Consider the following 57,671-nt stretch of genomic DNA (forward strand, 5'->3'; position numbering starts at 1 on the left):
TGCTCTCGACGAAACAGGGTAAGTCGGGCATTCTGATGGATGTCCATTCGGTCGTCTCCTGAAAGTGGATTGCTCAGCAAAATCAGCTTCTCCGGTTTCTTCCGAATGGACAACCTCCTGAAATCCCACAGATAACACGCAACGAGAATCACCTTTTTCGCACGCAAAATCCTGAAAACAAAAGCCCTCTTGCTATTTTCAGATTTAAGTTCTCTGTTTTCAGTCAGCTACAGCAGAAATTTCCGTAACTGTTGAAAACAAAGGGGGCGAAAAATAGGGGGTGGGGGATCAAAAGAACCCGCTCAGCGTCTCCCCAGCAGCACCACGACATGTGCCATCGCGGTGTTGTCGAGGTTCAGGCCTTCCGGAGTCTTCGCCTTCACGCCGACAGCTTCCGGTTCGACGTTCAACAGTTCGGCGAGGCGCTGGCGGATCGCGGTCGCGTGTGGACCGATCTTGGGAGCCGTGAGGATGAGCGTGGAATCCATGTTCAGCACGCGGTAGCCAGCGTCGGCGACGTGGCGCATCGCCTCCTGGACGAAGACGATGGAGTTCGCGCCCTTCCATCGCGGATCGCTCGGCGGGAAGAACGCCCCGATGTCTCCGGCGGCGACGGCGCCGAGCAGGGCATCGGTCAGCGCGTGCAGCAGCACATCGCCATCCGAGTGTCCGGCGAGACCATGGGTGTGCGGGATGGCGACTCCGCCTATGCGCAGCGGAATTCCCGCTTGAAATTCGTGCGAGTCGAAACCGTGTCCGATTCTCATGCTAGGTGCCAGGTACCAAGTACCGGGTTCCAGGTGCGAGTCGTGGAGCTTCCGAGGAGCATTGCTTCCTCATACCTCACAGTTGATACCTCGAAAATCCGCGGTCAAGCTTTTGCCTTCAGGTACAACTCCGCCAATTCCAGGTCGCTTGGCGTTGTGATCTTGATGTTGCGCGGAGAGCCCATGACGACGTAAACGTCCTGGCCCGCGCGTTCGAGCAGCGAGGCTTCGTCGGTTCCGAGGAAGCCTTCCATCTCGGCTTCGTCCATGGCTTCCTTGAGGATTCCGTAGCGGAAGCCTTGCGGCGTTTGTGCCTGGACGAGGACTTCGCGCGGGATGGTGGCGCGGATGATCGCGCCATCGGCGGTTCGCTCGACCTGCTTGATGGTATCGACCGCGGGCATTCCGGCGATCGCAGCGCCGTGCTTCTTCACGGCCTCGATCACGTCGAGGATCGTCTGCTGCTCGACGAAGGGGCGAACCGCGTCGTGGACCAGCACAATGTCGTCAGCATCGGCGATCACCGCTCGCAAGGCGTTCGAGACCGACTGCTGGCGATGTTCGCCGCCTTCGGCGACCTGGAAGCGCTTGGGCTCGAGCCCGTATTGCACCAGATCGGCGGTGAAGACTTCGGCTTCCTGCGGCCGCAGAGCGATGCAGATATCCGTGATTTCGGGACAGGCGACGAACTTGCGCAGCGTGTGGATGAGGATCGGCGCGCCCGCGATGGTGAGGAACTGCTTGGTCGGTGTCTTGCCCTGCGCGGTCGCGGTAGACGAAGCCATACGCGTGCCGAGTCCCGCAGCGGGAATAATCACAATCACCTTCATAAGGGCTGGTCAGTATACAGGGAGCGCTTGGGGGAGTTCAAATGCGGGAACACCTGCGGAATTGACGATTGATGATTTTCTCATTGATGAGTGAGAACCGAATGACAATGTCGGAACAACGAATGACGAAAACCCAGGAACCAGGATCTACTTACACGAGGTCGGGGATTTGCTGCTCACGCAAGAGGATGCGCTGCTGGCCTTCTTGTCAGTGAGCCAATGGGAGACGACGACGGAAGCTCCCGCGGCAGAACCCGCTGCAACCGGAATCCCGTGAGTGTTGCCGGCAGCTTTCGCGGTTGGGATCTGTTGGTCATCCTGAACGGTGTAGTCGGCGGGAGCAGCGATTGTGGAACTCTCTTTGCCACGGGAGAGTTTAAGGGTTCCGCTGAGCAGGTGCAGAGAAGTTCGGGCGCTAACGCGCTGCACGGTGAACGTCGACTCGAGCAATGGTGCGATGGTGAACGCGCCGGAGACGACGGTCTCTCGTCCGTGAACTTCAGCGCTGCCGGACAATATATCGAGGGCCGTTCCGCGATAACGCAGCTCGGAGGCTGGGCCGATCCGGATGCTCGCCCCGGGAACATGAAGGACGAGCGCGGCGGTAGTACCTGTGGTAATGCGGTCGCCGTCAAATATCGCGCTGGAACCGGTTAACGCATTTCCATTGATGGAAACGTCGCCGATGGCCATGACCGTTGCCGCATTGGTTGTCGGATCAGCGAACGAGCATACGAGAGAGAGACTAAGTATTGCGACGGTTTGAAGCGTGCGTTTCACGATTCGGCCAGAGACTCTACTTCGAATCTAGGTGGCCGTTGCCTGTGGGGCAAGGAAACGCGGAGCCAGAATAGTCTCTATTCCCGAAATGGAATTTAGGGGTTTATCGCTTTCTTTCAGCGGTGGAGCGTTCGCCCTTGAGGTGGGCCGTGAGGATACGCACGATCATGCCGTCGAACTGCGTGCCGCTTTGCATTTCGAGTTCGCGGACGGCTTCCATGGGCTGCATCGCAGGCGAGTAAGGCCGGTCGGTGATCATGTTCACGTAGGCGTCAGCGACGGCGATGATGCGCGCGCCGAGCGGGATGTGCTCACCTTTGAGGCTCTCGGGATACCCCGTACCATCGAAGCGCTCGTGATGATGCTTTATGTACTGGCGAACGCGTTCGCTGCCGCTGAGGCTTTCGATGATCTGCGCACCGACGATGGGATGCACTTTGAGGAGATGGACTTCGTGCTCGCCGAGGTGAGCAGTCTTGTTGAGCAGCTTGGCGGGAAGGACGACCTTTCCGACATCATGAACGGTGGCGGCGAAGACGACGGTCTCCAGTTCTTCGTTGTCGAGTCGGAGTTCCTGGCCGATTACGCGCGTGTAGAAGCCGACGCGGCTGCTGTGTGAACTTGAACTCATCTCGCGAGTCTCGACCGCGTGCGCAAGAGCGCGAATGGACTCGTTCATGGCGTCCGTGATGGACTGCTCGTCCATGCCTGAGCACATGCGCTTGAGGTTCGCCATGAGTTCGGAAAGGCTCTCGGAGTTAGTTTCCTCGCGTTGCAAAAAGCCTTCGAGATATGCGTGGATCTGCTGGCGCTGCAGGGTCGAGCTCTCGTTTTCGCTGACGGCTTCAGCGGTGGAAACGCGGTTTCCGCCGGCGTGCTTGGAGACGTACATGCCGGCGTCGGCGACGCGAACGATGTCCTCGGTGGACGAGCCATGCAAGGGGAAGCTGGCGATGCCGAAGCTGCCGGTGACATGGCGCTCGCTCAGCATCGGGTCGGTCGCCATCCACAAGCGCAGACGCTCGGAGAGTGTCATGGCCTGTTCGACGCCGGTTTCAGGCATGAGGATGACGAACTCGTCTCCGCCATAGCGCGCGACAACGTTCGACTGCCGGCACTTCTGTTCGAGCAGGCGTCCCACGCGCGCGAGCACGAGGTCGCCTTCGAGGTGACCCTCGGTGTCGTTCACTTCCTTAAACTTGTCGAGGTCGATCAGCACTACGGAGAACGGCCGCCCGGAACGCGCGGCGCGCTTCCACTCCTGCGAGAGCGCTTCGAGGAAATACCGCCGTGTTTTCAGGCCGGTCAGCGCGTCTGTGATCGACTGGTGTTGCATCTTCTGGAAGATGAACGCATTGTGCAGTGCCGTCGAGAGCAAATCGCCGAGCGTGCGCAGCAGCAGCACGTCCTGCATGGAGAAGGCGTTCTCGCGTGTGCTCTCGATATCGACCACGCCGAGCAGGGTCTCGCCGTAAACCAGCGGGATGCAGAGCACGGAGCGGGACTCCTGCAGCAACCCGTGTTCGAAGTGATCGCCTTGGGCGAGCGTGAATTCACTCGATCGTGCAACGCGTCCCATGAGTTCTTCACCGAGCGGGACGCGTTTACCGAGCATGTGGGCGTTGGCACCTGCTTCCGCCTTGATTTCGAGGTCCTTGGTGGTGTAATCGAGAATGCCGATTCCGATGTAGTCGAACTGGAAGTTGCGTTGAATTTCGCTGACGATCTCCGGCAGCATCTCCTCTGCGTTCTGGCTGCTGATGGCCCGGGTCGAAATGTGGTTCAGTACTGCCAGGTGCTGGGCACGAAGCTGAGCTTCGGCGAAGAGCAACGCGTTTTCGAGCGCCACGGCAACTTGTCCAGCGGCGGTCTGCAGCACCACGAGGTCACGCTCGTCGAAGGCGAATTCCTTCTCGCTGGAAACGCCGATTGCGCCGGCGGTGCCGCCGCCACGACGCAGCGGCACGCAAAGGAAACAGCGCTGGCCGCGTCGCAACTTTCCGACACCGAGTTCGTGCGCTTTCTTGTCGGTCCCCGACTGGATGAGCAATGACTCGCCCGTGCGGATGACATGGTCGACGAGTCCTTCCCCGAACTTGCGCTTGTGCTTGGGCTGAATAATGCCTTTCACGGTCTCGAAATCGATGCGCAGCACGTCACCTTCTTCAAAGGCGACAAAGAAATTGCTGGTATCGAACAACCGGCCCAATTCCTTATGGATGGCGCGAAGCACCTCGTCTGGATCGAGTCGCGAACTGATTGCCTGCCCGATGTGGGTGAGCAACTCGTATTCTTCGGTGCGCCGCCGCGACTCCCACATCAGGATGTAGTTGTCGAGCGTCAGGCCGATTTGCATATTGAGAGCCAGCAGGGTGCGCAATTGCGACGGCGAAAAGGCGCGTTTGGGATCGTGCGGCAGCAAGAGGGCCCCAAGATGATGGTTGCGCGCTTGCAGGCTCACCGCGGTCAGAGCTTGAATTCCGTCCTTCAGCAGCAGGCCCCTTACGATGTCAGGCCATTCGGGAGCTTCTGCCGCAACGTCGCGAACGATGGCGAGGCCGCCCCGACGGTATGCCGCCTTGCAGATCGGTTCCGTGATGCCTTCATTTTCGAGATGTGCCAACAATTCCGGCGAAAACCCTCGTTGCACCGAAGGCAGAATGTGACGATATTGCGAACGAATGCAGATGAACGCCCGCTTGGTACGCGCGATTCGCATGACGCGCTCGAGCAGCTTTCCGATTGCCGGTTCCAATTCTTGCGTGGTGTAAATCTTGTCCGGCTCAATCTCCAGGGTCGACAAGGCAAGTGAATTCTCCTGAACCTGCCGCCGGTCGAATTCGAACATCACAACCAGCATCGAGATGCCGAGGAGCAGGTGCGGCACCGGACCGAGGAAGTGTCCCAGGGAAGAGAAGTATTCAACCAGGGTTTCATGGAAGGGACGAATGAAAGCGAGCAGGGACCATGCCGCTGCCGAGATCGCCAGCAAGCGATAGCCGATCGAATCGCGCCGGTGCCCCTCGCGGTAGAAGCGCCAGGCGGTAAACGCGAGCACGGCTCCGAGGCCGATCTCGTAGTCGAAGGGAACGACGACGGGCTGCGCTCCGGCGCGCCGTTGCACGAAAATTCCCGCCCAGAGGATCAGGATTCCCGCGCAGGTCATCTCGCCCGGGCTGAGAATGGAGTCCTCCTGCAACTGCTGCACGGGCTTGCTGCTGGCGAGCAGACCGATGACCATCCCGATCAGGAAAACGCGAGCGACGTACAACAGCACAGCGCTGGGAAGGACTGTTACTTCGAAGCCAAGTAGAAAAAGATAAATGAGATACGAGCCCCAGGCGAGTTCCCAGACCCGATACGCGGGTTCCCTGAGCTGGTGCTGAAGATAGCTGATCACCAGCAACAGCAAAGCTGTAGCGATCCCGGGAATGACGATAATTCCTGTGAGGATATGGTCCATTTCCGTCTTCAAAAACCCGACAACCTTTTTTCGTTCAGGGGGAGAGTACTAGTGGGGCTAACTATAAGAAGTTGCAGGAGCTTGCGTCAACGAACTTAAGTTTTTGTGATTACCGAAGTTACCTTGCTTTCCCGGTTCGGGAAGATTTCGTGAGTCGGGGTTCAGAATAGCGTGTCGCATTCAAGCTTTCTCTTGGCGGGAGTGGGTTTATGACTCCCGAGGCGCAGCCCGAAGGTTACTTGCGTCACGCCGTGGAAACGCTAGGATTCCAACCTATGTCACGCGTTTTCAGCTTCATCGCAGTGCTTATCGTTGTTGCGGCCGGAATGTACATCTACATGCAGCAGACCAAAGCGGTTTCGCCGGGCGGAGTGGAAGGGAACACCGCTAATCCGCGGGCGACCATCGATCTCGCGGGCGTGAAGAACGACATGCTGCAGTTTGCGCGCGCCGAGCAACAGCACATGGCCTCCGACGGCAAGTACCTTTCGCTCGACGAGATGCGCGCCGACGGAGACACCGGCCTCCCGGGAGACAGTCGCGACTCCTTCGTATACTCCATCGACGCCGACGCAACCACCTTCACTGTCACCGCCACCTACAACGGCGCGCCAACCGACGGCGTCCCCAAGGTGCTGCACGTGGGCCCGGAGATGAGGTTCTCGAGCGAGTAGTTGGAACCATCCTGAAGAGCGAGTTGGAACGATTTTCGAAAGCCAGCACCACTGTGTGCCCGTCCAGCTTTGCCGCAGCCCACATCGAACCCAGAGAGAGTCTCCGTTTCGAGAAAGCGAATCTTCAGGCGGCATCGTGCCGGTTTGTGCCGAGTGACTGTTCCGCATCTCTTATTTCTTTGCGGATGCGGTCCAGCATTGCGTAGATCCGGGGCCAGTATTCGGGCGCGAGCATGGCGCGAAGTCTCTCAAGCTCCTGTTCCTGTTGTTCAAGAGCCTGTACTTCTTTCTTGAGCGCTTCGCGCTCCCGGAATTCCTGCGGGTCCGTCATTTTACGGGGAGCCAGAAGATTCAGATTTGTGTCACCAGAGGGGCTGAAGGGACTATTTGTTTGTCGTGTTCGGCGATCTCTTCGATGGTGGCAATATCTGTAACTGGCCAGCAGAGATGCTGCTGGAACTCACGCTGCAAACATTGCAGCTCCACATGAGTTGTTTCCAGTCCTAGCGGGACAAAGACGCGCCGACAAATACTACATCTCCAACCGAAAGGCTTTCCGGAGAGGATGAAGGCGAGTTGTAGCTGGCGCGAGATCATGACCGATCCTGACGTTTTGACCGTCAATTTCACGTCGAGGTTGCCCGGAAAAACAGCATGCGTCACGAATGGTGACAAGCTAGAGTCACCATTGGTGACAACTGTGACACACTGCAAAAGCTGCAGCGACGCGGGAAGAGGGTCGAGTTTCAGCGGAACAGGGGCAGGGAAAGCCGGATCTTACGGTTCGAAGCCCGAATAGTGCGCTCGGCCGGCAAGGCGCTCCACTCCATTAGCCTCTGCGAGTTCTCTTCGCGCGTTCGATTTTTACGTCGAACTGCACGGGAATCGTCTTCGGCGGGAAGCACTGGCGATTGTTGCAGGCCTGGAAGCGGAGGTCGCCGTGGACGCGGAAGGTTCCGTGGGGCATTGCCGCAGCCGGACGGACTGCCGCTGTAACGCGGAACTCGCCGGAGTAAACACTGAGCTTGGATTCGGGCGAGAACGGGAAATTGAGCATCTCGCCTTCCGGGTACTCGATCTTCGCGATCATGATGTCGGTAGGCGGATCGAGTTGAACGACAGTCGGCAGCAGGAGTTCATCCAGAGGCTTGTGCGAGTTGATGTGGAAGCCTTCGCCGACGCGGAAGGTCAGAGTGACGTGAGCGATGTGTCCAGGAGTGACGACCACGGGAGAGGCAGACACGAATGCAACCGTCGGCGGACCCGTTTGCGCGGACGCGGCCACAGCGAATGCAAGTGCAAGTGTGAACAGCGCTGCGAGAACGAAGCGTCGCATTATTGCGCACCCTCTTGCTTCGGCGCGGGAGTGGGGCGGCTGCTCGCTGCTTCGGTCTTCGTGTTCAGGGCTTTGACGACGTTATCCTCGATCTCCTTGCGATCGACGAGGCCGGGAACGCTGGTGATGATCTTGCCGTTGCGATCGATATAGAAGGTCGTCGGCAAGGCTTCGACGCCACCGTAGAGATCGGAGGTCTCCTCTTTGCCGAGGAGAACCGGATAGTTCATCTTCATGTCCTGCGCGAACTTGGCGATCTCGGCGTCACTGGAATCGTCGAGCGCGACGCCAACGACCTGCAGGCCCTGACTGCCGTAGCGCTGCTGCAGATCTTCGAACCACGGAATCTCGACCTTGCACGGTGGGCACCAGGTCGCCCAGAAGTTGAGAACCACAGCCTTGCCGCGAAAGTCGGAGAGCTTGACCATCTTGCCGTTGATATCTTTGAGCTGAAAGTCAGGCGCGGTTTTGCCGACCGCTTCCTGCGAGGTAAGCCCACCGGTGTGGCGCGGCTTGAGGAACCGCGGCACGGTCAGCATAATGGCGACCACGATGGCAAGAAGCCCTAGAATCCAAGCATTACGTCTCACAATTACCTCACTAATAGCCTATCAAAGCGCGAACCGGTTCAGGAACCCGAGATAGCTTGAAAGCCGGGTGAAATTCCCAGTGGCAATCAGCAATCCAAAGATAATGAGAAAGACACCGCTGACGACTTCGAGCGTGTGCAAGTGCCGCCGGAACTTACCATAGAACGCCAGGAAGCGGTTGACGCCGAGCGACGTGAGCAGGAATGGAACCGCCAAGCCGAGCGAATACACGGCGAGCAATCCGATACCCTTCGCTAAAGTGTCCTGCGAACCCGCCATAACCAGGATGACGGAAAGGATTGGCCCGATGCACGGGGTCCAACCGAAGGCGAAAGCGAAGCCGACGACGAAGGCTCCGAGCGGTCCGGCTCCGCCCTTGAGGGCGTGCAGGCGCTTGTCGGCGTACAGAGCCTTGATCTTGAAAATGCCCGTGAGATGCAAGCCGAAGACAAAAACCACGATTCCGGCAATGGCTTCCAATTCACTGTGATAGCGGTGGGTGATCTGGCCGATGCCGGTCGCAACTGCGCCGAGGGTGATGAAGACCACGCTGAAGCCGAGTATGAAGGTGAAGGAGTTAATCAGGACGGAGCGCAACAGCTTGCTGTCGGCATCTTGAAGGGTTTCGACGCTGGCGCCGGAGATAAGCGACACGTAACCGGGAACCAGCGGCAGGACGCAGGGTGAAAGGAAAGAAATAACTCCTGCGAAGAAAGCAGCCAGGGGTAAGGGCAAATTGTGCATTCAACAACCATTCTATCCGAGCATTGAAATTGAGCTAATGAATTCTCCCGCTCGGATCTGGAGCCCCGCTTCCTACATTAAAGGATGCAAGTTGAGCGAATTCGTTACAAGTTTCGCGTCGACCTCAGGGGCTAAGGCCCTCATTCCGCCGCCCTTGTTGCAGGCCCAAAGGCCTGCTCCACCGAAAGCAATTGCCGTGCAGACCGGAATTACTTGCGCAGGCCACTCCAGTTTTCGGCTACGACGATGGAGTTGCCGGGGTTTTGGGGGTCGTACTTGACGCTGGTTGGTACGCCGAGGCGGCAGGAGTGCAGGTCGACGAGGTGACGGAGCCAGGTGACATCCTGCGAGCACTCGTAAGAGACGCCCGCGACGTCGTACTGGTAGACGATCAACTGCGCTTCGGGATGGTCTTCGGCGGCCTCGACCTCGTGGACGTTGATCACAGTTCCATCGGTGATTCTTCCGCCAAGGCTGATGCGCTCGCGGCGCTCGCGCTCCTTGTGATCGGGCGATTTGCGCGACTTGCGGGTAACGAGGGCGAAACCAACAACCACCACGGCGAGACTTCCGGCGGCAACAGGTAAGAGACGAAGTGCGTTCATTGAGTTTGCGAACCGGGAGAGCCGGTCGACTATACAAAAGGTACTATGGCGGGGTCCCCGACTGCATCGGTTTTAAGCCCTAACCTGAGTCGGGGACCTTTGGTGCCATCTCTAGGACTTTACCTTTTCCCAGTCCTTCAGGAATGCGGCCAGACCCTTGTCAGTCAATGGATGGTTGAAGAGCATGTCGAGGACCTTCCATGGAATGGTGGCGACGTGCGATCCGGCCTTGGCGGCTTCGACGACGTGCATGGGGTGACGCACGGATGCGGTGAGCACCTGTGTGCTGTAGTTGTAATTTTTGTAGATCAGCACGATATCGCGGATGAGTTGCATGCCGTCCTGGCTGATGTCGTCAATGCGACCGACGAAGGGGCTGACGTAAGTGGCGCCTGCCTTTGCGCAGAGCAGGGCCTGGTTGGGGGAGAAGCACAAGGTCATGTTGACCTTGATGCCTTCGCCGCTCAGGATCTTGCAGGCTTTGATGCCCTCACGCGTCGTGGGCAATTTCACGACGACGTACTTGCTCCAAGAGGCGAAGTCGCGCCCCTGTTTCAACATGCCATCTTTGTCGGTGGCGGTGACCTCGACGCTGACGGGGCCCTTCACGATGTCGCAAATCTGAAGGATGGTTTCCTTGAAGGGCTTGCCGGCCTTCGCGATGAGGGACGGGTTGGTGGTGACGCCATCCAGAATGGCGAGGGATTCGGCTTCGCGGATTTCGTCGATGTCGGCTGTGTCGATAAAAAATTTCATAGCAACTCACGCTCGCAGATTGGAATTAATTCGATTCGTCTACTACCGGATTGCGCAGGGTCCCCACGCCCTCCACGGTGACTTCCACGGTGTCTCCTGCTACCAGGGGTCCAACTCCAGCTGGAGTGCCGGTAGCGATGACGTCTCCGGGCAACAGGGTCATGACGTCGGCAATGTAACGAATTATCACGTCTATTGGAAAGATGAGATCGACGGTCGTTCCGTCTTGTTTTATTTCACCGTTGACGCGGGTCTGCACTTTCAGGCCATTCCAGGGATCGAGGCCGGTAACGATGGCCGGGCCAATGGGGCAGAAAGTGTCGAAGCCCTTGGCGCGAGACCACTGGCCGTCCTTCTTTTGCAGATCGCGGGCGGTGACGTCGTTCACGCAGGTGTAGCCGAGGATGTAATCGCGAACGTCGGCATCTTTCGGGAGCTGATGGCATATTTTGCCAATGATTACGCCGAGTTCACCTTCGAAGTGAACGTTCTGCGAGAGCTTTGGACGGACGATGTTTCCGCCGGGAGGAAGTACCGCGGACGGAGGCTTGAGGAAGATGAGCGGTTCGGCGGGCACTTCGTTGCCCAGTTCCTTTGCGTGCTCGCGATAGTTGCGGCCTATGCAGACGATCTTGCTCAGCAACGGAAGAGGCGTGAGCAGAGAGACCTCGTCGAGCGACAACGGACGCGGGAGTTTCTCGGCGTCATCTTCGTCGGGTAAAAGAATGCGATCGGCAATGCCGGCTTCATTTGTGTGCAGTTGCGGGCCGGGAAGCGTGTGGGTGATGTGATCGGCGCCAGCGACGGACTCAAGGAGGCCATAGCGGGGGCCGTTATTATGGCGAAAACGACAGAGGCGCATTAGAACTCCGAAAAGCAAAAGATTAACGCAGAGGACGCTAAGGACGTTAAGGTTTAAAAGCTCAAAGGCGATTTACTATGTGGGCCCGGCGATAGCCAAGGTCAATTTGAATTTCTTCGTAGATTACGGGCAATGCAACTTGAGTTCCTACCTTAAGGCCGCTCTTACGGAGTTCGCGGGCGAGGCAGCCTTCGCAGGCGCTCTCGAGAAGGCCCGGACCGAGTTCCGTATGAACCTTCATTGCACAGCGGATCACAAGATTACTTAATTCGTTCAGGCCCTTACCTTCGCGTCTCTCTGCGACCTCTGCGTTGATCATTCCTGTTGCTCTTTCGGCACGGATTCGCTGGCTTCCTCGGAGGGTTCACTGCGGTTGCCACGTTCATCGACGGCCTGCACGGAGTAGTAGTAGGTGTGGCCAGGTTCGACGGATTCGTCACGGTACGCAGGAGCCTTAATCAACTCCTTATTCAATGCGACCGGCGGCTGGCCGGGTCCGTGGCGGTAGACGATGTAGCCGGCAAGATCGCTCTCCATGTTCGGTGCCCAACTGAGGTCTATGAAGGGTTTGCGGCCCACTCCACTGTTCACTGCCTGCAAGCCGCTGGGACGCGCGGGCGGGAAGATGTCGTGGACGTTGACGGTGACGGCAGCTGAGCTGTCGCCTTCGATCTCCGTGGGCGCGTGGCCGGCGGCGCCGGGAATTTGGGTTACGGGTGCGACCTTGTATTCGTAAGTCTTCTCCCATTCAAAGCTGTTGTCGGGCGCGATGTAATCGGGGCCGTCAAGGTGGGCTTCGTCGATCAAGGTGTAATTCGGCTGGCCGGGAGCGCGGCGATAGATTCGATAACGGAATTCGTACGGCTGCCATGAGGGCCTGAGCTGCGATCGCGAGAGCCCGGTCCAGTGCAGTACAGGCCCGCTCGGAGTTAGGTCGACGCGTAGGTCGGTGGGCGCGGGTAGGGTGGGAGCGAGCGGGATTCGTAGCTGGTTGGAAAGCCCGGCGCTTTTCCCGGCGGGATTGAGAACTTCGACTGCGTAACTGGCGTATTGCTGCGCTCCGATTGTCTGCTGGGGCAAGACGTCTTCGTAAGTAACCTTCGGTTGGGCTCCGGGCGGGGCAGGCTGAGAGGTCATTTCCGCCGGTGTCAGTTGCTTGATGACTTCGCGACAACCGGCCATGGGGAACTCGCCGATAGCGCGGCAGATACGGGTGACGCCGGGATGGCGAATGTTCTGCTTGTCGGTGGTGCGGGTCGGTTGCGTCCAGGACAAAACGACGCGGTCGCCTTTGCGTGCGCCGGAGAGATTGCTGACCGGCTGCGGAATGCGAAGCGACGGCGGTTGGGGCGCGCCGGGAGTGGCGCAGCCCGTCGCGGCCAGAAGAAGGGCACCGCTGACCCAAAGCAATAGACGTCGCAGAGAGGGCATCGGGAAGCTATTCAGCCTATCAGATGGCGGGTGTCTGGAAAAGAAATCGGCTCTGAACTGGATTCGTCGTGGCGAATTGAGGCCCGATTTCGGAACAGGAGTGGTGCAAGTCAGGCTCCCGGCGGTGGAAAACATTTTCCCACACTGTCCTTTTTACCCGCATTTTTATTGATGATTCCAAGGGTTCTGGATTGACAACTAAGGGCCGAGTTGAAGTACAGTACTGGACACTCATATGGGTCCGCTGGGGTGGCGGAGACGCGGTCTTATCTCTCACGGTTCACGAAAACTTGGAGGAAGCATGCGAAGACTTGCAGTCAGTCTGTTTGTCAGTGTGGCTCTATGCGGTATTGCGGTGGGACAGGTTACGAAGAATTCGGAATTGGTTCCGAATGGAAAGGGCTGGGGTGTGAAAGCGCCTCCAGGACAGGCGCATCCCAATGCTCGGCCGAAGCGGGGAAATGGGATCAGCTATCACGGTGGACCACTACTCACAAACGGTCCGAACGTGTACTACATCTGGTACGGGAATTGGAGCAACAACACTGCCACGACAATCCTGACCAATTTCATCAAGAGTGAAGGCGGGTCTCCGTACTTCAACATCAACACCACGTATTACAACGGCTCGAACACGCATGTGCTGAACATCATCGACTATCTTGGTTCGACCACGGACAGCTATTCGCAGGGCACGGCCCTCAGCGATTCGGCGGTGCAGGCTGTGGTATCCACGGCAATCTCCAACAAGAGCCTGCCGAATGACCCGAATGGCGTCTATTTCGTGCTGACGAGTTCCGACGTGAACGAGACATCCGGTTTCTGCACACAATATTGCGGATGGCACACGCATGGTACGATTGCCGGATCAGACATTAAGTACTCCTTTGTCGGCAACCCCGATCGTTGTCCGTCGGCCTGCGAATGGCAGACTACTAGCCCAAACGGTAACGCAGGCGCGGACGGAATGGCGTCGATCATTGCGCACGAACTGGAAGAGGCGACGACAGATCCGGATCTGAATGCCTGGTACGATACCCGCGGGGAAGAGAATGCCGATAAGTGCGCCTGGACTTTCGGGAGCACGCCCAAGGCTTCCAATGGGAGCCTCTACAACATCACTTTGGGTGGTAAGCAATACCTGATTCAGCAGAACTGGGTGAATGCGAGCGGCGGCTATTGCGCCATGTCGTACTAGGTTGCCGGTGATTTCCGCGAAGGCCGTTCGATTTCATCGAACGGCTTTTTTGTCCCATCCGTCTAATCTGGTAAAGATTGTTAACGAAGGAGCTCGTCAATGAAGACCTTTGGTTTCGTGTTGCTGTTGTGTGCGGTGAGCGTGGTTGCGCAGGATCAGCCGCCGACTGGCGGGCGCCCTAGTGGCGGGCGCATAGAGACCGCTACACGCGGCGTTGTTCGTTACCGAGGGCTGGAGAGCGCGCTGCTTCAGGCGGAGCAGAATAAAGAGCAGGACGCGCTGAACCGATTCATCGCGGACGATTTCGAGGTGCGGTCGGCGGAATCGAACCAGCCGACGCCACGCGAAGTCTGGGAGCAGCGGGCGAAGTCCGCAAACATAACGTGGTTCAAGATACGCGACATGGCGGTGCACGAATTCGGCGACATCGCCGTGGTCAGTTTCCTCCTCGACAGGAGAGGGGAGGCGGGCGGGAAAGCGGTTCCGCCGACGGTGTTCATCGTCGACGTCTGGCGGCAGGCCGAGGGCAAGCTGGCAGTTCGGTACGTATCGACGCCGGGGGCATCCCGCGGGCCCGCGATTGATGCCTACGGGGAAACATTGAGTCGCATTAAACGCCTGAGTGGCCGGGGGGTGAGCCTCGGGCGCCAAAGCCCGGCACTCATGCGGCCTCGACGGCACGGCTGAAGAAGTACCCTTCCCAAGCGATTTCGAGATAGATTTTGAGGTTGTAATCACAGCGCCGAGGCTCGGACTCGGCTATACTGGCGCGCTTTTATGAAATAAGACCCCGAGGCTCACTTATGACAGCCGTCAACCGTCGTGCTGTTTTCTGCATCGTTTTTCTAGCCCTGATTCTTATGACAATCTCTATGGTAGTTTCCGCACAAACAACCGAGTTGCCGAAACCGCCGGTTGCGACAAAACAACCGCATGTCACGGAAATCCACGGACTGAAACTTGTTGACGATTATTTCTGGTTTCGCGAAAAGTCGAACCCGGAGGTGAAGGCATATCTTGATGCGGAGAACGCCTACACCGACGCGGTGATGAAGCCGACTGTGGCGCTACAAAAGAAGCTCTATGACGAAATGCTGAGCCGGATTAAAGAAACGGACGTCAACGTCCCTTACAAAGATGGGAATTACTACTATTATTCGCGCACGGAGACGGGGAAGCAGTACCCGTTCCTGTGCCGGAAGAAAGGGTCGCTCGAAGCGCCGGAAGAAGTCGTGCTGGATTTGAACAAGCTGGCCGAAGGGCAGACGTTCATGTCAATTGCAGCGTACCGGGTGAGTGATGACGGGAACCTGCTGGCGTATTCGACCGATAACACAGGGTTCCGGCAGTACACTCTTCACGTCAAAAACCTGCAGACGGGAGAAATCCTGCCGGACCGTGTTGAGAAAACCGGTTCCGTGGTTTGGGCGGCCGACAACAAGACGCTGTTCTACACCGTCGAGGACTCGGCAAAACGGCAGTACAGGTTTTATCGGCACAAGGTGGGAACGACCGGGCCGGATGACCTGGTATACGAGGAAAAGGACGAGCGATTCGAGGTGTACGCGGATCGCGTGCGCAGCGGGAAGTACATCATCCTGCAGAGCAACAGCCATACGACTTCAGAGGCGCGGTTCATCGCGGCGGATCAGCCAATGGCCGAGTGGAAGACCGTAGAGCCGAGGCGAGCGGGGATCGAGTACTACCTCGATCATCATGGCGACGATTTCTATATCCGCACGAATGACACGGGCCGCAACTTCCGCCTGGTGAAGGCTCCGGTTACGGATCCTTCGGCCAAAAACTGGAAGGAAGTGATTCCGCACCGTGCGGACGTGATGCTGCAGGACAGCGACTTCTTTAAGAATTTCTATGTGCTCGTGGAGCGCGACAAAGGACTGATCGAGCTAACGGTCGCGGATTTCAAGACGGGGAAGACGACGCGCGTGGAATTTCCGGAGAAGGCATACGTGGCTGGACCTGAGCAGAACCGGGAATTCGACGCCAAGCAGTATCGGTATCGCTACCAGTCGTTCATTACGCCGAATTCGGTTTACGACTACGACGTGGAGAAGCATACGTCGACGCTGCTGAAGCGGACGGAGGTGCTGGGCGGATACGACCCGACGAAGTACGGCGTAGAGCGGGTGTTCGCGACGGCGGCGGATGGGGCGCAGGTGCCGATTTCGATCCTGTACAAAAAAGGATTGGTGAAGGACGGAAAGGCCCCGATCTATCTATATGCGTACGGGTCGTATGGGATCCCGATGGATGCGGGATTCAACTCGAATCGGTTCAGCCTCGTGGATCGCGGCGTCGTCTATGCCATAGCGCATATTCGCGGTGGCGGGGAACTCGGTAAGCCCTGGCATGATGCCGGGAAGATGATGAACAAGAAGAACACGTTCACGGATTTCATCTCCTGCGCGGAGTACCTGGTGAACCAGAAGTATGGGGCAAAGGGCCGGCTGGTCATTGAGGGCGGATCCGCGGGCGGGCTGCTGATGGGCGCGGTGACGAACATGCGGCCGGATTTGTTCCATGCGGTGATCGCAAAGGTGCCGTTCGTGGACGTGATCAACAGCATGCTGGATGAATCATTACCGCTCACCGTGGGCGAGTTCGAGGAGTGGGGCAATCCGAAAGAGAAACCGGCATTTGAGTACATGTACTCGTATTCGCCTTATGACAACGTTACGGGAAAAGCGTATCCGGACATGCTGGTGAAGACGTCATTCAACGACAGCCAGGTGATGTACTGGGAGCCGACGAAATACGTTGCGAAGATGCGGGCCGTACGAACGGATCACAACACGTTGATTCTGAAGACGAATATGGGCGCGGGACACGGTGGCTCATCGGGGCGTTACGATTTCCTGCACGACGTTGCGTTCGATTATGCGTTTATCCTGAAGGAGATCGGGCTGGCGGATTGAGGTGAGCTGGAACCCGATCCTGGCAGGTGTAACTTTTTCGTGAAATGACGCAGTGCTAGAGCGCACGCACACCCGGTTTGGGCATATAATTCCGCCCAACTTTAGTGGGGTGTGTCGTGCGCTCGTTGTCGCTGTCGCCCTTGCTCGTCGTCGTTGTGATGCTGTTTCCCACCTGTGCTCCCGCTCAGTCCCAAGAGAACTGGACATCGAAGAGATTTATCGGAGAAACCCTGAGGGTCGATGTCGATGTAGTGGATGTCTACTTCACGGTGAAGCGGCACAACCACCTTGTCGAAAACCTGACGAAAGACGATTTTGACCTTCGGGAAAACAATGAGAAACAGCGGATACTGTATTTTTCGTCGGAAAGCCAGGCGCCGCTCAGCCTCGGAGTGCTGATTGATACCAGCGGCAGTGAGTCGCCGATGCTTCATACGGAGCGGGCGGTTGCGAAGCGATTCTTCGATACGGTGCTGGTTGCTGGCGATGAAGGACTGGTGGCGAGCTTCGATTCCCATGTCGATTTAAAGCAGGACTTCACCGGAGACCACGCTCTGCTCGTAAAGGGAATTGAGGCATCGGAACAGGACAGTTCGCGGCGTACGCCTGCGATCGATAGCGGACCCGTGCCGAAGCTTCGCAGCACGGCGCTGTACGACGCGATTGTTGGAATAGCTGAGCACCGGTTTGCGAACCGGCGGGATCGCAACGCGATGATTATCATCACCGATGGTCAGGACCAGGGAAGCCGCGCGACCGCGCAGCAGGCGGTGGAAGCGGCGCTGAAGTCGAATTCCATCTGCTATGTGCTGCTGGTTGGCGACAAAGCCTACATGTCGTCTCCCCGCTATAAAGGCGGCCTGTGGATGGGATACCTGGCATCCGAGACGGGCGGAAGCGTCATTGTGCTGGACAAGAAGTTGAAGGGGTTGGAACGTACTCTGCTGCAAATTGCGGATGAATTACGCCATCATTACAGCATCGGCTACACGCCGGTAAATCGCACAGCGGACGGGCGATACAGGAAGATTTCGATTCGTGCGCCACGCGGATACAAAATTCAGTCGCGGCGGGGTTATTACTACATGCCGCACGACTCTCAAGATGCAGAGACATCACTTCTGAGAAGTTCGAACGAGTAAGAGATCCGCCGCCGGGCGAATCGGGCCGCTAGGCAATTCAGAACTCCATCGTCTCGGCGAAAGAGAATCCCTGGAGGTGTGAAAGGTTCTAAACCCACATCTGCCAAAACGGCAGATGTGGGGCACGGATATTTTTTCAACGTTACAGAATGTAGCGTGAGAGGTCCTGGTCCTTGACGACGTCGGCCAGCATCTTGCGAACGTAGTCGGCGTCGATGGTTACGTCTTTTTCCTTCATCTCCGGGGCGCTGAAGCTGATTTCGTCGAGCACGCGCTCCATGATGGTATGCAGGCGGCGGGCGCCGATGTTTTCCGTGGACTCGTTCACGCGCGCGGCGAAGTTCGCGATCTGTTCAAGGGAATCCTTCGTGAATTCCAGCTTCAGACCCTCGGTTTCGAGCAGGGCGGTGTACTGCTTCACAAGCGACGACTTTGGTTCGGTGAGAATCTTGATGAAGTCTTCGACGGTGAGCGATTTCAACTCGACGCGAATGGGGAAGCGGCCCTGGAGTTCGGGGATGAGGTCGCTGGGCTTGGAGACGTGGAATGCCCCGGCGGCGATGAACAGGATATGGTCGGTGCGGACCATGCCGTAGCGTGTGTTGATCGTTGTGCCTTCGACGATGGGCAGGATGTCGCGCTGGACGCCTTCGCGGGAGACGTCGGGGCCATGGCCGCCTTCACGCCCGGCGATCTTGTCGATTTCGTCGAGGAAGATGATGCCGGAGTTCTCGACGCGTTCGAGGGCGATGCGCGTCACCTGGTCCATGTCGATGAGGCGCTGCTCTTCTTCGGAGATCAGGTACTCGAAAGCCTCGCTGACCTTCATCTTCCGTTTCTTGGTGCGCTGGCCGAAGATGTTGGGCAGCATGTCCTTCATGTTGATGTCCATCTCCTCCACGCCCTGGTTGGAGATGATTTCGAAGGCAGGCATGCTTTTCTCGCGAACCTCGAGTTCGACAATACGTTCGTCGAGTTTGCCCTCTCGAAGTTGCTGGCGAAGTTTCTCACGGGTGCGGGAGTTGGATTCGCCGGCGAGTATTGGTTGCGAACCGAATCCCATCGAGTTGCCGCCATCTACTGGCACCGGGCCGGAGATGGGCAGGAGAAGGTCGAGCAGGCGCTCTTCGGCGTTCAACTCTGCTTTGTCCGAGACGTCCTCGAGCTTCTCTTCGCGAACCATCTCGATGGCGATCTCGATGAGGTCGCGGATCATGGATTCGACGTCTCGGCCGACGTAGCCGACTTCGGTGAACTTGGAGGCTTCGACCTTGAGGAAAGGTGAGTTCGCCAGCTTGGCGAGGCGGCGCGCGATCTCGGTTTTGCCGACGCCGGTGGGCCCGATCATGATGATGTTCTTGGGCATGACTTCTTCAGCGAGATCGGGCGTGAGTTTCTGGCGGCGCATGCGGTTGCGCAGGGCGACAGCAACGGCGCGCTTGGCCTCGTGCTGGCCGACAACATGCTTGTCGAGTTCGGCTACGATTTCGCGTGGCGTCAACTCGTCGAGGGCGACCTGTTCTTCTTCAACGGTTCCTGGGAGATAAATAGCCACTGCTACTCCAATCCAATGACCTTCCGGGCAGAGTGCCAGGCCAGGTCGTTACAGCTCTTCTATCGTCGTCTTTTCGTTGGTGTAGATGCAAGTCTGGGCAGCTATTCGCATTGCTTCTTCGCAAATCTTTCTTGCGTCGAGCTGCGTGTGCTGCATGAGGGCCATGGCCGCGGCCGTCGCGTAGGGACCACCGCTCCCGATTGCTGCTACCCCATCGTCGGGTTCAATGACATCGCCCGTGCCGCTCAGGAGATAGGTTTGCTCCTTGTCGGCCACGAGGAGCAGGGCTTCGAGCTGGCGAAGGCTTTTGTCAGTGCGCCAGTCCTTGGCGAGTTCGACGGCGGCTCGGCCGAGGTTGCCCTGGTATTGCTCGAGCTTTGACTCGAAGCGAGAGAACAGCGAAAAGGCATCGGCGGTGGAACCGGCAAAGCCGGCGAGGATCTTGTCCTGGTAGAGGCGGCGGATTTTGCGCGCGCCGTGCTTCATGACGTGATCGCCCATGGTGACCTGTCCGTCGCCTGCCATGACAACCTTGCCATCGCGGCGGACGCACAGAACCGTTGTAGAGCGGATTCGTTTGCGAGAGGAATGCGAGCTTACAGATTGCGTTCGAGCCATGTGCTTAATCGTTGATTATAACAGCCGAAAACAGAGCAACCCAGACGGCGCAAAGGCGCGAAAGGAAAACCCTCCAAAGAGGGTTCCTGTATACGTGGCAAAGCTACGCGTGCTGAGCATGCTCCAGTTGCGACGCGAGTTCGTCGATCTTTGCCTGGAGAACGTGGCGAATCGACAGCATTCCCAACAACCGGCCGTGTTCGTCGACGATGGGGAGGTGCCGGTAGTGAGACTCCACCATGACGTTGAGGGCTTCGGCCATGGAGATGTCTCTTGTGGCCAGGGTGACGGGTGTGGTCATGACTTCCCGCACAGGGATGTCCTTAGCGAGTCGCGGATCGAGGGAAAGCTTACGGAGAACGTCGCGCTCGGTGAATATCCCGGCGACCACCCGATTTTCGTCGACGACCGCGGTGGCACCGGTGTGCTTGTCCAACATTTCGCGAATGGCTTCGGCAGCCGTGGTAGTTAAGGGCACCGAGGCATGGGTTTCATCACAGATATCAAGAATGCTCATAAAAGTCCTGTTTTATTCGCCAGCCCAAAAACAGCGTGCGGAATAAGGAATATATGCCGATGCGAGGGTTTCGTCCATTCCCATGCCGGGGGGCCGAATCGAACGCGGGCTATTCGACGATTGCGTCCGCCTCAATTTCCACGAGAATCTCCGGCGAGATCAGGGCTTTGACTTCGACCATGGAGGTTGCCGGCCGAATATCGCGGAAGAACTCGCCGTGGGCCCGCCCGATCTCTTCCCAGTGCGAAATGTCGGTGACGAACATGCGCGTTCGCACGACGTTATTCAAGGATGCTCCGGCCTTCGTGAGGGCCGAGGAGATGTTTTTGAGCACTTGAACTGTTTGTGCATAGAAGTCGCCGACCCCGATGATGCTGCCGTCGGGAGCAGTCGCGGTGGTTCCCGCGACGTGAATGCAGGGTCCGACGCGCACCGCCCGCGAGTAGCCAACTTTGGGTTCCCACACGGTGCCGCTGGAAATGTTCTGGCGTGACATTTGAGCCTCCAGAGAAAAGATTAACGCGGAGGACGCAAAGGGCGCTAAGGGGCAAGACCGTGGCTTGTCGCTGGTGGTTGGGGCTGGTTTCAATAGAGGTTCGGCCTGTTTTAGCAGCGTCAGCATGCGAGTGCTGATTAAAGCGGGGGCGCCCGGAGACCCGCGATTCTACAACCCTTTTCACAATCGTGCTCCTCTAACCTATTAGTGCATTTGTCTTTCGATAGTGAGCAGTCCGGTTCCAGGTATTGCATCTGGAACTGATTCGGGCTATTTACAGCGTCACAGAATTGTGGCGAATCGAGGGGCGAGCCCCAGCGCCGCTTTCTGAGGTGATGGCAGCGACCCGGGGAAGGTGACCAAATGACGATTCCGGAATCCCATCCTTTGCGTGCGTTCTTCCAGGAGCGCGTGCAGGAGCACTTTGAGCAGGAAATTGGGCTGCGTGACGGCGAGTTGCAGGCGTACGTTGCCAGCATGCTGACCGACTTCTGCGAATGTGAGCAGTTATACAAGATCCGTGATGCTGCCGGGAGGCCGTTACATGACGTCGGCGAAATGCTGCTGGAATCGGACCCGGTGTTCGGCCCAGCGCCATCCTTTGATCGCGAGCGGCAGGTGCGCAAGCACATTGGCGATTACACGCTGTTCTGCACGGGGATGTACCCGGAAAGCCTCAATCATTTCCGCTTGCGCCGGCAGAGGCTTGAGAACTTTATCGACTGGATGAAAGCAGGCAAGGAGAGCTACTACATTGTCTCGACGTTCGAGCAGTTCGAGTACGCTAAAGTGGCGCCTCTATTCGCGAAACTCTCGCACGAGTTCGAGGCCTGTGTTTTCGGCCTGAACCGGGTGAAGAACGAGTTACTGGAGCGGCAGTATCCCATCCTTCGGCGCGCCAATGATTTAATGATGTAGCAACGTTCACCGCATCTCCAGCGGCTTCGCTGCACAATCGTGTTGGCAACTATACCTGCGCCATGGTGTTCCCATAAGCATAAAAGAACGAAATTATGGTTATGAACAGGGCAGCGATGGGTTGGTCTATCCGATCGTCAAAGTTCAGTTTCCTGGAATTGCTTGGGGCGGTGTTTTCGCGCGAGTGGTGGCGTTTCTTCGCACCACATCCACATCCGGCAGTCAGGACGACACAGGCTCCACGGTGACGTTCATCCGGTAGAAGCTCAGGGATGAATCTCCCTGGTCGAGTCTGCGATACCGTTTAAGGTGTCCTGCACCTTCGCCCGGGTCGTAGCGCTTTTCGTGTTCCGCGACCACGATGCTGCCGTCCGTCAACAATCCACCTTGAGCAACAATGCGCAGCACTCGTGCGTAAGCACCGTGCATGCTGTAAGGCGGGTCGAGAAAGATCACGTCCGGGTGAAGTCCAGCTTCACGCAGCAAGCGTAACGCCTCTGCCGCAGGCTGCTCGATGACCTCGACGGTTTCCATGATGCCGAGGGATTGCAGATTGGCGCGGATCGTCTGGGCAGCCCTCTTGCCCGATTCCACAAAGTACACTTGTGACGCCCCACGGCTCAGTGCCTCTATCCCGATCGATCCCGTTCCAGCAAACAAATCGACAAAAACAGCGCCATCGATTTTGCCGGCGGACGCCAGCACATTGAAGAGGGTTTCCTTCAGCCGATCGTAGGTGGGGCGGGTTTCGTCGCCCGGGAGCGATTGCAGCGTTCGGCTTCGGTATTTTCCCGCGATGACGCGCATCTTCGATTCCTGGAACGCAGCTGAACTTTCCGACGTCTAAACTGTATAGAATCATAGAAGCTGGGTCCAACGGCTGCACTAAATGAAGAACTGGTCTATTCCGGTGGGACGGATTTTCGGGGTCGAACTGCGCATTCACGCGACCTTTGCATTGCTGTTGATTTTCCTTGTGGCCACGGGCTCGGTTCGGAGCGGCACACTTGGAGGCGTCCGGTCGCTGGTGCTGCTGGGCATCATCTTTGGGTCGGTGATATTGCACGAACTGGGTCATGCCGTGACGGCAATGAAGTTCGGGGTGGTTGTGAGATCGATCGTCCTGCTGCCGATTGGCGGAGTCACGCTGATGGACGACCAGACCCGGACCCAGCCGAATCCCAAACGAGACATCCGAATTGCGCTGGCCGGGCCGATGGTCAACCTGGTGCTCGCTGTGTTCTTCGGAACCGGTGCTTTGCTCTTCTTTCCTCAGGCCAACTTGTGGGCGCAGCCCTGGGTTTCCGCTTCCAACCTGATCCGCAGCCTCGTTTGGACGAACTTTTTCCTTGGGGCGTTCAACCTCGTGCCGGCTTATCCATTGGATGGTGGGCACATACTGCGGGCGTGGATGAGTTATCGCATGGACCACCTCACGGCGACGCGGCGCTCGGTCATGATCGGGCAAATGTTCGCGCTGAGCCTGCTGGTGATCGGTGCCGGAATGCGCGACCCGTGGCTAACCATGATCGCCGTTATCCTCTTCTTCGGTGCGCAGATCGAGAACCGTTCGGCAATATTTCAATCCGTGCTGGAGCAGGTCCGCATGGAAGACGTGATGCTCACGGACTTCAAGACGCTCTCGCCTGCGGATACCTTGGAGGACGCGCTGCACAAGGTGGTGCACTCGCTGCAGGACGATTTTCCGGTGGTTCGCGGCGGCGACATGGTGGGGACGATTTCACGCCAGCGCATCATGGAAACGCTGCGAATCCAGGGAAATGGCTACGTACAGGGCGCGATGAACCGGTTCTTCCAGATTGCGCAACGGAACGAAACTCTGGCCTCGCTTTTCCGGCGCATCGGTCAGACGGGGATTTCGATTATTCCGGTCGTCGATGGCGAGCACCTGGTCGGTATCGTGACCTTGCAGAACCTGACGCACAGCATCGCGGCACTGGCAGAGGCAAGGAAGCTACGGCAGCCAGAAGGATAGGATCAATCAAAGTACTACGGCTCTTGCCTCTACTACCGCCGCTACTTCCCTGATCTTCTCCACCACAGCTTCCGACACGGGTCCGTCGAGATGGACGATGCCGATCGCGGAGCCCTTGGAAGTTACGTCTCCGCGGCGGCCCAGCGAGAAGTCGGCGATGTTTACCTTGTTGTCGCCGAGAATGGTCCCGACGTTGCCGATTACTCCGGGAACGTCCTGATTCCGCATGTAGAGGAGGTTGCGCCCGAGTGGGGCTTCAACGTCGATACCGTCAACGGCGAGCAGGCGAGGTTGGTCGCTGTGCAGGACGGTGCCGCGCATCTCGTGGGTTTCACTGCCGGCGCGAAGTTCGATGGAGAGGGTATTCGCGGCGCCTCCACCTGCGCGCTCCTTGCGGGTTTCCATGATCTGGACCCCACGCTCAGCGGCGATTTTTGAGGCGTTGACGAGATTGGCTGAGCCTGCAAGCGTGACGTTCAGGATTCCCATCACGACGGAGTTCTTCACCAATTCTGTTTTCCAGCGGCCGAGGTCTCCGGTGTAGCGAATGGTGACCTGTTCGGGGCGGCCGTTCGTCACCTGCGCGACGAATGCGCCCAGCTTCCCCCCAAGGATCATGAAGGGGCGGGTTTGCTGGTACTCCTCTTCGGTCATCGAGGGCACGTTGACGGCGTTCTGGATGACACCGTGCTTCAGGTACTCCTTGACCTGCTGCGCGATCTGAATGCCCACGGCGTCCTGTGCCTCATTGGTGGAACCGGCGATGTGCGGTGTGGCGATTACCTGCGGGAGGCCGATAAGTGGCGAAGTCTTCGGTGGCTCCTCGCGGAACACGTCCGCTGCCATGCCGGCAATGTGGCCTTCTTTGATGGCGGCGGCTACTGCGGCTTCGTCGACGAGTTCGCCGCGGGCACAGTTCACGATGCGGACGCCTTTCTTCATCTTGCTGATGGTCTCCGCGCCGATAATGCCCGACGTCTGCGGCGTGAGCGCCATGTGAAGAGAGAGGTAATCGGCGGCTTTCAGGACATCATCGAGCGGCTTGAGGTCCACGCCGGCCTGCTCGGCGACGGTTGGAGGGACGAAGGGATCGTAGGCGGCGACGCGCATGCCGAAAGCAAGCGCACGCTTCGCGACTTCGACGCCGATTCGGCCAAGGCCTAGGACGCCAAGAGTTTTGCCGCGGAGTTCGCTGCCTTGCAGCGATTTCTTCTCCCATTTGCCGGCGTGCATCAGTTCGTTAGCGCGGCAGAGATGGCGCGCCATGACGAGCATGAGCCCGAGCGTGTGCTCGGCGACGGCGACGGCGTTGGCTCCGGGCGTGTTCATCACGGCGATGCCTTTGTTCGTAGCGGCGTCGAGGTCGATGTTGTCGACGCCCACGCCGGCGCGTCCGATGACGCGGAGCTTGCCGGCATGTTGCAGCAGGTCGGCATCGGCCTGAACGGCCGAGCGCACGATGAGGGCGTCGGCGTCGGCGAGTTCACTGGGCAGATTGCCGGAAACCTGTTCGGCGGTCAGAACATTCCACCCGGGTTCTTCGGTAAAGAGAGATATAGCGGCGGGAGAGATTTTCTCCGCAATGACGATCTTCATTTTGAGTTGTCCCAAGGAATGCGTTGTTATGAAAGAATTATCGCTGAAAAACAGGAAAAGTTCTCAGTTCCCAGTTGGCGGTTCTCAGTAAAAAACCATAACTGCTCAACTGATAACTGAGAACCGAGAACTGAGAACTGTTTTCAAGCTTTTGCTTTTTCCTGGAGTTCGGCGGTGCAGCGCAGGTATGCCAGTTGCGCTGCCTTGAGGCCTGTGCCGAACTCGATGTGCTTCGGTTTCTGCACTTTCGCCAGTACGTGTTCCAGCGCGCCGACGATGCCGATAGTGTCGAGGTAGTCGTAGTAGCCGAGGTGAGCGATGCGGAAGAGCTTGCCCTTCATCTCGCCCTGGCCGTTGGCGACGACCGAAGCGAAGCGTTCGCGGAACTCTTTGACGATTGCGCCGGAGTCCAGCCCCTCCGGAACAAGGACCGCGGTCACGGCGGCGGCGGGGCAAGTCGGGGCGAACAGCTTCAGCCCGAGAGCCAGCACGGCCTCGCGCGTCATGGCAGCGACGGTCTCGGCATTGTCGATGAGAGCTTCGCGGCCGGTGGCAAGGTCTCCCTTGCCCATGGTGCGGATGTATTCCATCGCGGCGGCAAGTGCGGCTATGAGCGAGGTAGCAGGAGTGTAGGCTGATTCGCCGTTGGCAGCGGCTTTGCGTTCCTTGTAGAGGTCGAAGTAGTAACGCGGTTGCTTGGCGCGGACCATGCGCTCCCAAGCCTTTTCGCTGACCGAGAGGTAGGCGAGTCCGGGCGGTACCATGACAGCTTTTTGCGAGCCGCCGATGATGACGTCCACGCCCCAGCCGTCCACGTCGAGATGGGTCGTGCCGAGCCCGGTGATGCCGTCGACCACAAGAAGGGCATCGGTGGGCCTCACGAGATTCGCGATTGCTTTCACGTCGTGACGGGCACCGGTGGAAGTTTCGGTGGCCTGCATATAGACGACGCGAGCGCCTTCGAGCTTCACCTTCACCTGCTCGAGGTCGAAGGTTTCACCGTAGGGAGCCGTAACCGTTTCGATGGTGCAGCCGAAGGCTTTTGCGAGCGAAGCCCAGCGCTCCCCGAATTTTCCGGCGGTCAGGATCAGGACCTTGTCGCCCGGCGAGGTTAGATTGGAAACGGATGCCTCCATGGCGCCCGTGCCGGAAGCCGCGAGCAGAAGCACGTCATTTCTTGTGCCGATGAAGGTTTTCAGATCGGCAAGGGTTCGCTTATACAGTTCGCGGAACTCCGCGGTTCGATGGTGAAAGTCTGCCGAGGCCATTGCCATCTGCGCCGCAGGAAGAAGCGGCGTCGGCCCCGGCGTGAACAGCCGGCTCTTGCGTAACATGTTTTGGCTCCGCTGAACTCCGGGAGGGATTACTCCAGGAGACTGATCGTTTGATAATCAGAGGGTACCGCAGATTCAAGCTTGCCGTCACTGAAATACAAAACTAATCCAGAACTGCGGTCCTTGGCATCGCGGAGTAAGAGAAGAGCGTCGCCGTCGGGCTGCCTCGGATCGGCTGTCTTCCACTGAATCCTTGAGAAATTGGATTTCGGAATAACAGCGGCAACGGCAATGTAAGGGTACTTCACGTCGTACCGAACTTTGTCGTTGATGATGATGACGACGCGTCGTTGGCCGTCACTGTTCACGAGCAGGTAAACGGAGTCCTTCAAGGCTTGGCGCTGACCATCGAACTCAGCGGCGAACTTGCCGGTGGACTTCTGACCGGCATCGCGCGCCCATGCGGCGGCGTCGGGGTCGAGTTCATCGGCGGTCGCGAGGTGCCATCCACGTAATGAGCCGAGACTGGCGGCGTCTATTGCCCTCATTCCGGGCGGTACGTACTGTCCTGTGCCGCCGGCGGGCAGCGGAGCGGTGACGGGTTGCTGCGCGGCAGTGATGATCCCGACCAGCGCGGTGATGATTCCGGCCACGATCGCCAGGCGGAGCACCAGGCGTCGATCACGCTTCAGCGGTTTGAGTTCGACGCGATCGGCGAATGGCATACGGGCCAGGTCGGAGGCGACACGGTCCATGGAGTGCAAATGCTCGCGAATGTGCTTGCCGGTGTCGGGCGTTGGGACGAGAGCTTCACTGAACTCGATCGTGCCATTGGAGATGTTGATGAACCCTTTTGCCAGGCAGCCGAGTTTACCGAGTTCCGCCAGCACGCCCTTGCTGCCAAGGAACATCTTGGCTTGCGTGGGATGGTCGGACTTGGTAAGAAAACGGGCGTCAAAGGAATCGTCGCCGGTCCGGACCTGGACCTTGCCTTCGCTGGTGCGGGCGCCCTTGGGTACTACCGTCATACGGAAATTTGCCGGCGCGGCCATTCGAATGTGCAGGCCGGGGGTGTTCTCGGCGTAACTGAGGCGGACGACGACTTCGCGGCCACCCTGCGTACCATTGATCACGAGGTCATCGCCGTCGCGGAAAATTTCGCCGTTGAGTTTCTTGGCGAGGTCGCGGGCGTCGGCGGCGTATTCTTTATGGCCTCCATAGACTTTCCGGTCGCGAAAATAGGCGATGAACGCGCCGAAAAAGACGACGGCGGCGACGATGACGACGGAAATGGCGACCGGGTTCAGATACATGAATCGACGTCCTTACACGGAGATATCGCCTTCCGCGAGGCAGCGCGAGCGGCAAAAGCTGCGGTATTCACGCTTTGGGGCGAATCATATCGCGCATTGATGGCGCTGCCAATAACCGCGGAGGGTCCTAAAGGACACTGCCGTAACCCGCACTTTGGTCATATCGGCAGATATAATTCTCCGCATGAGCCTCATGGAACGAATTCAGAAAGATATTGTTGAGTCGATGAAGACGAAGCAGGAGCTTCGGCTGTCGACGCTGCGGATGGCGAAATCCGCGCTGAAGAATAAGGAAATTGATAAGCGCGCGCCACTCGATGAAAAAGAAGAGATCGCCGTGCTCTCGACGCTGATCAAGCAGCGGAAGGACTCGATCGAGCAGTTCACGAAGGGCGGCCGCCTGGAATTGGCGCAAAAAGAGGCGGACGAAATCACCATCATCGAGGGCTATATGCCCAAGGCCGTTGGCGAGGACGAGATAGTCGCAACGGTAAAGGCCGTGATTGCGGAGATGGGTTCGCCGACAATGAAGGACATGGGCAACGTAATGAAGGCGACCATGGCACGCTTCGGCGGGGCAAGAGTCGATGGCAAGCTGGTCAGCGAGACGGTGAAGAAAGAGCTAAGTAAGTAACCGCGGATTGACGGGGATCAATCAGCGTTTAAGGCGCACAACGACCTTGGCGCCTTCGGGCAGGCTGCCCTCCAAAAAGTGCACTACCCCTCCAGTGACAATTCCGGTGACTTCCTTCGCATCGCTACTCTGCTGGGGAGCGGCGGTCCTTTTGCCCGTCCCTTGATCCATGGCGAGGTTCGCGAGGCGATCCGCTTCGCGGTTCTGCTCGCGATAGACGTGCTGGATGTGGAATGAGTCCAATTTGCGGATGAGGTCCTTGGCTTCACGATAGATGTCGAACAGGGCTTCGCTGCGGACCTTGTACTCCCCTTTGATCTGTTTGACGAGAAGTTCGGAGTCGCTGCGCACTTTCAGGCTGCTGTAGCCGTTCTTGAGGGCATATTCGAGCGCGGCGACCAGTCCGGAATATTCGGCGAAATTATTGGTCTGGGCGCCAAGGTATTCGTGGAGGGAGTCGATCTTTGCTCCCGAGGCGTCCTGAAGTACAACGCCGTACCCAGCAGGGCCGGGGTTGCCGCGCGCGCCACCGTCGATATTTGCGACGAGAACAGGCTCGTCATCAGAGGCTTGGGGCGAGCTGAACATTTCCTGCGTTCCCGATCTCCCGGTATTGCCGGGAGCTTTGCGAAAGGGCATGGCGGAAGTTTATCAGGGCACCGGGTACCAGGTATTGGCAAGAAACACGATTCTCGAAGTACCCACCCCCGAGTATCTAGGATCCCTGATTGGTCGCGCCCAGCTTCTCGAACGGAATGTTGATGATCGGGTACTGTTTCCAATCTTTGTAATCGAAGTGCCACCACTCGTATTCGTAGACGGTGAAGCCCTGCTTCTCCATGGCGGCGCGCAGGAGGTCGCGGGTGTGGCGCTCCTGTTCGGTGCCGCCCTTGTAGGTCGGGTACGCGCGCTCGCTCATCTCGTCGTAGAGGCTGGGCATGGGCACCTTGCGGCCGGTCTTGAGGTCGTAGAGGGTCAGGTCGACGGCGCATCCGCGGTTGTGGTTGGAACCGTGGGCAGGGTCGGCGACGAACTCGTGCTTATCCGGCGGGGTCGCGTCCCAGAACATCTTTGTGACATACCAGGGGCGGTAGCCGTCATGAATTAACAGACCGTATCCCTCTTTGTTCAACTCGTGGCTGGCGCGGACCAGGGCTTCCGCCGCAGGGCGCTGCAGGAAGGCACGGGCCTGCGTATACATCGGTGTGCCAAGGAAGTTGTTGCTGGTCGCGTAGCGAATGTCGAGCTTGATCGTGGGATCGAGAGTGACCAGTTCGACGAGATCGGGCTTCCGGAAAGTACCCTTTTCAACCGGCGGCTTGGCGGCCAGAGCTTCCTTCCGAAGCTGCGGAACCGGCGCTACGGGGTCAATACGGAAGACTTTCGGCTGCTGCGCAAAAGTTGCGGCAACGAGGATCAGGGGAAACAGGGGGAGAACGACACGTCGCATGACGAGATACGATACCGCATTTGCGAGCTTCTGTGTGCGCCGCTCGGCCGCACGGCCAACATTGCAGAGATTACTTCGAGTTTGCGTGGACCGGTTGTGATACTCCGAGGAGGATTTGGAAGAGCAGCAGGTATCGGCGAACGTTGGCCGTCATGAGGAAATTTTCTTTCACGTGCTCATAACCGTTGCGGCCGAGCTGGGCTGCGAAGTCTGGATGGGTCAGCAGATAACGCATCTGGTAGGCGGCGCCTTCGACCGAGTGCACGAGGACGCCGGTGAGCTTATGGATGACCTGAACAGGGATTCCGCCGACGGCGGAGGCGATGACGGGTTTCTGCTTCCATAGCGCCTCAGCGACGGTAAGACCAAAGCCTTCGCGCAGAGACTTTTGGATCACGATGGTGGATGCCCGCTGCAGGGCATTGATCTCCAGGGCCGCCCATGGCGGCAGATTGAGAATGATGACGTCGGGATCGTTTCCGGCTGCTTCCTGCACTTCCTTTAAAACGGCCGCGCCTTCGGGGTCGTCCGAGGCTCCGCCGCCGGCGAGCACGAGTTGGCAATCGACGTAACGCTTGGCGAGCTTATAGGCCTCGATGACGCCGACGGGATCTTTAAGGCGATCGAAGCGCGAAATCTGGGTGACGATGGGGCGCTTGCGGTCGATGCCAAAGTCGTCGCAGACCCTTGCGATGACGGAATCATCGAGAGATCTGTTCTTCTCCGAGAGGGCGTCGATGCAGGGATAAAAGAGATATTGCGGGATGGGAAGCTGGCGCGAGAACGCGGGTGAGCTGAAGATCGAGGCGTCATACTGTTCGATCATGGGGCGCAGGAATCCCCAGACCTCGGAGTTGGGATGCGAGAGATCGATGTGGCATCGCCAGATCCATTTCGCGTGCGACTCAGGTTTGCTGCAGACGAGATTGGCAGGCTGAGGATCGTGGATCACCACGATGTCTTCGTTGAACTGCATTCGCTTGCGGTTCTGTTCGTTATAGAGCAGGAAAAGTTCGCGGGCTGCTTTGCTGAGGGTGTATTCGCCGCCGTGCAACGCGTTGTGAAATGCCTTTGTGACTTCGAAGAAGTCGTTGCCGCCGGTGATAACCTCCCATTTCGTGGGCACATCGAGTTCGGAGATGAGCGGTATGAGCCGGTTCAGCATCTCGGCAACGCCGCCGCCCATCGATGTGGAGTTCACCATCTTCACGGTCTTGCCGCACACTCGCTGTGCGAGGAAGCGCAACTCGTCGATATTTGCCTGACCAACGACAGGGATGTAGTCGTCCAGTTTCGGCGGCGGAGCTGGTTCGGGCGGGGTGGTGCTGATGCGCGGTTTCCGCCGACGTTCGATGAACGGAGCGGCCGGATGATCCGGAGCCAGATCGCCATAGGCCGGCCTTTCAGGAGTTAGAGTGGGTGAGCGATCGTCTTTTTGTTCGTCCATCTTCTCTTCTCTCCGAATCAAAGCACTGAGCGCAGTGTGCGTACGATCTGCTGCCGAACTTCCTGCAGCGTAGCAGTGTAAATGTCTATGCGGTTCAGCCGTGCGGCCACCGCCGGGAGTCCCATCTCGTTTTCGAGCCATTCCGAGAAATCGTTGGACGTGAGTTTTAGCCTCAGCCGAGCCTCGATGAAGTGGTAGTGAATGCTGTGCAGGTTCACCTTCTCCATGGCATCGATAAATTCAGGTAAATCGCGCGCCTCCATTGGAGTGGGAATCACGATCGTATCCGAGGTACAGAAGTAGAACGGTTCCAGGGCAACACGGTCCCGGGCGCGAGGAGTCTGCTGAAGGTAATCTTCAATGGTTTTGATGATGCGGCCTCGCAAGGTCGGAATGGACGTGTATTCTCGGACATCGAGGGAAGCCAGTTGCTCAGCGAGGGCAACCTCATTGCAGGCGGAAAATGCCCAATGGGCGAAATCGTTGGAAAAACCCTCTGGAATGAAATGGTGCTCCTGCAAGGTGCGGAACGTGTGCTGGAAAATCGAATCGTCAGGAACGACCCGCAGCGCGTCCAACAGTTCGCCAAGAGTGGTCGCGCTTTCACGGCAGATTCGGAGGAGATAGGCCGCGGTATTAAAGTAAAACGGGGACTTCGCGACCCGCTGAGCACCAGTTGGGAGCTGGGCGGTTGCCACTCGGCCTCCTGTAATCGGCGTTCACGCCGTGATCGTAGTCGAAGTGAATTGGATGCAGCAATGCCCGCGCGCCGTTGCGCTACGCCGAGACCAGCCGACGAGCACGACTAGTGTCTGCGGCTATTATCCATCGGATTCGTTGGGTAAAGCAGGTAAGAAACAGCCACGGCGCCCAGAATCATCCATGCGATGTTCATGCGGGCGGCGTCGTTCTCCACGCGAGCGCTGCCCACCGGCGGGAACAGGAAGAGGGAGAAAACGATCGCCGCGCTCAAAGAACCGGCGAGGCTTACAGCTAAACCGAATTGCCGGGAGAGGAGAACCAGCACCACAATAAAGGCAATCGGCAGAAACCCTCGGATTGCGGACTTGTGAAACAGGAACGTGAGCAAAGCAGCGAGCACGGCGCTCAGCAGCGTTCCCACCGCAAGATTAATGGGTTTCTGAAAGCGTTGAATCAGTTGAATCATAGGAACACTATCTAAGATGGCATGAATCGTGAGTCACGCAGCAAAATTCGAGAGCTGGTTTTGCAATTCATGCATCAAAGCGTTGCCACGCTCGCGGTGGAGGAAAGGGAATTTTGGACTTGTGCCGCCTTGCGAACAGGAGCAGCAGAGACTTTGGAATTTGCTGGCTGCTCCAGGGGCCCTCGGGTGAAAATATAGCTCCCCATCGAAAGTATGCCGCACGGAACTGACTCACTGCTGTTGGAACTCTTCACGATTTTCGTCTGGGCGAAAGTCTTCGGAGAGCTGTTTGAACGGCTCGGGATGCCGGCGGTCCTGGGCGAGATCCTGGCGGGGGTGGCGCTAGGCCCCTATGCCACCGGGTTCATTGTTCCCAGTGCGACGGTCACCGCCATCGCGGAGATCGGGGCCATTTTCCTGCTCTTCACCGTTGGCCTGGAGACCAGTCCCGCGGATCTGATCCGGGTGGGATCGAAGTCGGTCCGGGTAGCGCTGTTTGGTGTGCTGCTGCCATTCATTCTCGGGTTCGGGTACCTAATGCTGCAGCACGCCAAGACTCACGAAGCTGCATTCGTGGGAGCGGCGATGGTGGCCACCAGTGTCGGAATCACGGCGCGAATTCTGCGCGACTTGCACGTCCTGAAGTCGCATGCGGCTCAGATCATCCTTGGCGCGGCGGTATTCGACGACATCCTCGGCATGATCCTGCTGGCCGTGGTGGCTAGCTTAGCCGTGGGGGGTGGAATTCACTGGGTGCACCTCGCGATCATCTCGGCCGAAGCAATCGGATTTGCGCTATTCATGATCTTCATCGGCCCACGGCTCATAAACCGTGTACGCCCGGGACTGAAGCGGCTCTCGATGCATAATGCGCCATTGATCCTGGCGCTGGCCTTGTGCCTTGGACTCTCGGTGGCATCAACGACGATCGGCATGGCCGCCATTATCGGTGCTTTCTTCGCGGGGCTGATCTTCGCTGACTACTCGCCGGAGTGGAATCTGCAGCCGCGGATCCAGGCGATCAATGAATTTCTCGCGCCATTCTTCTTTTTCACAATGGGGGCGCGACTCGACCTTCACGTGTTTAACCGTGAGGTCGTGATTGCAGCCAGCGTCATTACTGTCTTGGCGTTCATTTCGAAGATACTGGGCTGTGGCCTGCCATTAATCCGCGAGGGCCGAATGCTGGCGCTCAAGGTCGGAATGGGAATGACGCCGCGCGGCGAGGTTGCTCTAATCGTGGCGCTGATCGGATTGCAGATGAATGCCATCAGCCAGACGACCTATGCGATCGTCATCTTCATGACGGCATTCACGACCCTGATACCGCCGTTCTTCATCAAGCGGATGTTCCGAGCGGAAACTGAGACCGCTCAGGCCGAGCTCGAGTTGGAGGGACATCCCGCCGAGGAAGAGAGCGAGCGCGAAGAGAATCTTTCAGGCAGAATCGGTTAAGGCGCCCGCTCCTATTTAAATTCTATTGTTTTGAGCCTGGACGAGCCGCCGGTGTTTCGTCCGCGGTCCCCGTGCCTATGGCATCTCCGGACACGACCAACTCGACTCGCCGGTTCTTCTGGCGTCCTTCGGCTGTCTCGTTCGGTGCAACCGGCTGTGCTTTGCCGAATCCCTGTGCCGTTACAGCTGCTTCCGCAACCCCGGCTTGCACCAGGTAATCGCGTACGGCTTCGGCGCGCTGCTCGGAAAGCTTCTGGTTGAAATCGTCGCTTCCAGTGCTGTCGGTATAACCCTCGACAGCGACATTCAGGCTCGGATAGGCCAGCAGGATTCCTGAGACTCTCGCGAGCCGTTCTCGAGCCACGGGCTTCAATTCGTATTTGCCGGTCTCGAATAGGACGTCGCCCATGTTGGAAATCAAACCGCGTGCGGAGTCCTTGGTTTCCAGAATCGTGTTCAACTGCTGCAGAAGACGGGCGCGCAGGTCGGCCTTGTCTTTTTCGGCCTGTTGACGGAGGCGATCGGCTTCATCAGCGGCCTGCTTCGCTTTGGCGGCCTCTGCGGCCAGCGCCTGTTGCTGCTGAAGGGCGGCGGCACGGGCTGCTTCGGCCTCGGCCTTTGCTTTTGCGGCTTCCTGTGCCGCAGCCTCGGCCTGCTGCTTCATCTGTTCGGCTTCCTTCAGGGCCGCTTCGGCTTTGGCACGATCCTCTTCGGCCTGGCGCCGGCGTTCGGCTTCGGCTTGCGCTTCGGCACGGGCCTTGGCTTCGCGCGCTGCGGATTCGGCTTCGAGGCGCTCCTGTTCCTGTTTCTTCAGCGACATCACGCGCGCATCTTCGGCGGTCTGAGCGGCATCGCGAGCATAGGTCGCGACCAGTGAACGGTTCTGCTTCTGGCTGTAGCTGGTTTCAGCCTGTGCCAGGGACTGCTCGGCTTTCTCCAGGACGGACCCGGCGTACTTTTCGGCATTGGCGAGCCGCGCGATACGAACTGCGTTGCGCGCTTCGAACAACTCCAGCGGCGTGCTGCGGTCGATCCCGAAGATCGCGTCCTTGATCTGCGTGTTGGTCGATGAGTACGCGCCCGGGGATAGCATCTGGTAGCTGAAGTCGATTTCCTCCTCGCTGGCAGTACTGTTTGCGGGAAGCACATTTTCGAGCACGACGTGGTTGCTGGGCTGGGTGACGGCGAAGTACGGTTCCGCAGTCACGATCATGCCGAAGGTCTGGAGATCGGTGGTTGCGTGGATTTTGCTGGAGCCATTCTTGAGCATCAATTCGCCGAGATTGACGGCGCGGCCCTGCGGACTGAGCGCCCAGGCGACATAGGTCAGGTACTGGAGGCCAAATTTTGTCGCCTCGTCCATTCCGGAGACCTTGATCTCGATCTCCGTGCGTCCGGTGCGGCTCTGGACCTTGGCTTCGCCTGAGGCGCGTGGCATGAGATCCGTGCCCTGCAGGGAAACTTTCATGGTGGACGCATGGCGATAGTTGATGGCCTTAGTGGTGCGCGACTCAGTCTGCGCGGTGGTCTGTGACGACGCCGGTGTCGTGTCCTGTGCCATTGCTGTTGTGCATAGCGCCAACAAGAGAAGCCCGATGCTCGGTTTCATAAGTGCCATCCAGCCGCGCGCGTCTGGCGCACACGGAATCTGAACAACTCAGGTTTTCTGAATTGTTGAGACAGAATGTTACGGTGAGAATGCGCAAATGTGACGTAACTAAAGGGCTACACCCGCAGAGCTAGTTTCCGGAAAGCGGGATCCCAAGCGAAATTCGGCAGGCAGTTACAATTTCCGATGCCCGAGCCCGTCTTCTACAATAGGCGGGGATATTGCGCTTGCTATTCATCATTTTCCTTCTGATCTGGGGGCTGATGCACTGGTACGTGCTGGTGCGCCTGTCCTCCGTCCCGGGCATCGCGGGGCATCTTCCCACTTGGGCATTGGTCCTGGGCGGGGTTTTGCTCGGTTCCAGCTACATCGTTTCGCGTGTGATGGAGCGTTTCGGGCTGGACAGCTTCTCGCACGCCCTGGAATACATCGGCGCGAATTGGGTCGGGGTCATTTTTATCCTGCTGATCTCTTTCCTGGCCGCGGATATCGTGACCGGTTTCGGATCTTTGTTTGTGTCCTGGGTGCCGGCAACTCGTGCGGTGGCTCTGGCTGCTGCCATCCTGCTGATTGCGATTTCAGTGATACAGGCAGTCCGTGCTCCGGTGGTGACGAATTACGAAGTTCGGATGCAGGGTCTGCCTAAGGCGGCGGACGGAACGGTGCTGGTCGTCGCCAGCGATATGCATCTCGGCCCGATGATCGATGAGCGCTGGGCGACCGCGCGGGCAAGTCAAATTGCGTCGCTGCGGCCGGACCTGCTGTTGCTGGTTGGAGATATCTGTGAGGCACCCAAAGACACACACGATCAGTGGCTTCCGACTTTGCAACAGTTCAAGGCTCCAAAGGGAGTGTTCCTCGTCACCGGCAACCACGAGTTTTACGCCGGGGCAGGACCTCTCGTGGATCTGTTTGGACGCGCAGGGTTCCGCGTTTTGCACGACGAGCACGTTGAGCCTCTTCCGGGATTAACCGTCGCAGGTGTTGACGACGTCGCGTTTCGACGGCGCGGATCGGAGGATGCGCCACAGGCAGTGGATCGGGCACTGGCGGGGCGCGCATCCGGAGCGACCTTGTTCCTTTCGCACACACCTGTGTATGCCGATCAGGCGGCAAAAGCCGGGGCCGGGCTGATGCTCTCGGGACATACCCACAACGGCCAGATCTGGCCTTTCAAATATCTGGTACGGCTGGCTTTTCCGCTGCTTACAGGTAGATACAACGTCAATGGAATGACCGTGATAGTCGGTCGAGGGACGGGGAGTTGGGGGCCGAGGATGAGGCTATGGCAGCGAGGCGAACTGCTGCGCATCGTGCTCAGGGCGGCCTGACCCGACGGGCCTCGGTCCAATGGGCAGTTACCTTCGTTCTCTTGTCTGTCAGCGCTGCTCCCCTAGAATCGTGCCTGAGTTCCGGAGAGCTTTTCGATGTCCTACCGCCGGGAAGAATGGATCGCGAGTCTGTTGGCGGGAGCCGCCAGTGTGTGGTTCGTCTCGGCTCTTTGCCATGACGCACGCCACCTGTTCCAGGTTCTACCACCGACTGGGCCCACGGAAATGATCGGCGTTGCGGTGCTCATCTGGTTGCACGCGAAGCACAAGCGAGACGTTGAACGCAGGACGCCGGTGTTTGCGAATTTTCCGGAGTGCTCGCTTCCCTTGGCCGACGCTATAAAGTGAACCGGTTTTCACGGCGCCGCATTTTTCCCATTTTTGTTCTCACCACCCACTTTTTCACGCCATGGAGATCATCTTCCCGTTAGAGTGAAGTTGGTGCCATGGATCCCCTGCTGCAGAGTCTTCGCGAGAATTTTCGGCTGATCGATTTTCGTCCCCGTCAGCGCGAGATTATTGATGATGTACTCGCCGGGCACGACACGCTTTGCGTGATGCCTACGGGAGCGGGCAAAAGTCTCTGCTTCCAACTTCCGGCGGTGGTGCGCGGCGGCCTGACAATTGTTGTCTCGCCGCTGATTTCACTGATGGCCGACCAGGCGCGGCAACTGAAGCAGTTGGGCATTCCGGCGCTGGTGCTGAACAGCACGCAGCCTCCGCAGGAGCAGAGGGCAATTGCGCGGCAACTTGCGACCGGATTTCGGGGATTGCTCTACATCGCTCCGGAGCGATTTGCTTCGCCGCTGTTCCAGGCACAGGTGCAGAGGCTACGACCGCAGCTGTTCGTCATTGACGAGGCGCATTGCATCAGTTCGTGGGGACATGATTTCCGTCCGGATTACATGCGACTGGCCGAGGCTCGGGCGGCGATGGGCAGTCCGATCTGCTTTGCGGTGACCGCCACGGCGACGCCGCAGGTACGCAAAGACATAGTGGAACGGCTGGCACTACGAACGCCGCGGGTGCACGTCACGGGGTTCGATCGTCCGAACTTGAAGTACACCTGCCAATATTTTGAAAGCGACGCTGCCAAAGACGCCGCGCTCGTTGGGTTCGTGAAGAGTCACGCCGGGAGCGGGATCGTTTACTGCTCGACGCGGAAAAAGACGGAAGCGGTTTGCGCGCTTCTGCAGGAGCGGTTGCCAGGAAAAGTCGTAGTCGGCTATCACGCGGGCATGGAGTTGCCGGAGCGGCAGAATAGCCAAAACCTATTCATGAAGGCGAGCGAGGCGGTCGCAGTCGCGACCAATGCGTTCGGAATGGGCATCAATAAGCCGGACCTTCGTTTCGTGCTGCACTGCAACCTGCCGGGAAGCGTGGAGGCTTACTACCAGGAGGCGGGACGAGCGGGTCGCGATGGGGCTCCGGCGGAGTGTCGCTTGCTTTACCTCGCGCGCGATCGGCGCACGCAGGAATTCTTTATCGAGAAGATGGGAGAGAACAACCCCCAACTCGACGCCGTGACACTGGAGACTTTGCGTCAGCACGCGACAACGAAGCTCTGGAAAATGGTGGACTATGCCAGCAAACCGTCGTGCCGACGTCGGCAGATACTGGAATACTTCGGGGACTCGGCCGAGATTCGGGATTGTAGGTGCGACGTGTGCGAAGCCGAGAGACGGTCGCCGCGGGCGGCGGGGACACCGGCATTTCAGCCGCGGCGCATCGAAGAACCCCCAATGGTGATGCAGATGCATATTCTCCATGCCGTAAAGGAGATGGAAGAGGCCAAGGCAGCCAGGGGGAGAGGGGTGGTCGCCGATGTGCTCCGCGGCATTCCCGGGAAGACCGAACAAGTGCGCGCAAACAGCAGGTTCCGCTGCTTCGGTGCACTTCGCGGCACTCGCGGCGACGAAATTGAAGCAGCATTCCAGTGGATGATACGAGCGGGACATCTTCGGCAACAGGATGTCGGAAATGGATTTCCTCGTCCGGTGTTGAAACTCACGGAGACCGGGCAGGAACTGGTGAATCTGCATCCGACGCCACCCCCGAAATTATCGGAAGATCACGCGATCGGAGGATCGAAAGAGCGGAAGTCCGGGCGAACAAACAGTCTTGCCGTAGCGACGGAGGCTGGAATCGGGCACCAGTCGGTTGCGGACTTCGAGGCCTGTTTCAAGCGGCTTCGGGTCTGGCGGTCAGGGGTGGCGAAGCAGCGTGGCATCGCTGCGTTCTGCATCTTTCACGACAGCGTGCTGAAGGAACTGGCGGCGCGGAAACCCGCCAGCATTGAGGCCCTGCGGAGCATTCCCGGCATAGGTCCAAAAAAGCTTGCTGATTATGGCGGCGCGGTGCTGGCCGCCATCGCCGAAGAATAATCTCTCACCATCCGAGTCTCTCCCGGCCTCATTATCAGAGGCATTGGTTCGTATCCGGCCTCACGTTTACAATATGTAAAGTGGAGTGAGGAGATGGAAAACCCCCTAAAACTGAAGAAGATCAATCACGTCGAATTCTGGGTCGGCAATGCCAAGCAGGCGGCCTATTTTTATCGCAAGGGATTCGGGTTCTCTCAAGTCGCCTACAAGGGATTAGAGACCGGCTGCCGGACCGAGTCGTCGTATGTCTTGCAGCAGAACAAGACTACGTTTGTTCTCACCACGCCGCTTACGGCCGACGGTCCAATTGCCGAGCACATCAAGAGGCACGGTGACGGGGTAAAAGACATTTGCCTGCACGTCGAAGATGCGGATTTTGCATTTGCCGAGGCGGTGCGGCGGGGCGCAAAGGCGGCCGTTGAGCCGCATGACCTGAAGGATGAGTTTGGGACAATTCGGCGAGCGGCGGTGCATACCTACGGCGACACGATTCACTCAATGATCTCGTTCAAGGACTATGCCGGTCCGTTTCTGCCGGGATACCAGTTGGCCGAGGTTCCGGGAGAGGAAGTCGGAATCCTGCGAGTCGATCACATGGTGGGGAACGTCGAGATCGGGAAGATGAACGAGTGGGCTGATTTCTACAAGAACATCTTCGGTTTCCATCGCTACATCAGCTTCGACGACAAGGATATCTCGACGGAATACAGTGCGCTTATGTCGATCGTAATGTCGGATGATTCCTACTCGGTCAAGTTCCCCATCAACGAGCCGGCGCCGGGTAGGCGCAAGAGCCAGATCGACGAATACCTGGAGGCCTACGGCGGACCGGGCGTTCAACACGTGGCGTTGCAGTGCAAGGACGTGCTGTATACGGTCGATCGGTTGAAGCAGAACGGGGTCGAGTTCCTGCGGGTTCCTGACAGCTACTATGAGGCGTTGCAGGATCGCGTCGGCAAACTCGAAGAGCCGATGGATGAGATCAAGCGGCTTGGCATCCTCGTCGATAAGGACCAGGAAGGATACCTGTTGCAGATCTTCAGCAAGCCCGTGGAAGACCGTCCGACGGTGTTCTTCGAAATCATTCAGCGCAAGGGCAGTCGCGGCTTCGGCAAAGGGAATTTCAAGGCTCTGTTCGAAGCACTGGAGTTGGAGCAGGCAAAACGAGGCAATCTGTAGGGTGGGACGCACATTTGTTGACCTGCGGCGGATGCGGGGCACGGGTATTGTGGTTTGTTCACAAGGAGCCTTGATGGCGACGACAACCAGGGCGGAGCAGTTCAAGTACAACAGCGGTTTCGGCAGTGAGTTTGCGACCGAGGCGCTGCCGGGCGCTCTGCCGGAAGGGCAGAACTCGCCGCAGAAGTGTCCATACGGACTCTACGCCGAGCAGATGAGCGGGACGCCGTTTACGGCGCCGCGGGCGACGAACCGGCGAACCTGGGCATACCGCATACGGCCTTCGGTGATGCACAAGCCGTACCGGCAGATCGATCGCGGACTGATACGGGGAACGCCGTTCGATGAAGTTACAACGACTCCTAATCAATTGCGCTGGAGTCCGTTCGCGATTCCGAAAGAGAAGAAAGATTTCGTCGACGGCTTGATCACGATCGCCGGAAACGGCGATTCGAGCATGCACAGCGGCGTTGCTATTCACATCTACGCGTGCAACCAGTCGATGATGGACCGGTTCTTCTACAGCGCTGATGGCGAGTTGCTGATTGTGCCGCAACTGGGTGAAGTGGTACTTCACACCGAGTTCGGCCGGATTGACGCCAAGCCGGGTGAGATCGTCGTCATCCAGCGCGGGATCAAGTTTCGGGTTGAATTGAAAGAAGAGCAGGCACGCGGCTATATCTGCGAGAACTTCGGTGCGCTGCTGCGATTGCCGGACCTGGGGCCGATCGGCGCAAACGGTTTGGCCAACCCGAGAGATTTCCTGACGCCGGTAGCGAGCTATGAAGATCGCGAAGGGGATTTCCGGGTCGTCTCGAAGTTCCTTGGGAATTTCTGGGAGGCGGAGTACAACCATTCTCCGCTGAACGTGGTGGCGTGGCACGGGAACTACGCCCCTTACAAGTACGATTTGGCGCGGTTCAACTGCATCAACTCGGTCACCTTCGATCATCCGGACCCTTCGATCTACACGGTGCTGACGTCTGCGTCGGAGATCCCTGGCACGGCAAACTTCGATTTTGTGGTATTCCCGCCACGCTGGATGGTCGCAGAGCACACGTTCCGGCCACCCTGGTTCCATCGCAACTTCATGAACGAGTTCATGGGACTGATCTATGGCGAATACGATGCGAAGGCTGAGGGCTTCCTGCCGGGTGGCGCGAGCCTGCACAATTGCATGAGCGGGCACGGCCCGGACGCGACCAGTTTCGAGCGAGCGTCGAATGCCGAGTTGAAACCGCAGTTCTTCGGCGAGACGCTGGCCTTCATGTTCGAGACGCGGTTCGTGTGCCGTCCCACGAAGTTCGCGATGGACACGGCGGAACTGCAGCATGAATACTTCGAGTGCTGGCAGCCGCTGAAAAAGCATTTCGATCCCAACAAGCGCTGAGCGGAGCCAAATCGATGGAAACCGTTGGTGTGCGTCATGGCGGAGTGAAGCATTCGCTGCACATTCTGCTGCATTCGCTCATCGATTACGCAGGGCTGTTTCCGCCAGCGGGCCTCAAGATGGAGGACGCAGTCGCAAACTATGCCCGCTACAAGAGCGGGCGGCACGCGTGGGCGCTCGGCAGGTTTGTAGTTCCCGCGGCACGATTGGAAGAATTCGAAAAATACTTCACGCCCGGTCGCGAGATATGGCACCTCAGCGCGCTGATCGGCCAGACGGCGGCAGAAGACCTTGCGTGCATTGCCGATTTCAATGGGCGTCATCGGCACTCCGCGTTGATCGACACGATAGAGGCAAAGGCTTCCGATCCCGCCGCGGTTCGCCAACTGAAGGCGCAAGTTCCGGAGCACATTCTCGTCTATTTCGAGGTCCCGAGCGGCGGCGATCCGGACGAACTGGTAAAAGCTATCGGTGAGGCACATGCGCGGGCAAAAGTTCGTACCGGTGGCTTGACGCCGGAGATGTTCCCAACCGAGCAGCAGGTCCTCCGCTTCCTCGAAGCATGCGTGACAGAAAACGTGGCTTTCAAGGCTACGGCGGGATTGCATCATCCGGTACGCTGCATGAAGCCGCTGACGTATGAAAAAGACGGGCCAAGCGGAACCATGCACGGCTTCCTGAACGTTTTCCTCGCGGCGGCATTCCTGCTCGATGGTGTTGCGGCAAAAGATCTGGAAGCTCTACTGCTGGATGACGATCCGGCGCATTTCGGTTTCGACGAGGATGCGGTCACATGGTGCGGGCACCGCCTGTCGCAAGCGCGCCTGCTGGAGTCGCGCGCGCTGGCTGCCTCTTTTGGATCGTGCTCATTTGAAGAACCGATCAGCGATCTTATCGCACTCAATTTCTTATGAACCTGAACGAAACGCACGACCCTAGCGCGAAGTCCTGGATTGAATCGGCCAATCGCGCGGGGACAGATTTTCCTATTCAAAACCTGCCATTTGGAGTCTTCCGCCATATTGCCAGTACCGAGGCGCCGCGCATTGGCGTAGCCATCGGGGATGTGATTCTCGACATGGCTGGGGCGGAGATGGAAGGCTTCTTTGACGGAGACTCCAGTCGCGCCGCCCAGTCCTGCATGGCGGAGAGTCTGAACGAACTGATGTCGTTGAACCAGGAGCAATGGTCGGCGCTGCGGCGGCGATTGAACCAGTTACTGCGAAGCGACGCTCCGGCGGGATTTCGGCAGCGACTCTCGCGACATCTGGTTCCGATGGCCTCGGTCGAGATGCTCATGCCCGCAGTCATCGGTGACTACACGGATTTCTACGCGTCAATTTTTCACGCGACCAACGTCGGCAGCATGTTCCGGCCAGACAGTCCTCTGCTGCCGAATTACAAGTACATCCCGATCGGGTATCACGGGCGCGCGTCGTCGATCGTGGTCAGCGGAACGCCTGTGTTCAGACCTTCCGGGCAAACACGGCCCGATCCTCAGCAACCGCCAACGTTCGGACCGAGCAAGGCGCTGGATTATGAGTTGGAGATGGGCGTGTTCGTTGGTGGCGGAAACATGCTGGGCTCGTCGATACCGATTGATTCGGCCAGCCAGAAGGTCTTCGGATTCTGTCTCGTAAATGACTGGTCGGCGCGAGACGTGCAGAGTTGGGAGTACCAGCCGCTTGGACCGTTTCTTGCGAAGAATTTCGTGACATCGATCTCGCCATGGGTTGTTACGGCCGAGGCGCTGGAGCCCTTTCGGTGGCCGGCTTTGAAGCGTGACGAATCAGATCCTGCGCCGCTCCCGTACCTGCTCTCGGAAGAAGACCAGCTCGAAGGCGCGTTCGATATCACGCTCGAGGTTCGGCTGCGAACGGCGAAGATGCGCGACAAGGGCGACAAGGCCGTGCCGTTGAGCCGCGGATCGTTCCGCGATATGTACTGGACGGTTTCCCAGATGATTGCGCATCACGCCAGCAATGGTTGCAACCTGCGGCCGGGGGATCTATTGGCCAGCGGAACGGTTTCAGGTCGCACAAAAGACTCGCGCGGATGCCTACTGGAGTTGACGTGGCGCGGGGCTGAGCCAATCGAGTTGCCGACCGGAGAAACACGAAAGTTCCTGGAAGACGGCGACGAGGTGATCTTTGCCGGGTTTTGCGAGCGAGAAGGATACCCGAGAATTGGTTTTGGGGAATGCAGGGGCGAGGTACTGCCGGCGAAGTAATCAGCAGGCAGTAGCCGGAAGGTTGGACCACATCCCGATCGGATCGAATGGCGTGCAACATGCTTGCACTCCGAGCAACGTGAACTCTTCGCGAACCGCGGGATCGGGCGTGATTCCGAAGAGGGGAATGCCGAGTTCGGAGCAAAGCGTTAGGAGCTTGGAAATTGTCCGCGCCACCTTCGGGCTTGGCTGGACAACGATGAGAGCAATGACCGCAACCTTCTCCTGACGCGCCAGTGCAGTGGCCTGCGAGGCCGAGGTGGCGACCACCGGTTCCCAGCCGCCCCGCATGCGCAGTCCGAACGCCGACAACTCCGCGACATCCTTGTCCTCGGCAAAGAGAAGCAGCTTACGTTGGATATCGGGCATGGGGACCGTCATAGGGCAGCGGCAAGAATCGCTACATCTATTCTGCCCTTGCTGTTGAAACCTACCATCCCACGATGGAAGCGCAGGTCCCACGAAGGTCGTAGCCTTGGCGCGTGGCAGAAGTTGGCGCGTGATTAGAACAGGAGTGCCGGCTCTGGAGTAGCGAAGCTTGCAAATAGATTTACGAAATTGAGTCGCGCAACCGCCTCTGTTAGTGTGGTCCGTCGGAACTCCGGCGTGGAGCAACTTCCGTGTACGTGGCCCATGGCAACCGTTACGACTCCATGCAGTATCGCCTTTGCGGACGCAGCGGCCTCAAGCTTCCCCTGATCTCTCTTGGGCTTTGGCACAACTTCGGTGGCGTCGATACGCTGGAGAACTGCCGGGCGATGCTGCGGTGCGCATTCGACCTCGGAATTACCCATCTCGATTTAGCCAACAATTATGGGCCGCCGCCGGGGTCGGCAGAGGAGAACTTCGGGCGGGCGCTGCGAATGGATTTCGCGGAGTATCGCGATGAACTGATCATTTCCACCAAGGCTGGCTACCTGATGTGGCCGGGACCTTATGGCGAATGGGGATCTCGCAAGTACCTGCTGGCGAGTCTTGACCAGAGCCTGAAGCGGATGGGGCTCGACTACGTCGATATCTTTTACTCGCACCGGCCCGATCCGGAGACGCCGCTCGAAGAGACGATGCTCGCGCTGGACCAGGCGGTGCGCTCGGGCAAGGCGCTCTACGCCGGAGTCTCGAATTACAGCCCGGAGCAGACCGCCGAGGCGGCGAAGATCCTGCGTACCTTGCGGACGCCGTTCATCATTCACCAGATGAAGTATTCGATGTTCGTCCGCACGCCCGAAGCGGGACTGTTTGATGAACTGCGCCGTGACGGAGTCGGTGGCATCGCATTTACCCCGCTGGCGCAAGGATTGCTCACGGATCGTTATCTGAAGGGCATTCCGGCGGATTCGCGCGCGGCGAAGACCAGCAGCCCTTTCCTGAACGCGAAGGACGTGACCGAGCAGCGAATGGCACAGGTCCGCGCGTTGGGCGAGATCGCGCGGCAAAGAGGCCAAGGACTGGCGCAGATGGCGCTGGCGTGGGTTCTGCGACAGGACGTAATGGCGAGCGCCCTGATCGGCGCGAGCCGGGTCGAGCAGATCGAGCAGAATGTTGCCGCGATCAACAACCTGGGTTTCTCGGAAGAAGAACTAGCGAAAATTGATCAGATCGCCGGGCGAACTTAGCGGGTACTTAACTCGCTGCGTGAGTGCCCGACTTTCCGATAGCCGGAATTCCGGCGGCGAAGCACTCGATGACCTCGCCCTTGCGAGAGAGCACGGTGATGTCTGCTCGGTTTCCGGCGGTCAGTGCCCCGCGCCCTGACTCTCCGATGACGCGGGCGGGGTTCGCAGTGACCAGCCGGACCGCGTCTTCGATTCCCCAGCCTGAGAAGCGCATGACATTTTGAACCGCGCCTTCCAGTGTCAGGACGCTGCCCGCGAGTTTGCCACCGAATTCGCAGCGAGAGCCCTGAACTGTCACCTCGAACGTCCCTAATTTGTATTTGCCGTCAGGCATCCCGGACGCGCTGATCGCGTCGGTCACCAGAACAGACCTTTCAACGCCTTTGCAGCGCAGGAAGAGTTCAACCACGGTTTGATCAACGTGGATTCCGTCCGCGATGATTTCCGCGCTCATCGCCTCGCTCGCAAGGACGCGCCCCACGACACCGGGTTCGCGATGATTGAGCGGGCGCATGGCGTTGAATGTGTGGGTCGCGTGTGTGGCGCCAGCTTCGATCGCGGCGTCAGCATCTTTTTGCAACCCGTCGGTGTGCCCGAGCGAGATGCGAACTCCACGTTTCACGGCCTCCCGAATCAACTCAGTGGCGCCGGGAAGCTCCGGAGCGATGGTGATCAAGCGAAGATGACCATTCGCCGCGCGATAGTAGCGGTCGAACATCTCGAGCGTAGGGTTCTCGATGGCCGACGTGGGATGCACACCGCAACGAGCCTTGCTGATCCACGGACCTTCCATGTGGATTCCGAACGGCACCGCCGCAGCGGTCTCCGAATGCCAGTTGTGGATCTGCTCCGCGAGACGCTCGATGGAAGCGAGGAGAACCGGGGTTTCCGCGGTGACCGTGGTCGCGAGAAACGAAGTTACACCGCGCTGGGCCAGGAACGAGGCCATCTTTTCCAGACCCTTCTGGTCGCCCTGCATGACGTCATAACCGGCGGAACCGTGGATGTGAATGTCGATGAAGCCGGGTGCGAGCACTGCGCCGGAGAATTCTCGGAGTGCAGCGTTGCCGGGGATTTCGACAGCGCTGGCGGGGCCGAGTTTCGTGATCACTCCGTCCTCGACGAGAATCACGGGCGATGAGATTTGTCCGGTGGAGGACAGCAGTTCGGCAGCGGTGATAGCGGTGATCAATAGGGTTTCCCTGTCGCGGTATTCGGCACACGCTCGCCGAGGGCAACATTAACTGCTGTGACTCGGTTCGTCAATCGCGCGTGGGAGTTTCAGGCGGTTCGAGCGGCGGCGCGCAGCATGGCGCGAACGCTGTTGGCGGCACGCCATTGTCCCGGAGTAGTGCCCTCCCAAGCCTGGAATGCACGGAAGAATGAGTTGGCATCCTCATAACCGAGCAGGTACGCCGTCTCGTTCAGTTCAAAGCTCGTGTGCAGGAGATAGTGGTGAGCGAGCTCGCGGCGCGCCTCCTGCATAAGTTGCTGGAACGTCACCCCATCCTCGGTCAAGCGTCTCTGCAAAGTTCTTGTGCTCATGCGCAGGTCGCGGGCCACAGCAGCGATCCCGGGGCGCTGTCCGGCTAGAAGGCGCTTCAGAGCGGCCTTCACCTCTTCAGCGATCGTTTTCTGTAAGAGCCGCTGTGACAGTTCCGTTTCCAACTGTGGTGCCACGGCCGCAAGCAGGTCGGCATTGTGCGTCACGAATGGCTTATCGAGATCGGTCTTGCTGAAAATGAGAGCGTTCTGCGGCGACCCGAAGCGCACCGGAGCCTGGAAATGCTGCTCATAGGTTTCTTGGCAAGTTGAAAAATGGCGGAATTCAACGCGAACCGGATTGATTTGTTTGCCCATGCCGCGCCGGGCCAGTGAAAGCAGCCACGCGAAACAGACGTCAATCAATATGGCCGGTTCTTCCGCCTGCGCGAGCAGGAAGTTGAATTGAACGCGGCTCTCGTCGCCTTGCTCGACTACGTCGATGCTTTCCGGACAGGTGATCTGCTTGTAGCGCGCGATACGGGCGAGGGCATCGCGAAACGAGCGCGTACACAGCGCTGCAATAGCAATCGGATCGTAACGCTCGATGCGATCCGCCACACCAAGTTTGAGGCCGATGGCGGGATCATGGCCCACTTCGGCAATCGCGGAATAGAACGCGAAGAGTTCTTCCGTAGTCAGCAGCATCTTCTCCTGCTTGAGAAGACCCAGAGGCAGACTTGCCCGGGAGAGAACCTGTGCAGGAGAAAGGCCCAGATCCTCGAGCTTGCGGGGAATAGCGGCGGAGACACGAAAGCGATTGCTCATAGTTCTGAAAACGCGGGCGCCGGAAATTCCCGGCGCCATGAAAGCTATTCAGTTCACCGAACCGGCGCCTACTTCAGTGATGCCATATCGATGACGAAACGGTACTTCACGTCGCTTTTAAGCATTCGCTCGTAAGCTTCGTTGATCTTCTGAATGGGAATCATCTCGATGTCGCAGGTAATGTTGTTCTCGGCACAGAAGTCGAGCATCTCCTGCGTTTGCGGCAGCCCACCTATGAGCGACCCGGCGAGGCTGCGCCGGCCGAAAATCAGGTTGAATCCCGCCACGGGTGTTGGCTGGGGCGGGGCGCCGACAAGGGTCATAGTTCCGTCTCGCTTCAGCAGGTTGAGATAGGCATTCAGGTCGTGCGGGGCGGAAACCGTGTCGAGAATGAAGTCGAAGCTGCCGGCGTGCTTTAGCATCTCCTGTGAATCCTTCGAGATCACGACTTCATGAGCGCCAAGCCGAAGCGCATCCTGCGTCTTGCCAGGGGAGGTCGTGAACAGGACGACGTCGGCGCCAAAGGCATTGGCGAACTTTACGCCCATATGTCCCAAGCCGCCAAGGCCGACGATGCCGACCTTCTGTCCCTTGCTGACATTCCAATGCCGCAGCGGCGAATAAGTTGTTATTCCGGCACACAGAAGCGGCGCCGCGGCCGCGAGGTTCAGCTTATCGGAGACGCGCAGCGTAAAGGCTTCGTCAACTACGATGCTGTCGGAGTATCCGCCGTAGGTGACGCCGCCGAGGTGCTTGTCTTCCGCGTTGTAGGTGAACGTGGCACCGCCAAGGCAGAACTGCTCTTCGCCGGCGCGGCAGTTCTCGCAGACGCGATCCGAGTCGACCAGGCAGCCGACAGCGGCGATATCGCCTTCCCTGAATTTCTTGACAGCGGTGCCGACCTTCGTGACGCGGCCGACGATCTCATGACCGGGAACGCATGGATAAACCGTCGGCATCATGGCTTCCCACTCGTTGCGTACCGTATGCAGGTCCGAGTGGCAAACTCCGCAGTACAGAACCTGGATCTGGACATCGGTCGGCAGCGGTTCGCGCCGCTCAACGTTATGGGGGGCAAGCGCGGAACTTGCGCTGTGCGCGGCGAACGCCTTTGCCGTATATGTTTTTCGGGATGCTGCCCGCTCCGGGGTGATAGCAGGTGTGACACTCATGTCCGTACCTCTCCTTTCGCACGAAATTCAGGGTAAACAACCGGGAGGATTCCTTCACTAGCAGGTCGCGCCAATGTACTTGCAGGACACGACAATGCTAGCAGGAACGAGAGAGGCTTGCAGGGGCTGGCGACCGCCATAATGGCGCGCTTCCTGGAGGAATTCACGAGCCAGTTCGAGAATAACGGACAAACGAACCTGTTGGTACGAGGTTCGGGAGTGACTTTCGTTATTTGTTGACCGCTACGTTAACAACTAACATATCGGTTCGATAACTCCGATCTAACGATGAAGAGCGCTGACGGCCATTCCTCAACCTTCAAGGTCCCCGTGTGGTTCTCCGCAACCATACGGATGCTGTACTGCGGGCTGATGCTGTTGCTGTCGAGTTACTGCCTGCTCGCTTATCTTCCGGATATTTATTACTCGTATATAAGAGCGCCATTCCAGGCGTGGCTTCCCTGGCTTATCGATCACCAACCGTCGCTTTTCAGTTCGGTGGCGCTGGTACTGTGCATTACGCTGTTTCTTGAGACGGATAAGCGGCATCTCCGACGATTGCTAATCGAATTTACGGCTTTACAGGTTGGAGCGGCTCTGTTCTTTATATTTGTTCGACCATTTGCGGAGATCCAGAACGATTCGCGTAGCTTCATCTGGGCCATGGTCCTGCTGTTTCCGATAGTATTCCTGGGCCTGCTGGACCGGCTTGCACATTGGAAATCCATCGAGGAGTCAAACCAGGGGCCGCCACAGCGGCTGGAATTCGCCGCTCCATTATTGCTGGCGACTGCGATAGCGATTGTTTTTCCGGGCGTGGGTATCCTGCGATCGCTGCAGGCCAGCACGGCTTTTCGCATTGAAGCTTTCGATATCGGGGCGTGGATTTTCGCAATCTTCGCCCACGTTTTGTTCTGCGCCTTCCTGTTGAGCCTCTTCAACCTTCCCGAGTCGCTCTTTCGGAATTCTGCACGGCGCGCGAGATTGCGGTTTTTCTTGCGCAACCTGATTGTCTGGGTTGTTTTGCAACGGATCGTTCAGAACGTCATTCTCGATTCAGTGCCCTTTTACTCGCTGGCGTCGCAGATTTATTCGGCGGCATTCGCTCTTTCTCTGCTGATGCTGGGCGGGTCATTACTCCTCCTCTTCGTGCAATTCGTGCGGATGCGTGGAGGGGTGCTGGTTAACGTGAACAGGTCGCGGCTCGCGATTGCAGTGGCCGCCATTCTCGTTGCCTGTGCGTACATCGTGCCGGTATTCATCGACATGATGGACTGGAATTACCTTCTTCAGAAGACCTGCACGCTCGTGCTCTGGGCGATTGCATTCACTGCCGCGTTTCTGTGGCGAAGAATGCGTTCGCCTCGACCTTATCCCACAGCAGTGTTGGTTGCGGTGCTTGTTTGTAGTCCATTGCTATATGTCTTTGCGTTGAAGGATGCAACTGGAGCGTCGCGGCCGACCTCGGGAAAGGGAATGCAAGGTGCACTGAGCAAGCACCTGAGCGTGGACGCCTCGTACCGCGTAATCCAGGAACTGTGGTCTTGGCACAAGTCAAAGCCTTGCGACGATCTCTGCAAATATCTGCTCACGCAAACCAACTTACCGCCCACGGCCAGGGCTACCGCGGTGGATATACAGCTCACGAAGGAATTGAAGCCCGCGCAGGGCAAGAAGCCCAATATCTTTCTTTTCGTGGTCGACAGCCTGCGCCAGGACTACGTCTCCGCCTATAACCCGGCCGTGACCTTCACTCCGGAAATCGGAAAGTTCGCCGCCGACAGCGTGGTACTGCGGAACTCGTTCACACGCTACGCCGGAACAACGTTATCGGAGCCGGCGATCTGGTCGGGAACCATGTTGCTGCACAAGACCTACCTGCAGCCGTTTCACAACGTTGACAGCCTTGAAAAGCTGCTGGACGTGGACGGATACCAACGCTTCATCACCGTTGACATTCCAGTGTTGCAGGTAATCCTCCAGCCCACGCCGGACTTAGTGCGCCTGGACGAAAACGTGAAGCGATGGACGCAGGTGGACTTCTGCTCGACCCTGAGTGAAGCGGAGTCGAAAATCAGCCGGCGTGCGGACCCGAACCAGCCGATATTCATGTTCACGATGGCGAAGAACATCCACACGGTCACGCTGTCGGAACTGCCTCCGGACCGCCAGCCCAAGAAAGCATATCCGGGTTTCAGGGCCACGACCGCTTCGGAACTGCAGCGGATGGACGGTTGCTTCGGGGGTTTCGTTCGCTATTTAAAGGCCTCGGGCCTGTATGACAACAGCATCATCATCCTGACCTCGGATCACGGAGATTCTTTCGGGGAGTTCGGTCACCAGGGTCACGCAATGGAAGTCGATCCAGACGTGCTGCGAATCCCATTGATCATCCACTTGCCCGAGCAGATGAAGAAGCGCTATTACAACGATCCCAACCAGGTGGCGTTCAATATCGACGTCACGCCAACGCTCTACTATTTGCTCGGACACGGACCCATCGTGAACGACCCGCGCTTCGGGCGGCCTCTATTTACGAAAACTAAAGAAGAGGCCGAAGAATACCAGCGGGACAACTATCTCGTCGCCTCCAGCTACGGCCCTATCTACGGTATCCTGGGCAAGAACGGGAAGAGCCTGTTCGTTGCTAATGCGGACCGTGGGACGAATCAATATTTCAATCTGAGGAACGATCCCGAAGGCGGCATCAATCGTGTGAACGACAAGATACTCGCTGCCGATCAGAAGATCGTTCGCGACGACGTAGAGGCAATTGCCAGGCTATACCAGTACAAATACCACGCACCCACCTTTATGGATTGGCTGATGCACTGAGGCGACGGACCCTCGACCTGTCGCGAATCCTGCAGTTGTAACAGAAATCGGAACTGGTCAGGCGCCTAACCGCGTGTGGGTGCGCGGAGCCGGGCACACCGGCCCCGAACGTTGTCTCCGCCCGTTAGGGAGAGAGTGCCCAGGGGAGCAGCAAAGGGTCGACGGCCAGTGCATGCGGCGGATGCATTCCCAATGCGGCTTTCGGTGACCTCCACGATGCGGCGAGTTGACGGAATGATTGTAATCAGAAACAGAAACCGGCCACCGCAGGGGTGGCCGGTTCCATGGATGGACTCACTCAGAAGGTAATGCGGCCAGTGAGCATGATCATGCGCGGCCCCGCTCCTTCTGCGGTTTGCAGACCGCTGATGCTGCCGAAGGCGCCCGAGTCCACCTGCACGTTGGGAACGTCGTAGTTGCGGTGATTGAAGGCGTTCGCAGCCTGGGCACCGAACTGGAAGCGCAGCCGCTCCGAGACCATGAACGTCTTCAGCAGCGACAGCGAAACCGACTGCGTTCCCGGGCCGGTAACCGCTCCCACAGGCGCATTGCCGAAACGTCCTATATTGTTTCCGGGGATTGGGAAGGCCGCAGGGTTCAGCCACATCGGCACGCCGCCGCTCGATCCCGACATGTACGGTGAAACACTGGTGTTGATATCGGTGCGCGTTACGCCCAGCACATTGAGAATGCCGGTGCCCGCGGGGTCGGTGGTGCCCTCGTACGGCGTCAAGAACGGCCCGCTCTGGAACAGCAACAATCCACCGAACTCCCATCCACTGACAATCCTGTTTACGAAGGCGCTGCTGGAGGAGAGGAAGCGCTGCTTCTGCCCGAACGGCAAGTCGTAAAGAAACGTCGTCAGAAAGCGGTGGCGACGGTCGTAGGAGACATTGCCGTAATCGAGGCCCGGGTTGAAGCGACTGGTCTCCATCGCCCCGCCGGCGCCCACTATGTTGCTGGGATTGCCGCCCTGGGCATCCGATAAGTCCTTTGTCAAAACGTAGCTGCTGTCGAACTGGAAGCCGCGCGAGAAGCGCTTGCTGACCTCCGCGGTGAAACTGTTGTAGTTGCTGACGGCGTAATTGCAAACGCAGTCAAGGATGCCCCACGAGGGATAGGGACGCTGGTCGGCCACTGCGTTGTAACCCACTGTGTTCGGCGGCACCTGGTTCAGGTCCTGCTGCGAATCAAGGTGGCTGCCGTGATTGCCCATGTAGGTCAGTCTCACGCCTATGTCATGTCCGATATTCCTCTCCAACGTCAAGTTCCACTCCTGCACCGTCGGATCTTGGTAGTGCAGGGGGAAGACGTCAAAGAAGTTTGCCAGGCCCGGGACGAACAGGTTCGATGGGAACGGCGACGGGAAGGACAACTGAGGCTGGCCGCTGCCGTTGAAATCGTTCGGGTACGTAGCGATGTAACTGGTGCTCACGGCCCATCCGGTATAGGACGAAAACCCGAGCGGAATCGCGACGAACCTTCCATAGCCGCCGCGGAGAACGGTGCTGTCGTTGCCAAATAAGCGCCAGGCGAACCCGATTCGTGGGCCGAAATCGGTCTTGTTGGTGAAGCGCAGAGAACTCGGGATTCCGGCCTGCTGTGCCATAAGGATAGGCGTGGGATAGATCGATTGCGCAAACCCGGGCTCGGTCAGCCCCAAACCAACCTTGTCGGGAACGACCACCGCCCCATTGACTACCTGCCCGTTCACGACAGAGGAGTAATCCGGCAGGAAGGCAGCGGTGTTGTGATTCTGTGCTGAAAGCGGAGGGTGGAGTTCGTAACGCAGCCCGATATCGATGGTGAGGTTGTTGGTGGCTTTCCAGTCATCCTGGGCATAGAAAGCATACGAGTGGCCGATGCCGATCATGCCCGGGTCGCTAACTTGCGCCAGAGTGACCGCGTCCGGGTATCCAAGCAGGAATGCTGCGTATGGATCGCCGATCTGCTGGCCGACAGGGGAAGAAAGATCGTAACTGTACCCGCCCAGGGTCGCGCCGCCGAAAACGTTTCCATCCTGGTAGCGGAGGCGGTTGAACTGGAACCCGAACTTGAAATTGTGCTGGTGATGGGTCCAACTCAGGTTATCGATGAATTCGAGGGTCTTGTTCTTCTGCTCGCTGGCATTCCCGCCACCCGTACTCACAAAACCGTTGATCATGAAGTTAGGCGCCGTTGCGAAATTGGGAACCTGCGGCAGGCCCTCGATACCAATCGCGCTGACCAGCGCCGCGGGGTTGGCGTTGAACTGGGTCTGGTTATCGGACGAACTGAAGCCAGCGCGAAACTCGTTGAGAAGGTTCGGCCTGATCACCCAGTTGTGCGCAGCAGTCAATCCGGAGACGGTCTGGGGTGTCGAGACCGTGCCGAGCATCGGCGACCCCACAGACAGCGGCGACATGCTCGAATCCATCCTCTTGTAGGTGTACCGGACGAACACGTTTTGCTTGCTGGTCAGGTACTGGTCCACTCGGAGATCGCCCTGGTTGCTGGAAATGGGCGTTGCAACGTTTTCCTGGTAGTTGTTCTGGTAGGCGTCTGCCGGGCCGAAATTCGGTGTCGGGAAAAGAGCGTTCAAGGCGTTCGCCGACGTGGGTGAGATGGGCACGTTGTTGCAGGGGATCGGCGTACCGTTCGGCTGATACACCTGCGCTACTCCCTGCGCCGCGAGATAGGAACAGAGATCCCCCTGCCGCATTGCGTTTGACGGCACGCTGACCAGGAAAGGTTCTTCCTTGGGAAGACGAAGACCCTCGTAGCTGGCGAAGAAGAACGTTTTATTGTGGCCATCATAGAGATGAGGAATGGCCACGGGCCCGCCCAGATAGGCTCCGAAATTGTGCATGTGGATCGAAGGCTTGCTGAGAGTGAACGGGTTCCCGGCATTGAGAGCGGAGTTCTCTTCATTGTCGAAGAGCCCGCCGTGGAACTGGTTGGTGCCGCTGCGGGACGTGGTGGTTACATCCGTCACGCCGCTGAACTCGGCGTTATTGTTGCTCTCACCGACGCGAATCTCGGCGATGGAGTTGAACGACGGGAACAGTTCGGTGGTGGGACCGCCGTACTCGATGTTCAGCGTGCTGATGCCATCCAGCGTGAAGGACTGGAGCGTGGGCGTCGATCCGGCAATCACGAGGCTGTTGTTATTGTCGGTCTGAACGCCGGGTTGAGTTGTCAGCGTCGAGTAGGCGCTGGTCGAACCCGTGGAACGCGAATAGATTGCAACCGGGAGGTCTACGAGCGCCTTTCCAGTTTTGGTCTCGGCAATTGATGATTGATCGGTTGTCACCACTCCGACCGAGGTGCCCCGGACCGTAACGGACGTCGCTTCCGAGCCCACCTTGAGCTTGGCATCCACGCGCTTCACTTCCCGTGACTGCAGCACCAGGTCGGTGAAGGTCTGGGTGGCAAAGCCCTTGGACTGCACCGAAAGGTTGTAGTGCGCCGGTTGCACGTTTACGAAGGCATAGGAGCCTTGGCCGTTGGTCTGCGCCGTGCGGGTGGCCGAGGTGCCCACGTCGGTCAAGGTGACTGTGGCGTTTGGTACCACGCCGCCCGAGGGATCCTTTACCGTCCCGACGATACTACCGAAGGTGGACTGGGCCACGGCTGGCCCTGGCACGATGAACAAGAAAAACGCGAGAAGCAAGCTTACGGCTAGGAACAACTTTCGAGACCCGGCGGGGTCGGCGGACAACTGAAACACGGTCATTTCTTCCCCTCAAAGTGATGGGTCGCAGCAGGCCAATACGTTCTTTGGAGTTTCAGCCCCAATTAGCAACGGGGCGGGTTTGCTAGACGCCGCTCAATGGCGTACACTCCCAACTACTTTCCGCAAGGGCCTGTCGATCCAGCTTCACTTTGACTCCGGGTCGGTCACAGCGTGGAGTTTCTTTCCGTAGCCGAAACGTTAATGACGTCTTTTCTTCGACAGGTCAGCCACTTAGGGGTGCTCCGCTGGGAATGTTAACGGCAGTTAAAACAGGTGATCCGGTTCCCGAAGACGAGTTTTCGCAGGAAGTCGTTCGGCTTTTGGCCAGCCAGACGCTACAAGGGGCCGAAACTTTAAGAAATCTCCTGCGCTATCTCTCGGACCATACCCTCCAGCAACCAAACGAACACGTAAAGGAGTACCAGCTCGCGACTGAAGTTTTCGGGCGGCACTCGGAGTTCGATCCACAGACCGATGCCACCGTGCGGGTGCAGGTGCGGCGACTCCGTGTGAAGCTGGCGCAGTATTACGAAACCGAAGGGGCCGACGATCCCATCTTGGTGGAGATTCCGAAAGGCGGGTATGCGGTTACCTTCAGGCGGCGACCGAGTTTAACGGCCGTCCTGGACCATGCCCCTGCCGATCCGAACCAGGCCGATGCACGGGACCAGGCGAGCACGCATAGATCGCTTCGCCCGTGGAGACAAATCGCGGCCACCGTGCTGGTGCTATGTCTTGCCGTGGCGGTAATCTTCGTGCGCCGGATGGAAGGCGGACGATCGCTGGCGCCAGCCACCCCCCTGCCCTCGCTGCAATCGGCTCCCGAAGTCGAGCGACAGTTCTGGAAGCCATTCATTAATGGCTCCGAGGAGCCTTGGGTCGTCTTCAGCAATGCCGAGTTCGTCGGCCGACCGGAGACGGGCATGCGCTACTTCCAGCCGGGCACGAAAATTGGGGACGAACCGGTGACCGAGCATTACACCGGCGTTGGCGAGGTGCTCGGTGTTCTCGACCTGGACCGCCTCTTCCTGCGCCTGGGACGAACGTTCCGCGCAAAGCGGGCCCACTTGTTCACTCTCGATGACGCGCAGAACAGCAATCTCATCTTTATCGGCTCGCCCGCGGAAGACCCTGCGCTGGTACAACTCGGCACCAGGGCCAAGTTCATTTTCCAGCGGGTGGCATCGGGTGTCCGGAAGGGCGATTTGGGCATCGCGGACGTTGCCCCATCTCCTGGTCAACCACGGATGTTTCTTCCCAGCCCCCCGAACCGGCCCCTAAGTGTCGATTACGCTGTCATTTCACTGACACGGGGCATCAATGAGCAACACTCGACCCTGCTGCTGGCG

The 57,671-nt window shown here is 58.4% G+C and carries 52 protein-coding genes (1 of these 52 running past the window's edge); 19 read left to right on the forward strand and 33 right to left on the reverse strand.

All coding sequences use genetic code 11. The features are described 5' to 3' along the window. Positions 1–302: 302 nt before the first annotated feature. The 4 genes from ispF to ROO76_01200 form a co-directional block, all read right to left on the reverse strand. Positions 303–767, reverse strand: coding sequence for a 2-C-methyl-D-erythritol 2,4-cyclodiphosphate synthase (gene ispF, locus ROO76_01185; GenBank protein ID MDT8066756.1), 465 nt, complete (start codon positions 765–767; stop codon positions 303–305). Between the two features lie 104 nt (positions 768–871). Next, complete coding sequence (ispD, locus tag ROO76_01190; protein ID MDT8066757.1) at positions 872–1,597, reverse strand: 2-C-methyl-D-erythritol 4-phosphate cytidylyltransferase; 726 nt, start codon at positions 1,595–1,597, stop codon at positions 872–874. A gap of 147 nt (positions 1,598–1,744) precedes the next feature. Beyond that, a complete protein-coding gene (locus ROO76_01195; GenBank protein ID MDT8066758.1) occupies positions 1,745–2,377 on the reverse strand; it encodes a hypothetical protein in 633 nt (210 codons plus the stop codon). 103 nt (positions 2,378–2,480) lie between these two features. Then, the gene (locus ROO76_01200) at positions 2,481–5,840 is read right to left on the reverse strand and encodes a diguanylate cyclase (GenBank protein MDT8066759.1); all 3,360 of its coding nucleotides are present in this window, start codon (positions 5,838–5,840) and stop codon (positions 2,481–2,483) included. A gap of 275 nt (positions 5,841–6,115) precedes the next feature. On the opposite strand from ROO76_01200, the gene ROO76_01205 reads away from it, so the two are divergent. Then, positions 6,116–6,514 (forward strand): hypothetical protein, encoded by a 399-nt coding sequence (locus tag ROO76_01205; GenBank protein ID MDT8066760.1) that lies wholly within the window; start codon positions 6,116–6,118, stop codon positions 6,512–6,514. Between the two features lie 124 nt (positions 6,515–6,638). Here the strand turns inward: ROO76_01205 and ROO76_01210 are convergent, their stop codons facing one another. The 10 genes from ROO76_01210 to ROO76_01255 all read right to left on the reverse strand — a co-directional run bounded on the left by ROO76_01210 (position 6,639) and on the right by ROO76_01255 (position 12,838). After that, complete coding sequence (locus ROO76_01210; GenBank protein MDT8066761.1) at positions 6,639–6,845, reverse strand: hypothetical protein; 207 nt, start codon at positions 6,843–6,845, stop codon at positions 6,639–6,641. A 20-nt stretch (positions 6,846–6,865) separates the two neighbouring features. Then, positions 6,866–7,189: a hypothetical protein gene (locus tag ROO76_01215; protein MDT8066762.1), complete on the reverse strand. Its 324-nt coding sequence runs from the start codon at positions 7,187–7,189 to the stop codon at positions 6,866–6,868. Between the two features lie 154 nt (positions 7,190–7,343). Further along, positions 7,344–7,850 carry a protein-disulfide reductase DsbD family protein gene (locus ROO76_01220; GenBank protein MDT8066763.1) on the reverse strand — a complete coding sequence of 169 codons (507 nt, stop codon included), beginning with the start codon at positions 7,848–7,850 and terminating at the stop codon, positions 7,344–7,346. Then, entirely contained in the window at positions 7,850–8,440 is a 591-nt protein-coding gene (locus ROO76_01225; protein MDT8066764.1) for a TlpA disulfide reductase family protein, read from the reverse strand. The genes ROO76_01220 and ROO76_01225 overlap by 1 nt, the downstream gene beginning before the upstream one ends. A 21-nt stretch (positions 8,441–8,461) precedes the next feature. Next, positions 8,462–9,184, reverse strand: coding sequence for a cytochrome c biogenesis protein CcdA (locus tag ROO76_01230; GenBank protein MDT8066765.1), 723 nt, complete (start codon positions 9,182–9,184; stop codon positions 8,462–8,464). 209 nt (positions 9,185–9,393) lie between these two features. Continuing rightward, the gene (locus ROO76_01235; GenBank protein MDT8066766.1) at positions 9,394–9,789 is read right to left on the reverse strand and encodes a hypothetical protein; all 396 of its coding nucleotides are present in this window, start codon (positions 9,787–9,789) and stop codon (positions 9,394–9,396) included. Positions 9,790–9,900: 111 nt separating this feature from the next. After that, positions 9,901–10,545 carry a fructose-6-phosphate aldolase gene (gene fsa, locus ROO76_01240; GenBank protein MDT8066767.1) on the reverse strand — a complete coding sequence of 215 codons (645 nt, stop codon included), beginning with the start codon at positions 10,543–10,545 and terminating at the stop codon, positions 9,901–9,903. Between the two features lie 25 nt (positions 10,546–10,570). Next, on the reverse strand, positions 10,571–11,407 hold the full coding sequence (locus ROO76_01245; protein MDT8066768.1) for a fumarylacetoacetate hydrolase family protein: 837 nt from the start codon (positions 11,405–11,407) through the stop codon (positions 10,571–10,573). A 61-nt stretch (positions 11,408–11,468) separates the two neighbouring features. Further along, on the reverse strand, positions 11,469–11,726 hold the full coding sequence (locus ROO76_01250; protein ID MDT8066769.1) for a GxxExxY protein: 258 nt from the start codon (positions 11,724–11,726) through the stop codon (positions 11,469–11,471). Next, positions 11,723–12,838, reverse strand: coding sequence for a hypothetical protein (locus ROO76_01255; protein ID MDT8066770.1), 1,116 nt, complete (start codon positions 12,836–12,838; stop codon positions 11,723–11,725). Before ROO76_01255 ends, ROO76_01250 begins: the two co-directional genes overlap by 4 nt. Positions 12,839–13,139: 301 nt before the next feature. Here ROO76_01255 and ROO76_01260 point away from each other — a divergent pair, with 301 nt between their 5' ends. The 4 genes from ROO76_01260 (at position 13,140) to ROO76_01275 (ending at position 18,114) form a co-directional block, all read left to right on the forward strand. Beyond that, entirely contained in the window at positions 13,140–14,036 is an 897-nt protein-coding gene (locus ROO76_01260) for a hypothetical protein (protein MDT8066771.1), read from the forward strand. Between the two features lie 99 nt (positions 14,037–14,135). Beyond that, positions 14,136–14,723 (forward strand): nuclear transport factor 2 family protein, encoded by a 588-nt coding sequence (locus tag ROO76_01265; GenBank protein MDT8066772.1) that lies wholly within the window; start codon positions 14,136–14,138, stop codon positions 14,721–14,723. A 116-nt stretch (positions 14,724–14,839) separates the two neighbouring features. Further along, entirely contained in the window at positions 14,840–16,972 is a 2,133-nt protein-coding gene (locus tag ROO76_01270; protein ID MDT8066773.1) for a S9 family peptidase, read from the forward strand. A 116-nt stretch (positions 16,973–17,088) separates the two neighbouring features. After that, complete coding sequence (locus ROO76_01275; protein MDT8066774.1) at positions 17,089–18,114, forward strand: VWA domain-containing protein; 1,026 nt, start codon at positions 17,089–17,091, stop codon at positions 18,112–18,114. Between the two features lie 142 nt (positions 18,115–18,256). On the opposite strand, the gene hslU is transcribed toward ROO76_01275, so the two are convergent. From hslU to ROO76_01295, 4 genes are all read right to left on the reverse strand, one after another. Beyond that, entirely contained in the window at positions 18,257–19,669 is a 1,413-nt protein-coding gene (gene hslU / locus ROO76_01280) for an ATP-dependent protease ATPase subunit HslU (GenBank protein MDT8066775.1), read from the reverse strand. Positions 19,670–19,717: 48 nt separating this feature from the next. Then, entirely contained in the window at positions 19,718–20,287 is a 570-nt protein-coding gene (gene hslV, locus ROO76_01285) for an ATP-dependent protease subunit HslV (GenBank protein ID MDT8066776.1), read from the reverse strand. A gap of 103 nt (positions 20,288–20,390) precedes the next feature. Beyond that, the gene (locus ROO76_01290; protein ID MDT8066777.1) at positions 20,391–20,804 is read right to left on the reverse strand and encodes a CBS domain-containing protein; all 414 of its coding nucleotides are present in this window, start codon (positions 20,802–20,804) and stop codon (positions 20,391–20,393) included. A 109-nt stretch (positions 20,805–20,913) separates the two neighbouring features. Then, on the reverse strand, positions 20,914–21,300 hold the full coding sequence (locus tag ROO76_01295) for a RidA family protein (protein ID MDT8066778.1): 387 nt from the start codon (positions 21,298–21,300) through the stop codon (positions 20,914–20,916). Between the two features lie 363 nt (positions 21,301–21,663). Between ROO76_01295 and ROO76_01300 the strand changes: the two genes are divergently transcribed. Then, entirely contained in the window at positions 21,664–22,218 is a 555-nt protein-coding gene (locus ROO76_01300; protein ID MDT8066779.1) for a hypothetical protein, read from the forward strand. 222 nt (positions 22,219–22,440) lie between these two features. Here ROO76_01300 and rsmD read toward each other — a convergent pair whose 3' ends face one another. Then, a complete protein-coding gene (gene rsmD / locus ROO76_01305; GenBank protein ID MDT8066780.1) occupies positions 22,441–23,025 on the reverse strand; it encodes a 16S rRNA (guanine(966)-N(2))-methyltransferase RsmD in 585 nt (194 codons plus the stop codon). A gap of 82 nt (positions 23,026–23,107) precedes the next feature. On the opposite strand from rsmD, the gene ROO76_01310 reads away from it, so the two are divergent. Beyond that, on the forward strand, positions 23,108–24,214 hold the full coding sequence (locus tag ROO76_01310; protein MDT8066781.1) for a site-2 protease family protein: 1,107 nt from the start codon (positions 23,108–23,110) through the stop codon (positions 24,212–24,214). A 6-nt stretch (positions 24,215–24,220) separates the two neighbouring features. Here the strand turns inward: ROO76_01310 and serA are convergent, their stop codons facing one another. The 3 genes from serA to ROO76_01325 all read right to left on the reverse strand — a co-directional run bounded on the left by serA (position 24,221) and on the right by ROO76_01325 (position 28,397). After that, the gene (serA, locus tag ROO76_01315; GenBank protein ID MDT8066782.1) at positions 24,221–25,810 is read right to left on the reverse strand and encodes a phosphoglycerate dehydrogenase; all 1,590 of its coding nucleotides are present in this window, start codon (positions 25,808–25,810) and stop codon (positions 24,221–24,223) included. Positions 25,811–25,953: 143 nt separating this feature from the next. Further along, positions 25,954–27,144 carry an alanine--glyoxylate aminotransferase family protein gene (locus tag ROO76_01320; GenBank protein MDT8066783.1) on the reverse strand — a complete coding sequence of 397 codons (1,191 nt, stop codon included), beginning with the start codon at positions 27,142–27,144 and terminating at the stop codon, positions 25,954–25,956. 29 nt (positions 27,145–27,173) lie between these two features. Then, positions 27,174–28,397, reverse strand: a complete 1,224-nt coding sequence (locus ROO76_01325; protein MDT8066784.1) for a hypothetical protein — start codon at positions 28,395–28,397, stop codon at positions 27,174–27,176. Positions 28,398–28,590: 193 nt separating this feature from the next. Between ROO76_01325 and ROO76_01330 the strand changes: the two genes are divergently transcribed. Then, positions 28,591–29,031: a GatB/YqeY domain-containing protein gene (locus ROO76_01330; protein ID MDT8066785.1), complete on the forward strand. Its 441-nt coding sequence runs from the start codon at positions 28,591–28,593 to the stop codon at positions 29,029–29,031. A 21-nt stretch (positions 29,032–29,052) separates the two neighbouring features. Here ROO76_01330 and ROO76_01335 read toward each other — a convergent pair whose 3' ends face one another. From ROO76_01335 to ROO76_01355, 5 genes are all read right to left on the reverse strand, one after another. Beyond that, positions 29,053–29,619, reverse strand: coding sequence for a ribonuclease HI family protein (locus ROO76_01335; protein ID MDT8066786.1), 567 nt, complete (start codon positions 29,617–29,619; stop codon positions 29,053–29,055). A 127-nt stretch (positions 29,620–29,746) separates the two neighbouring features. Then, the gene (locus ROO76_01340; protein ID MDT8066787.1) at positions 29,747–30,481 is read right to left on the reverse strand and encodes a M15 family metallopeptidase; all 735 of its coding nucleotides are present in this window, start codon (positions 30,479–30,481) and stop codon (positions 29,747–29,749) included. A 70-nt stretch (positions 30,482–30,551) separates the two neighbouring features. After that, positions 30,552–31,928 (reverse strand): glycosyltransferase, encoded by a 1,377-nt coding sequence (locus tag ROO76_01345; GenBank protein MDT8066788.1) that lies wholly within the window; start codon positions 31,926–31,928, stop codon positions 30,552–30,554. Positions 31,929–31,945: 17 nt separating this feature from the next. After that, complete coding sequence (locus ROO76_01350) at positions 31,946–32,626, reverse strand: DUF5752 family protein (protein MDT8066789.1); 681 nt, start codon at positions 32,624–32,626, stop codon at positions 31,946–31,948. A gap of 107 nt (positions 32,627–32,733) precedes the next feature. After that, positions 32,734–33,096, reverse strand: a complete 363-nt coding sequence (locus tag ROO76_01355; protein MDT8066790.1) for a DUF4118 domain-containing protein — start codon at positions 33,094–33,096, stop codon at positions 32,734–32,736. A gap of 213 nt (positions 33,097–33,309) precedes the next feature. Between ROO76_01355 and ROO76_01360 the strand changes: the two genes are divergently transcribed. Beyond that, positions 33,310–34,551, forward strand: a complete 1,242-nt coding sequence (locus ROO76_01360; protein MDT8066791.1) for a cation:proton antiporter — start codon at positions 33,310–33,312, stop codon at positions 34,549–34,551. Between the two features lie 22 nt (positions 34,552–34,573). Here the strand turns inward: ROO76_01360 and ROO76_01365 are convergent, their stop codons facing one another. After that, positions 34,574–36,160 carry an OmpA family protein gene (locus tag ROO76_01365; GenBank protein MDT8066792.1) on the reverse strand — a complete coding sequence of 529 codons (1,587 nt, stop codon included), beginning with the start codon at positions 36,158–36,160 and terminating at the stop codon, positions 34,574–34,576. Between the two features lie 227 nt (positions 36,161–36,387). Here ROO76_01365 and ROO76_01370 point away from each other — a divergent pair, with 227 nt between their 5' ends. From ROO76_01370 to fahA, 7 genes are all read left to right on the forward strand, one after another. Next, positions 36,388–37,491, forward strand: a complete 1,104-nt coding sequence (locus ROO76_01370; GenBank protein ID MDT8066793.1) for a metallophosphoesterase — start codon at positions 36,388–36,390, stop codon at positions 37,489–37,491. Positions 37,492–37,587: 96 nt separating this feature from the next. Continuing rightward, positions 37,588–37,839 (forward strand): hypothetical protein, encoded by a 252-nt coding sequence (locus ROO76_01375; protein MDT8066794.1) that lies wholly within the window; start codon positions 37,588–37,590, stop codon positions 37,837–37,839. Between the two features lie 98 nt (positions 37,840–37,937). Next, a complete protein-coding gene (locus tag ROO76_01380; GenBank protein MDT8066795.1) occupies positions 37,938–39,875 on the forward strand; it encodes an ATP-dependent DNA helicase RecQ in 1,938 nt (645 codons plus the stop codon). Between the two features lie 93 nt (positions 39,876–39,968). Next, a complete protein-coding gene (gene hppD, locus ROO76_01385; protein ID MDT8066796.1) occupies positions 39,969–41,054 on the forward strand; it encodes a 4-hydroxyphenylpyruvate dioxygenase in 1,086 nt (361 codons plus the stop codon). A gap of 73 nt (positions 41,055–41,127) precedes the next feature. Then, positions 41,128–42,444, forward strand: coding sequence for a homogentisate 1,2-dioxygenase (hmgA, locus tag ROO76_01390; GenBank protein ID MDT8066797.1), 1,317 nt, complete (start codon positions 41,128–41,130; stop codon positions 42,442–42,444). 14 nt (positions 42,445–42,458) lie between these two features. Beyond that, entirely contained in the window at positions 42,459–43,358 is a 900-nt protein-coding gene (locus tag ROO76_01395) for a hypothetical protein (protein MDT8066798.1), read from the forward strand. Next, entirely contained in the window at positions 43,355–44,674 is a 1,320-nt protein-coding gene (gene fahA, locus ROO76_01400; protein ID MDT8066799.1) for a fumarylacetoacetase, read from the forward strand. Before ROO76_01395 ends, fahA begins: the two co-directional genes overlap by 4 nt. Here fahA and ROO76_01405 read toward each other — a convergent pair whose 3' ends face one another. Then, positions 44,675–45,043 (reverse strand): hypothetical protein, encoded by a 369-nt coding sequence (locus ROO76_01405; protein ID MDT8066800.1) that lies wholly within the window; start codon positions 45,041–45,043, stop codon positions 44,675–44,677. Between the two features lie 251 nt (positions 45,044–45,294). Here ROO76_01405 and mgrA point away from each other — a divergent pair, with 251 nt between their 5' ends. Further along, positions 45,295–46,290, forward strand: coding sequence for an L-glyceraldehyde 3-phosphate reductase (gene mgrA, locus ROO76_01410; GenBank protein MDT8066801.1), 996 nt, complete (start codon positions 45,295–45,297; stop codon positions 46,288–46,290). 7 nt (positions 46,291–46,297) lie between these two features. Here mgrA and nagA read toward each other — a convergent pair whose 3' ends face one another. From nagA to ROO76_01425, 3 genes are all read right to left on the reverse strand, one after another. Next, on the reverse strand, positions 46,298–47,482 hold the full coding sequence (gene nagA / locus ROO76_01415) for an N-acetylglucosamine-6-phosphate deacetylase (protein MDT8066802.1): 1,185 nt from the start codon (positions 47,480–47,482) through the stop codon (positions 46,298–46,300). A gap of 89 nt (positions 47,483–47,571) precedes the next feature. Then, positions 47,572–48,600: an AraC family transcriptional regulator ligand-binding domain-containing protein gene (locus ROO76_01420; GenBank protein MDT8066803.1), complete on the reverse strand. Its 1,029-nt coding sequence runs from the start codon at positions 48,598–48,600 to the stop codon at positions 47,572–47,574. Positions 48,601–48,668: 68 nt separating this feature from the next. Then, positions 48,669–49,772 (reverse strand): NAD(P)-dependent alcohol dehydrogenase, encoded by a 1,104-nt coding sequence (locus ROO76_01425; protein MDT8066804.1) that lies wholly within the window; start codon positions 49,770–49,772, stop codon positions 48,669–48,671. A 288-nt stretch (positions 49,773–50,060) separates the two neighbouring features. Here ROO76_01425 and ROO76_01430 point away from each other — a divergent pair, with 288 nt between their 5' ends. After that, positions 50,061–52,607, forward strand: a complete 2,547-nt coding sequence (locus ROO76_01430; protein MDT8066805.1) for a sulfatase-like hydrolase/transferase — start codon at positions 50,061–50,063, stop codon at positions 52,605–52,607. 298 nt (positions 52,608–52,905) lie between these two features. Here ROO76_01430 and ROO76_01435 read toward each other — a convergent pair whose 3' ends face one another. Then, the gene (locus tag ROO76_01435; GenBank protein ID MDT8066806.1) at positions 52,906–56,322 is read right to left on the reverse strand and encodes a TonB-dependent receptor; all 3,417 of its coding nucleotides are present in this window, start codon (positions 56,320–56,322) and stop codon (positions 52,906–52,908) included. Between the two features lie 251 nt (positions 56,323–56,573). On the opposite strand from ROO76_01435, the gene ROO76_01440 reads away from it, so the two are divergent. Further along, positions 56,574–57,671: the 5' portion of a hypothetical protein gene (locus ROO76_01440; GenBank protein ID MDT8066807.1), read on the forward strand. Its footprint extends 186 nt past the window's final position; only the first 1,098 of its 1,284 coding nucleotides appear in the window; its start codon is at positions 56,574–56,576; its stop codon lies off the right edge, out of view.

This window comes from Terriglobia bacterium, from assembly GCA_032252755.1.
Taxonomy (GTDB): Bacteria; Acidobacteriota; Terriglobia; order Terriglobales; family Acidobacteriaceae; genus JAVUPY01.

Coding starts and splice junctions, on each gene's coding strand:
- ispF (MDT8066756.1), bottom strand. CDS start 767: ATGAGAATCGGACACGGTTTCGACTCGCACGAATTTCAAGCGGGAATT.
- ispD (MDT8066757.1), bottom strand. CDS start 1,597: ATGAAGGTGATTGTGATTATTCCCGCTGCGGGACTCGGCACGCGTATG.
- ROO76_01200 (MDT8066759.1), bottom strand. CDS start 5,840: ATGGACCATATCCTCACAGGAATTATCGTCATTCCCGGGATCGCTACA.
- ROO76_01205 (MDT8066760.1), top strand. CDS start 6,116: ATGTCACGCGTTTTCAGCTTCATCGCAGTGCTTATCGTTGTTGCGGCC.
- ROO76_01210 (MDT8066761.1), bottom strand. CDS start 6,845: ATGACGGACCCGCAGGAATTCCGGGAGCGCGAAGCGCTCAAGAAAGAA.
- ROO76_01220 (MDT8066763.1), bottom strand. CDS start 7,850: ATGCGACGCTTCGTTCTCGCAGCGCTGTTCACACTTGCACTTGCATTC.
- ROO76_01230 (MDT8066765.1), bottom strand. CDS start 9,184: ATGCACAATTTGCCCTTACCCCTGGCTGCTTTCTTCGCAGGAGTTATT.
- ROO76_01235 (MDT8066766.1), bottom strand. CDS start 9,789: ATGAACGCACTTCGTCTCTTACCTGTTGCCGCCGGAAGTCTCGCCGTG.
- fsa (MDT8066767.1), bottom strand. CDS start 10,545: ATGAAATTTTTTATCGACACAGCCGACATCGACGAAATCCGCGAAGCC.
- ROO76_01245 (MDT8066768.1), bottom strand. CDS start 11,407: ATGCGCCTCTGTCGTTTTCGCCATAATAACGGCCCCCGCTATGGCCTC.
- ROO76_01250 (MDT8066769.1), bottom strand. CDS start 11,726: ATGATCAACGCAGAGGTCGCAGAGAGACGCGAAGGTAAGGGCCTGAAC.
- ROO76_01255 (MDT8066770.1), bottom strand. CDS start 12,838: ATGCCCTCTCTGCGACGTCTATTGCTTTGGGTCAGCGGTGCCCTTCTT.
- ROO76_01260 (MDT8066771.1), top strand. CDS start 13,140: ATGCGAAGACTTGCAGTCAGTCTGTTTGTCAGTGTGGCTCTATGCGGT.
- ROO76_01265 (MDT8066772.1), top strand. CDS start 14,136: ATGAAGACCTTTGGTTTCGTGTTGCTGTTGTGTGCGGTGAGCGTGGTT.
- ROO76_01270 (MDT8066773.1), top strand. CDS start 14,840: ATGACAGCCGTCAACCGTCGTGCTGTTTTCTGCATCGTTTTTCTAGCC.
- hslV (MDT8066776.1), bottom strand. CDS start 20,287: ATGGCTCGAACGCAATCTGTAAGCTCGCATTCCTCTCGCAAACGAATC.
- ROO76_01290 (MDT8066777.1), bottom strand. CDS start 20,804: ATGAGCATTCTTGATATCTGTGATGAAACCCATGCCTCGGTGCCCTTA.
- ROO76_01295 (MDT8066778.1), bottom strand. CDS start 21,300: ATGTCACGCCAGAACATTTCCAGCGGCACCGTGTGGGAACCCAAAGTT.
- ROO76_01300 (MDT8066779.1), top strand. CDS start 21,664: ATGACGATTCCGGAATCCCATCCTTTGCGTGCGTTCTTCCAGGAGCGC.
- rsmD (MDT8066780.1), bottom strand. CDS start 23,025: ATGCGCGTCATCGCGGGAAAATACCGAAGCCGAACGCTGCAATCGCTC.
- ROO76_01310 (MDT8066781.1), top strand. CDS start 23,108: ATGAAGAACTGGTCTATTCCGGTGGGACGGATTTTCGGGGTCGAACTG.
- serA (MDT8066782.1), bottom strand. CDS start 25,810: ATGAAGATCGTCATTGCGGAGAAAATCTCTCCCGCCGCTATATCTCTC.
- ROO76_01320 (MDT8066783.1), bottom strand. CDS start 27,144: ATGTTACGCAAGAGCCGGCTGTTCACGCCGGGGCCGACGCCGCTTCTT.
- ROO76_01325 (MDT8066784.1), bottom strand. CDS start 28,397: ATGTATCTGAACCCGGTCGCCATTTCCGTCGTCATCGTCGCCGCCGTC.
- ROO76_01330 (MDT8066785.1), top strand. CDS start 28,591: ATGGAACGAATTCAGAAAGATATTGTTGAGTCGATGAAGACGAAGCAG.
- ROO76_01335 (MDT8066786.1), bottom strand. CDS start 29,619: ATGTTCAGCTCGCCCCAAGCCTCTGATGACGAGCCTGTTCTCGTCGCA.
- ROO76_01340 (MDT8066787.1), bottom strand. CDS start 30,481: ATGCGACGTGTCGTTCTCCCCCTGTTTCCCCTGATCCTCGTTGCCGCA.
- ROO76_01345 (MDT8066788.1), bottom strand. CDS start 31,928: ATGGACGAACAAAAAGACGATCGCTCACCCACTCTAACTCCTGAAAGG.
- ROO76_01355 (MDT8066790.1), bottom strand. CDS start 33,096: ATGATTCAACTGATTCAACGCTTTCAGAAACCCATTAATCTTGCGGTG.
- ROO76_01360 (MDT8066791.1), top strand. CDS start 33,310: ATGCCGCACGGAACTGACTCACTGCTGTTGGAACTCTTCACGATTTTC.
- ROO76_01365 (MDT8066792.1), bottom strand. CDS start 36,160: ATGAAACCGAGCATCGGGCTTCTCTTGTTGGCGCTATGCACAACAGCA.
- ROO76_01375 (MDT8066794.1), top strand. CDS start 37,588: ATGTCCTACCGCCGGGAAGAATGGATCGCGAGTCTGTTGGCGGGAGCC.
- ROO76_01380 (MDT8066795.1), top strand. CDS start 37,938: ATGGATCCCCTGCTGCAGAGTCTTCGCGAGAATTTTCGGCTGATCGAT.
- hppD (MDT8066796.1), top strand. CDS start 39,969: ATGGAAAACCCCCTAAAACTGAAGAAGATCAATCACGTCGAATTCTGG.
- hmgA (MDT8066797.1), top strand. CDS start 41,128: ATGGCGACGACAACCAGGGCGGAGCAGTTCAAGTACAACAGCGGTTTC.
- ROO76_01395 (MDT8066798.1), top strand. CDS start 42,459: ATGGAAACCGTTGGTGTGCGTCATGGCGGAGTGAAGCATTCGCTGCAC.
- fahA (MDT8066799.1), top strand. CDS start 43,355: ATGAACCTGAACGAAACGCACGACCCTAGCGCGAAGTCCTGGATTGAA.
- ROO76_01405 (MDT8066800.1), bottom strand. CDS start 45,043: ATGCCCGATATCCAACGTAAGCTGCTTCTCTTTGCCGAGGACAAGGAT.
- ROO76_01420 (MDT8066803.1), bottom strand. CDS start 48,600: ATGAGCAATCGCTTTCGTGTCTCCGCCGCTATTCCCCGCAAGCTCGAG.
- ROO76_01425 (MDT8066804.1), bottom strand. CDS start 49,772: ATGAGTGTCACACCTGCTATCACCCCGGAGCGGGCAGCATCCCGAAAA.
- ROO76_01430 (MDT8066805.1), top strand. CDS start 50,061: ATGAAGAGCGCTGACGGCCATTCCTCAACCTTCAAGGTCCCCGTGTGG.
- ROO76_01435 (MDT8066806.1), bottom strand. CDS start 56,322: ATGACCGTGTTTCAGTTGTCCGCCGACCCCGCCGGGTCTCGAAAGTTG.